At 70.4% G+C, this 44,617-nt stretch carries 36 protein-coding genes and 1 pseudogene; 15 read left to right on the top strand and 22 right to left on the bottom strand.

From position 1 onward, the window contains the following. Positions 1 to 814: 814 nt before the first annotated feature. A complete protein-coding gene (wecB, locus tag ET989_RS11890) occupies positions 815 to 1,972 on the top strand; it encodes a non-hydrolyzing UDP-N-acetylglucosamine 2-epimerase (RefSeq protein WP_241656331.1) in 1,158 nt (385 codons plus the stop codon). 1 nt (position 1,973) lies between these two features. Further along, positions 1,974 to 6,386: a glycosyltransferase gene (locus ET989_RS11885; RefSeq protein WP_206662334.1), complete on the top strand. Its 4,413-nt coding sequence runs from the start codon at positions 1,974 to 1,976 to the stop codon at positions 6,384 to 6,386. 32 nt (positions 6,387 to 6,418) lie between these two features. Here the strand turns inward: ET989_RS11885 and ET989_RS11880 are convergent, their stop codons facing one another. The 3 genes and pseudogenes from ET989_RS11880 to ET989_RS11870 form a co-directional block, all read right to left on the bottom strand. Further along, complete coding sequence (locus tag ET989_RS11880) at positions 6,419 to 6,916, bottom strand: ATP-grasp fold amidoligase family protein (protein ID WP_131169240.1); 498 nt, start codon at positions 6,914 to 6,916, stop codon at positions 6,419 to 6,421. 85 nt (positions 6,917 to 7,001) lie between these two features. Beyond that, positions 7,002 to 7,388: pseudogene (locus tag ET989_RS11875) on the bottom strand (transposase); the annotation flags it as partial. A gap of 142 nt (positions 7,389 to 7,530) precedes the next feature. Beyond that, positions 7,531 to 9,756 (bottom strand): DUF6270 domain-containing protein, encoded by a 2,226-nt coding sequence (locus tag ET989_RS11870; protein WP_131169238.1) that lies wholly within the window; start codon positions 9,754 to 9,756, stop codon positions 7,531 to 7,533. Between the two features lie 146 nt (positions 9,757 to 9,902). Here ET989_RS11870 and ET989_RS11865 point away from each other — a divergent pair, with 146 nt between their 5' ends. Beyond that, positions 9,903 to 12,593: a heparinase II/III domain-containing protein gene (locus tag ET989_RS11865; RefSeq protein WP_165490157.1), complete on the top strand. Its 2,691-nt coding sequence runs from the start codon at positions 9,903 to 9,905 to the stop codon at positions 12,591 to 12,593. On the opposite strand, the gene ET989_RS11860 is transcribed toward ET989_RS11865, so the two are convergent. The 4 genes from ET989_RS11860 to ET989_RS11845 form a co-directional block, all read right to left on the bottom strand. Then, a complete protein-coding gene (locus ET989_RS11860) occupies positions 12,586 to 14,052 on the bottom strand; it encodes a hypothetical protein (protein ID WP_131169233.1) in 1,467 nt (488 codons plus the stop codon). The two genes, ET989_RS11865 and ET989_RS11860, sit on opposite strands and share 8 nt — an antisense overlap. An 89-nt stretch (positions 14,053 to 14,141) precedes the next feature. Continuing rightward, positions 14,142 to 15,020 carry an ABC transporter ATP-binding protein gene (locus ET989_RS11855; RefSeq protein WP_131169231.1) on the bottom strand — a complete coding sequence of 293 codons (879 nt, stop codon included), beginning with the start codon at positions 15,018 to 15,020 and terminating at the stop codon, positions 14,142 to 14,144. Further along, a complete protein-coding gene (locus tag ET989_RS11850) occupies positions 15,004 to 15,819 on the bottom strand; it encodes an ABC transporter permease (RefSeq protein ID WP_131169229.1) in 816 nt (271 codons plus the stop codon). The genes ET989_RS11855 and ET989_RS11850 overlap by 17 nt, the downstream gene beginning before the upstream one ends. Positions 15,820 to 15,881: 62 nt before the next feature. Next, positions 15,882 to 17,618, bottom strand: a complete 1,737-nt coding sequence (locus ET989_RS11845) for a glycosyltransferase family 4 protein (protein WP_131169227.1) — start codon at positions 17,616 to 17,618, stop codon at positions 15,882 to 15,884. A 108-nt stretch (positions 17,619 to 17,726) separates the two neighbouring features. On the opposite strand from ET989_RS11845, the gene wecC reads away from it, so the two are divergent. Beyond that, entirely contained in the window at positions 17,727 to 18,935 is a 1,209-nt protein-coding gene (gene wecC, locus ET989_RS11840; RefSeq protein WP_241656330.1) for a UDP-N-acetyl-D-mannosamine dehydrogenase, read from the top strand. Here the strand turns inward: wecC and ET989_RS11835 are convergent, their stop codons facing one another. Then, entirely contained in the window at positions 18,936 to 20,177 is a 1,242-nt protein-coding gene (locus ET989_RS11835; RefSeq protein WP_131169223.1) for a glycosyltransferase, read from the bottom strand. A gap of 101 nt (positions 20,178 to 20,278) precedes the next feature. Beyond that, a complete protein-coding gene (locus tag ET989_RS11830; RefSeq protein ID WP_131169221.1) occupies positions 20,279 to 21,049 on the bottom strand; it encodes a DUF2157 domain-containing protein in 771 nt (256 codons plus the stop codon). A 148-nt stretch (positions 21,050 to 21,197) separates the two neighbouring features. On the opposite strand from ET989_RS11830, the gene ET989_RS11825 reads away from it, so the two are divergent. The 3 genes from ET989_RS11825 (at position 21,198) to ET989_RS11815 (ending at position 24,506) form a co-directional block, all read left to right on the top strand. After that, positions 21,198 to 22,475 carry a glycine C-acetyltransferase gene (locus tag ET989_RS11825; RefSeq protein ID WP_131169219.1) on the top strand — a complete coding sequence of 426 codons (1,278 nt, stop codon included), beginning with the start codon at positions 21,198 to 21,200 and terminating at the stop codon, positions 22,473 to 22,475. Positions 22,476 to 22,554: 79 nt separating this feature from the next. Then, a complete protein-coding gene (locus tag ET989_RS11820; RefSeq protein WP_131169216.1) occupies positions 22,555 to 23,532 on the top strand; it encodes an ABC transporter ATP-binding protein in 978 nt (325 codons plus the stop codon). After that, a complete protein-coding gene (locus ET989_RS11815) occupies positions 23,529 to 24,506 on the top strand; it encodes an ABC-2 transporter permease (protein WP_131169214.1) in 978 nt (325 codons plus the stop codon). The genes ET989_RS11820 and ET989_RS11815 overlap by 4 nt, the downstream gene beginning before the upstream one ends. Positions 24,507 to 24,509: 3 nt before the next feature. Here the strand turns inward: ET989_RS11815 and ET989_RS11810 are convergent, their stop codons facing one another. From ET989_RS11810 to ET989_RS11800, 3 genes are read right to left on the bottom strand one after another with little or no spacing between them, the layout of a single operon-like run. Further along, positions 24,510 to 24,923, bottom strand: a complete 414-nt coding sequence (locus ET989_RS11810; RefSeq protein ID WP_131169212.1) for an SRPBCC family protein — start codon at positions 24,921 to 24,923, stop codon at positions 24,510 to 24,512. Next, entirely contained in the window at positions 24,920 to 27,427 is a 2,508-nt protein-coding gene (locus ET989_RS11805; protein WP_131169211.1) for an alpha-amylase family glycosyl hydrolase, read from the bottom strand. The genes ET989_RS11810 and ET989_RS11805 overlap by 4 nt, the downstream gene beginning before the upstream one ends. 54 nt (positions 27,428 to 27,481) lie before the next feature. Beyond that, complete coding sequence (locus ET989_RS11800) at positions 27,482 to 28,351, bottom strand: DUF4031 domain-containing protein (RefSeq protein WP_131169209.1); 870 nt, start codon at positions 28,349 to 28,351, stop codon at positions 27,482 to 27,484. A gap of 136 nt (positions 28,352 to 28,487) precedes the next feature. On the opposite strand from ET989_RS11800, the gene ET989_RS11795 reads away from it, so the two are divergent. Beyond that, positions 28,488 to 29,009 (top strand): ArsR/SmtB family transcription factor, encoded by a 522-nt coding sequence (locus tag ET989_RS11795; protein WP_131169207.1) that lies wholly within the window; start codon positions 28,488 to 28,490, stop codon positions 29,007 to 29,009. A gap of 3 nt (positions 29,010 to 29,012) precedes the next feature. Here ET989_RS11795 and ET989_RS11790 read toward each other — a convergent pair whose 3' ends face one another. Next, entirely contained in the window at positions 29,013 to 29,951 is a 939-nt protein-coding gene (locus ET989_RS11790) for a rhomboid family intramembrane serine protease (RefSeq protein WP_241656329.1), read from the bottom strand. 19 nt (positions 29,952 to 29,970) lie between these two features. Beyond that, positions 29,971 to 30,717: an aggregation-promoting factor C-terminal-like domain-containing protein gene (locus ET989_RS11785; RefSeq protein ID WP_131169204.1), complete on the bottom strand. Its 747-nt coding sequence runs from the start codon at positions 30,715 to 30,717 to the stop codon at positions 29,971 to 29,973. Between the two features lie 151 nt (positions 30,718 to 30,868). Between ET989_RS11785 and ET989_RS11780 the strand changes: the two genes are divergently transcribed. Both ET989_RS11780 and ET989_RS11775 read left to right on the top strand, forming a co-directional pair. After that, positions 30,869 to 31,813 (top strand): asparaginase, encoded by a 945-nt coding sequence (locus ET989_RS11780; protein WP_131169202.1) that lies wholly within the window; start codon positions 30,869 to 30,871, stop codon positions 31,811 to 31,813. 56 nt (positions 31,814 to 31,869) lie between these two features. After that, positions 31,870 to 33,069: an LCP family protein gene (locus ET989_RS11775; RefSeq protein ID WP_131169200.1), complete on the top strand. Its 1,200-nt coding sequence runs from the start codon at positions 31,870 to 31,872 to the stop codon at positions 33,067 to 33,069. 4 nt (positions 33,070 to 33,073) lie between these two features. On the opposite strand, the gene ET989_RS11770 is transcribed toward ET989_RS11775, so the two are convergent. Next, complete coding sequence (locus ET989_RS11770) at positions 33,074 to 34,135, bottom strand: ATP-dependent DNA ligase (RefSeq protein WP_206662333.1); 1,062 nt, start codon at positions 34,133 to 34,135, stop codon at positions 33,074 to 33,076. A gap of 84 nt (positions 34,136 to 34,219) precedes the next feature. On the opposite strand from ET989_RS11770, the gene ET989_RS11765 reads away from it, so the two are divergent. Both ET989_RS11765 and ET989_RS11760 read left to right on the top strand, forming a co-directional pair. Then, positions 34,220 to 34,768: a type 1 glutamine amidotransferase domain-containing protein gene (locus ET989_RS11765; protein WP_131169196.1), complete on the top strand. Its 549-nt coding sequence runs from the start codon at positions 34,220 to 34,222 to the stop codon at positions 34,766 to 34,768. Positions 34,769 to 34,797: 29 nt separating this feature from the next. Continuing rightward, on the top strand, positions 34,798 to 35,751 hold the full coding sequence (locus ET989_RS11760) for a phosphotransferase (RefSeq protein WP_131169194.1): 954 nt from the start codon (positions 34,798 to 34,800) through the stop codon (positions 35,749 to 35,751). A 4-nt stretch (positions 35,752 to 35,755) separates the two neighbouring features. On the opposite strand, the gene ET989_RS11755 is transcribed toward ET989_RS11760, so the two are convergent. Both ET989_RS11755 and cysE read right to left on the bottom strand, forming a co-directional pair. Further along, positions 35,756 to 36,313 carry a DinB family protein gene (locus ET989_RS11755; RefSeq protein ID WP_131169191.1) on the bottom strand — a complete coding sequence of 186 codons (558 nt, stop codon included), beginning with the start codon at positions 36,311 to 36,313 and terminating at the stop codon, positions 35,756 to 35,758. Then, positions 36,310 to 37,113, bottom strand: coding sequence for a serine O-acetyltransferase (gene cysE, locus ET989_RS11750; protein ID WP_131169189.1), 804 nt, complete (start codon positions 37,111 to 37,113; stop codon positions 36,310 to 36,312). Before cysE ends, ET989_RS11755 begins: the two co-directional genes overlap by 4 nt. Positions 37,114 to 37,158: 45 nt before the next feature. Between cysE and ET989_RS11745 the strand changes: the two genes are divergently transcribed. Both ET989_RS11745 and ET989_RS11740 read left to right on the top strand, forming a co-directional pair. Further along, complete coding sequence (locus ET989_RS11745; protein ID WP_165490156.1) at positions 37,159 to 38,151, top strand: DUF2332 domain-containing protein; 993 nt, start codon at positions 37,159 to 37,161, stop codon at positions 38,149 to 38,151. Positions 38,152 to 38,175: 24 nt separating this feature from the next. Beyond that, positions 38,176 to 38,820, top strand: coding sequence for an HAD family hydrolase (locus tag ET989_RS11740; RefSeq protein WP_131169185.1), 645 nt, complete (start codon positions 38,176 to 38,178; stop codon positions 38,818 to 38,820). 126 nt (positions 38,821 to 38,946) lie between these two features. Here ET989_RS11740 and ET989_RS11735 read toward each other — a convergent pair whose 3' ends face one another. From ET989_RS11735 to ET989_RS11715, 5 genes are all read right to left on the bottom strand, one after another. Further along, entirely contained in the window at positions 38,947 to 40,545 is a 1,599-nt protein-coding gene (locus tag ET989_RS11735; RefSeq protein WP_131169183.1) for a gamma-glutamyltransferase family protein, read from the bottom strand. A 9-nt stretch (positions 40,546 to 40,554) separates the two neighbouring features. Continuing rightward, complete coding sequence (locus tag ET989_RS11730; protein ID WP_131169181.1) at positions 40,555 to 41,442, bottom strand: hypothetical protein; 888 nt, start codon at positions 41,440 to 41,442, stop codon at positions 40,555 to 40,557. Then, on the bottom strand, positions 41,391 to 42,281 hold the full coding sequence (locus ET989_RS11725; protein ID WP_131169179.1) for a hypothetical protein: 891 nt from the start codon (positions 42,279 to 42,281) through the stop codon (positions 41,391 to 41,393). The genes ET989_RS11730 and ET989_RS11725 overlap by 52 nt, the downstream gene beginning before the upstream one ends. A gap of 72 nt (positions 42,282 to 42,353) precedes the next feature. Further along, positions 42,354 to 43,007 (bottom strand): response regulator, encoded by a 654-nt coding sequence (locus ET989_RS11720; protein WP_206662332.1) that lies wholly within the window; start codon positions 43,005 to 43,007, stop codon positions 42,354 to 42,356. A gap of 8 nt (positions 43,008 to 43,015) precedes the next feature. Further along, the gene (locus tag ET989_RS11715; protein WP_131169175.1) at positions 43,016 to 44,185 is read right to left on the bottom strand and encodes a sensor histidine kinase; all 1,170 of its coding nucleotides are present in this window, start codon (positions 44,183 to 44,185) and stop codon (positions 43,016 to 43,018) included. 155 nt (positions 44,186 to 44,340) lie between these two features. Here ET989_RS11715 and ET989_RS11710 point away from each other — a divergent pair, with 155 nt between their 5' ends. Then, positions 44,341 to 44,547: a hypothetical protein gene (locus ET989_RS11710; RefSeq protein WP_131169173.1), complete on the top strand. Its 207-nt coding sequence runs from the start codon at positions 44,341 to 44,343 to the stop codon at positions 44,545 to 44,547. Positions 44,548 to 44,617 lie beyond the last annotated feature (70 nt).

Below are 44,617 nucleotides of genomic sequence, written 5' to 3'. Positions count from 1 at the left end.
CAGGAACGGGCTCACCCAGCCGATCCTACCCTTTCCTTAGTGCCCCCACCGAGCCAACCAAAACCCGCTGACAAGCACCGATGATCACCGACCCCGTGAATTCAGTCACGAGGTGTGCAAGTCAGGTGGTACAACCAAGGCGCCTGCACGGCGAGAGCGGTTACCTACCCCCGGCCGAATATGAGGCAAGGTTCTACGATCAACCACGAGACAGCTCAACCGAGCTCGTCACAACAACCGGGAGCGTCTAAGAAACACGGGGCGATGCAGGTCGCCGCGTGAGTGTCAACCCCGACGACGTAGCGGTTAGGTGTCGGCCACGGTGGCAGGCAGACTGGACATGCGATGTTCTCCTCCCTGATCGGGCTTGGCGTCGTGGCCGGCGTCAGCCCCGGGGAGAGTCACGACGAGGCAGGCCTGTCATGAGCCACACAGCAGGGACGGCATTCCCATGTGGTGGGCATGCTTCTGATCAACGCCATCGTTGTGGGCCAGGTCGGACGCCGGCACCCCGCACGCGCTGGACAGATCCCGGGCAGGACACTCCGCGAGGGTCAGGCGATTCAAGAGTCACAGCGAGCACCCAGTGACAGCGCCAGCCCTGCCAGCCGGCCCCAGGCCAGCCACAGCGAAGACTTACAGGGGATTCGCAGCGGTCCCCGTGTCGGTCACGACACCCTGCCTTCCTCACCGGGCCTCCCCGGCGTGTCGGGCCAGTCCGCCACCCACCGTTTCCCTGACACTCCCGCGAGCCATCCACCGATACCATCAAGGGGCGTTGTGTATCCCGAACTAGTGCGGCGCAGGGGGAATCGTGAAGAAGCGCGTGATGGTGATCTATGGCACGCGGCCGGAAGCGGTCAAGATGGCACCGCTGATCAAGGCACTCCAGGTGTCGGAGGTGCTGGAGCCCATCGTCGTGTCGACCGGACAACACCGGGAGATGATGGATCAGGTCAATGCTTGGTTCCAGATCCAGCCTGACCTAGACCTCAACGTGTTCAAAGACGGCAGCACGCTCAACGAATTGGCTGCCCGCATCCTGAACCAACTCGACCCGGTGCTCGCGCAGCACAAGCCGGACGCGGTCGTGGTCCAGGGCGATACAACGACGGTGGCGGTCGCCGCGGTTGCCTGCTTCTACCGGCTGATTCCTGTCGTACACCTCGAGGCCGGACTGCGCTCCGGTGACATCCACTCGCCCTTCCCGGAGGAGGCCAACCGCAAGCTGGCTGGCCAAGTCACCGCCCTGCACCTGGCCCCTACCTCGGCCTCCATGGCCAACCTGATCCGCGAGGGCGTGCCGCACACTTCTATCGTGGTCGCGGGTAACACAGTCGTGGACGCCCTCAACTGGACGGTCGCCCAGGACGTGACCTTCGCCGACCAGGTGCTCGCCCGCGAGTACGCGGCCGAGCGACCGATGATTCTCCTGACGACCCACCGACGCGAGAACTGGGGCGAACCCATGCGACGTATCGGTGCAGCCGTCGCCGAGATCGCCCGACGGTACCCGAGCCACCTCGTGGTCTTCCCCATGCACAAGAACCCTCTCGTCCGCGAGCAGGTGCTGCCCTCGATCGAGGGGCTCGAGAACGTCCACGTCACCGAGCCGCTCGACTACCCGGAGTTTGTTCACGCCCAGAAGTGGGCCTGCCTGGTGTTGACTGATTCGGGCGGCGTCCAGGAGGAGGCGCCGAGCTTCGGTAAGCCGGTGCTGGTGCTGCGCGACAACACTGAGCGCCCCGAGGCCGTGAGCGCTGGCACAGTGAAGCTCGTCGGTACGACGGAGGAGCGCATCGTCGCCGAGACCGTCCGCCTGCTCGATGACGAGGGCGCCTACAACAAGATGGCCCAGGCCGTGAACCCCTACGGTGACGGCCGAGCGGCCGAGCGAAGCGTCGCCGCCATCGCCCACCTTCTCGGCGTCGGCCAGCGCATCGCCAATTTCCAGCCCACGGGTGGGTGGTGACGTGCATCCCGAGGAGGTACGGGATGGTGGCGAGCAGTCGCGGCTCAGGGAGGAGTACCTGACCGCGACTCCAGAGCGGTTGCTCGTGCTCTATAGAGGCTTGCAGGCTCGCCACGAGAAGCAGGCGAAAGCAGCTCAGGATGAAGCGGCCCGAGCGGCGGCCACGATCAAGGCACTCAAGGCCGCCGAAGCCGCCCAGAAGCGCACTCTCGGCAGCCGCACGGCCGCACTCGAGGCGTCCCGCGCCGAGATCAAGCGGCTCAAGGACGACCTGAAGCGCGTCCGTGGCTCGCGCACCATGCGCATCGGGCGCGCAGCGCTGGCGCCCCTCCACCTGCTGCAGGGCGCGGCCAAGGGGCGGGACAGGGGGGCGACACCGGCCGCGCCGCTACCCCTTCCTGCCTCGCCCGTCGCCCCAACCCCCGTGGCGAAGCCAGCCAGCGCCATGTCGCTGGCCGAACTCGAGCAGCTCTTCCAGGCCAACCCCACCACGCAGACGCTCACCTGGCTCACTTCCCGCCAGTGGTTCAGCCACGGCCTGGTGCACGAGCCGGCCGGCGTGCTCAGCCAGCACCCCGAGCTCCTCGACGCGCTCGAGTCCCGCGACCGGCGCACCGCCGACCGCATCCTCGGCACGGCACGCCTGCTGGCCAACCTGCCCCAGATCCCTCCCCGCAGCCGCGGCGCGGCCTACCTGCCCGAGCCCGGCCGCGTCCTCTACTGCGTGCACTCGACGCCGGCCTACTCGTCCAACGGCTACTCCACCCGCACCCGCGGGGTCGCGCGCGGCATGGCCGACGCGGGGCAGGACGTCACCGTGGTGGCACGGGTTGGCTACCCGTGGGATTCGTCGGTGGACCGCAAGAAGCCCAAGGCACGCCGCACCACCAAGCAGGTGGATGGCATTACGTACGCGCACATCCCGGGGGCCGACCTCAACGCCACGCCGCTGGATCGCTACCTGCAGGTCGCAGTGGACGCCTTCGTGCGCGAGGCGCGTCTCACGCGTCCGGCCTTCATCCAAGCGGCCTCCAACTACCTGACCGCCCTCCCGGCCCTCATCGCCGCGCGACGCCTCGGCGTCCCGTTCGCCTATGAGGTCCGCGGCCTGTGGGAGGTCACGGAAGCCTCGGCGAAGGATGACTGGGAGCACTCCGAGCGCTTCCGACTCGCCGTGGACCTCGAATCCCTCGTGGCCCGCGAGGCCGACGTCGTCTTCGCGATCACCGAGGAGGTCGCGAACGTCCTGAGAGAGCGCGGCGTCGACGCAGAGCGCATCGTCGTCGCGCCCAACGCCGTCGACCCTGAGGTGTTCCTCCCACTCCCGCTCGACAAGGCCTACGCCGAGCTGCGCCAGATCCGCACCGACGTGCCCGTGGTCGGCTTCGCCGGCAGCATCGTCGACTACGAGGGACTCGACGTGTTGCTGGAGGCGTCGGCGATCCTCACCGGGCGCGGGGTGGAGCACCAAGTGGTGATCGCCGGCTCCGGGCCGGCCGCCGACACGCTCAAGAAGCAACGGGACACCGTGGGCGCCTCCAACGTCCTCTTCTTGGGCCGCCTGCCGATGGACGAGATGCCCCGTCTGATGAGCACCTTCGACATTATGCCGTGCCCCCGTCGGTCCCTCCCCGTCACCGAGCTGGTGTCACCACTCAAGCCGCTGGAGGCGTTCGGGTGCGGCAAGGCCGTTGTCCTGACCGACCTGTCGCCCCACCGCACGCTCGCCGGGGAGGGGGGCGAACGGGCCCTGCTCGCCCCGGAGGGCGATGCCCAAGGGTTGGCCGACGTGCTGGAGCGCCTGCTCACCGAGCGGGACCTGCGCGCCGACCTCGGCCGCGCCGCGCGACTGTGGGTGCTGGAACAGCGGACTTGGTTGAAGGTGGGCCAGAAGATGGCGCACGCCCACGCCGCAGGGGCAGAGGCCCACGCACGGGCCACTCAGGGGCCTGCCCGCGCGCTCGCCGACCTGAGGGTCGGGATCATCGCCGACGAGTTCACCACCTCGACGCTGGCCGCGTCCGTCCAGCTCGTCCCGATCGACCGGACCACCTGGCGGCAACAGGTGGCCACCGAACAGCTCGACCTGCTGTTCGTCGAGTCAGCGTGGAAGGGCAACGACGGCGCTTGGCTTCGTGGGGTCGGGCACTACTCCGACGAGGAGAGCGCCGACATCCGAGGATTGCTGTCCGCGTGCCGCGAGCGGGGCATCCCCAGCGTGTTCTGGAACAAGGAGGACCCGATCCATTTCGCGCGGTTCCGCGCGACCGCGGCCGCCTGCGACCACGTGTTCACCACCGACGCGGACATGATCGAGCCCTATCTGGCGACCGAGGGCGGGATGCTCGCCGCCGCGTCGAGCCTGCCCTTCTACGCCCAGCCGGCGATCCACAACCCGCTGCCGTCCGAGCGTCCGTACGAGGCGACGGTCGCCTACGCCGGCACGTACTACGGCGAGCGGTACGCTGACCGCTCCCGCGAGCTGGACGTGCTGCTGGACGCTGCCCTCGACACCGGCCTGACGATCTACGACCGCCAGCTCGGCGTGCCGAACTCGCCGTACCACTTCCCGGTGCGGTACGCCGCCAACATCCGGGGGGTGCTGCCCTACGACGAGGTGATCCGCTCCTACCGCACCCATCTGGCGCACATCAACGTCAATTCCGTGATGGATTCGCCGACGATGTTCTCCCGCCGTGTCGTCGAGATCGCCGCCTGCGGTGGAGTCGTGCTGTCGGGCTTGGGGCGTGGGGTGGACGAGACGTTCGGCGGCGCCATCCCGACCGTCGCCGACCCGACCGTGGCCCGGGCCTACTTCCACGCCTGGAGCACCGACGCGACCCGTCGCGTCGAGGAGCAGTGGCGCCAGCTCCGCACCGTCCACCGCAGCCATACCATCGACACCGCCCTGGCCCTCGTGGCGCGCACCGCGGGCATCCCGGCCACGGTCGCGCGGGCGCCGCGCTACGCTGCGGTCGTCGCAGCCCGGGACGCCCAAGCACTCGACAGCCTGCTCGCCCAGTCCGTCCGCCCCGCCGCCGTGCTCGTCGAGGGCGAGCTGGACGCCGTCAGCGCCCGGCTCCCCCACGGGGTCGCGGTGCTGCCGGTCGAATCGGCCGTGCCGACCGACGTAGACTGGGTGGCCCAGTGGACGGGCGGATTGCCGCGTACGCACGCGGAAGACCTGCTCATCGCCGCCCAGTTCGGTACGTGGGAGCGCATCACCGCGCGGCCGGCCTCATCGTCCGACGCTGGAGCCCCCCTGCTCACGGTCGGCGACACCCCGCGTCGACAGGGCGACTTCGTGCGCGCCGGCGCGTTGGCCACCGGCGACGATCTGGGCAGGGTCACCGAGGCCGCAGGTCGGGCGGCCGAGTGGCTGGTCGCGCCGCGCCCCGCACAGGGTGAAGATGAGGGCGGGCTGCCCGCCTCGGCGGTCGAGGGGCCCCGCCGCATTCTGGTGGCCGGTCACGACCTAAAGTTTGCCCGTGGGCTGATCGCGGAACTCGAGGCGCAGGGCCACACGGTCCTGATCGACCAGTGGCGCGGCCACAACCAGCACGACGAGGAGGCCTCACACGCGTTGCTCGCCCAAGCGGACGTGGTGTTCTGTGAGTGGGGACTGGGCAACCTGGTCTGGTACTCGCGTCACGTCGCCGACCACCAGCGCCTCGTCGTGCGTGTTCACGCCCAAGAGATCACCCTGCCCTACCTTGCGCTGGCGAACCACCAAGCAGTCGATCAGTACATCTTCGTCGGTGAACTGATGAGGCGGGCGGCGGTCACGAGCCACGGCGTTCCGCAGCACAAGGCGCGCGTCGTACCCAACCCCGTTGATGTGGAGGCACTGACGCGTCCCAAGGAGCCGGGAGCGGAGAGGAACATCGGGTTCGTAGGGATCGTGCCGCGAGCCAAGCGCTTCGATCTTGCGTTGGATGTCTTGGACGGATTGCTCAAGCACGACAAGCGGTACCGGCTGTTCGTCAAGGGCAAGTTGCCCTCGGACTACCCATGGATGAGCGATCGGCCGGATGAGATGGCTTGGTACGACTCGCAGTTCGCCCGCGTGGACCAGATGCTGGCGGCGGAGCCTGGCTGCATCGTCTTCGACGGTTTCGGCGATAACATGGCGGAGTGGTACAGCAAGATCGGCGTGGCGCTCAGCGTGAGTGACCATGAGTCCTTCCACCTGACGCTGGCCGACGGCGCCGTCTCGGGTGCGCTGCCTGCCTCGCTGGCCTGGCCCGGATCCGACCTCGTCTACCCAGCGGAGTGGCTGAGCCCCACCGTCGACTCGATGGTGAGGCGGATCCTGACGACGAGGCGCACGCCGCACGCCTACGCGACAGTTGCGGCGGACCGATTCGCCAGCCCGCTAGTCCTCGACACCCTGAAGGAACTCATAGTGGGCTGACTCGGCCGGGGCACTCTTCGCGATCCCGCGAGCTAAGACGCGTGTCGGAGGAATGCCTCAAACCTGCGTCCCTGCAGGAGGTCTTCGAGGAGTCGACGCTCGGCGGCCAAGAACCTGTTGCCGAGCCGTACGTCCCACCTCCGGTTCAGAAGGTGGGATCCTCCTGGCTTTGGAGTGATCTTATTGAAGACTGGACCATCGGGCGAAGCGAGGAAGTCGACCCGGACGAAGGGGGACGGCACTTCGGTACTGATCCGAAGAGCAGCTTCCACATAGGTTTCCGGAATTCCATGACCGGAGAAAAGTTGGTCGGTGTACTTCCCGGTCTGGACCCTCTCGCCGCCCGCATCGTACCAACACCGTTGAACGATTGGGTGGCGCGTGGTCTCCAACATGAGCGGGATCTGGCCGTAGAAGCAGTAGAACTTGAGGTCACGAGCTGGCTCGTCGGGGGCGTGGTCGCTCATCACCAAGCGTTCGACGATCCACAGATCAGAGGCCACCTGTCCCGAAGCGATGAGCTCCTGCATCCGAAGCCGTGTCTCGGCCGCATCGATGGATTCTCGCGCTGCCAGGTCCGTGACGTGGTCCGCATGAACGAGGAATACCGGCTCTTCACGAAAGAGAGTGGATGAGGGGTCGGAATCCGCCTGCTTCGAGGAGTGATCTGAGCCGGTAGTTGACGAGGTTGCGGAAGCCGAGCGCGATGCCGCGGAGGTGTTCGAGCCGGCCGTTGATGGCTTCGGTGGGTCCGTTGCTGGAGCCGGGGTGGTCGAACCACGCCAGGATGTCGTCGCGTCGCTTTTCGAGTGTCCTGCCGAGTTGGGCGAGCTCTTCCAGCCCGGCCGGGACAGCGGTCTTGATCCGGTCGATGACCGAGGTGAGCAGCTTCTTCCCGACGTCGGCGTCGGGGTGTCGGTAGGCGTCGATGATGTCTTGGTAGGTCAGCCAGGTGACCTCGAGGGGGACTGCTTCATCGATGGCCCACAGTGCTGACAGGCGGGCCCGACCCCAAGAATCTGCGGGTGGACGTGCCGGTCCCGTCGGGGGTGTCCCACCGACACCTCGCAGTGGTGGGGTCGAGCGTGTACTTCCCCTCCGGCGCTGAGTTGAGGCGGATCACGCGCGGGTGACCCGCGGGGCGTCACGGCACGGACACCGCGTTCGTCGAGAGGGTGACCTGCTCACCGTTCCGACGTCGCACATGGACGCGCGCACGGTAGGTGCCGTGAGCGAGGCCGGCGATGGTGTGCGCGTCGTCCTTGATCCACGCCGTCGACGCAACACGTTCCCGGTCGCGGTACAGGTCGATCTTCATGGCGCCATGGGTGACGCCGTGGAGTTCCACCACAATCGTGGATGCGTTCACGCTGGCCGTGGCCACGGCCTCCGGTGATTCGACGGGTCGAGAGATCGACCCGCGCCCAAGTGGGCGCCGCAGCAAGGCCGCACGTTCGAGGCGCGGATCGACAATCGCGTCCATGACGTGGCCAGCGACATTGAACACCTCTCGCGCAAGGCGGATGTACGAGTGCTCGTCGTAGTGGAACGGTGCGGGGCCCCATCGGTGCAGCAACGGTGATGTCACATCCGTGAGCCCACGTCCCACTACGGGGACGCGCACCGTCTCGGACGCCAATCGCACGTACTCGGCCAGTATCCCGTTTCCCGTGGCCGCGTCCACTCCAAAGCTGAGTGGAACGTCGTCCGCTGGCAGCGTCATCCCAGCCCACGGCGGCGCGACCAGCACGGTTCGTTCCAGCAGTCCCAGCCCGTCCAAGAGCTCGCGCCATCGGGAGAGGGCGGCCATGAACAGATCACGATGTTCTCTCGAGCCATAGGGGATGTGCGCCCAGCCCTCTGGGCTCTTGGGCCCGGACACTGCACGGATCTCGACAGAATCAGTGGTCAGGTGGCCTTGTGGATTCTGCAAGAGCCCCAACCGCTCATCGGTCAGGTCCCACAGGAGCAGGTCAGTGTCGTCGCGGCGGTCGCGGAGGACCTGCTCGAGCCCCGAGGCGGCGTCCAGTTCGAGCATGCGGCGCTGGAATCGACTGTGGAGCAGGGCGGGGTCGATGGGCGGGGGTCCACCTGGCGAGAAGGCAGAGACGAGGCTCTGGCGGGCGACGTAATCCACCAAGCGGAACGCACGCGGCTCAAAGAACTCGAACAAGTCACGAGCCACGCAGCTGCCGTAGATGAGGACACCAACGCGGTCGTCGCCACCCGCCACAGGACCGCTCGCCGTCCCCAAGAAGTGACCGAATCCGTCATGGATCCGCATGGTGATGGACGTGTCGTCCGACGTGGCCGGAGTGCCCACCAAGCCTCCAGGGGAGAGGTCATCGGAGAGGGACACGGCCCGGGCGTCCTCCACCCCCTCGATCGTCCTCCAGCCGAACACCCGCACCTGTTCCAAAACTTCGGCCGCCTGCTCCGACAGGTCGCGAGGGAGGTTCCCGAGACCATCCACCGGCGCTAGGCCTGCCTGCTCCATAGCGTCGATGGTGTCTGCCACCGTGACCGTTGTGCGCATCAACGAAGAAAGGGCCGTCACCAAGAAGGGCCGCAGCGGGGAGCCTCGGCCGCCGCGCGCCTCGTTCAGCCACACGATCCTGTCGCCGCTGGCCCACCGGTTCGCACCGGTGGGCTGGAAATCGGAGCCGGCTAGGAAAGGCGCCATATGGGCGGCAACGTGCCAATCGGCGGCGTTCTGCGAATAAAGCATGCGCCGCACCAGCGGGTTGGTGAGAATTTGGCTGCCCGTGACGGCATGCTCGATGCCTCCCGCGCTGAGCACTGCCTCCCACGCGTCCTCGCCGAGACGGGTGAACGTCGACACCGGTTCGCCCAGCGCGACGCTGAGGTACTCCAGCAACGGGCCGCGGGAATAGTTGAGCATGTCGGTCTGGGGGTCCCAGACGAGCAAGGAAACCGGCACAGTGGCGTGCGCAGCGTGGAAGAGGGACGCAAAACCGCCGCCGCCTCCGCCCACGAGCAGGAGTTCGCTGTGGTAGCGCGTCCCGATGGCTTGGATGAGTTCCGAGACCATCCGTTGGACCCCGGAACCGGCTCGGCCCCCATACCACCCCAGTTTCAGGTCGTGATCGTGGTTGAGGGTGGGGTCGCTGATGGAGATGAACGGTGTGCCGACCTCACGCGCGAGATCCCCTCCGGAGAAATAGGGACCCGGGCGGCCCTGGCGCGTCGACACCGCTCCCGCGAAGAAGACCGGCAGCGCCCGGTCGCTCTCAGCGTGCCCGACCGACGCGCCGACCAAGACGTCCACGTGCGTGTCGGTGCCCAGCCACACCACGTGCACGCCAGGGTGCCAGTCGCCTTCGGCGAACGCGTCCAGCGACGACCACACTCGCGGAGGTTGACCGTGACCCGTGTAGTCAGCGTCCGTTGGAATGCCCGCCATGGACCCATCTTGCCGCACGGGAGGTCAGCGCCCGTGGTCGAACGGGCGCCTGTGCAGCGACAATGCGCCCGCGAGCAGGCAGAATGGCATGCATGCAACAATCCGGCTCCGACGACGGCGACCACCATCTGATGACGCGGATCACGGAAGAGCTCCGCCAGGTCGTGACACGCCGCCTTCCCCGAGGAGACTCGGCATCCTCCGCGGCGAAGGTCAAGCGCTTCCTTCAGGAGGGCGTCATCGAGTCGCCGCGCAACGGTGACCTCGACTACAGCGGCGGGGCACTCTGGGAGGCAACTTCAGACCGTTCGCGTGACCGGTTCGTCCACGCGTTCCTGTGGCTGACGGATTGGCCCGCGACCGTCCAGAAGGATGCTCGAGCGGCCAGAGCGGCCTTCGAGCAGACCATGTCGTGGCGACGCATGGCTCGGGAGTGGCGGGACGATGCCGGGAGCCTCGCCTTCCACGATGAGACGACAGCCCAACGGCTCATCATGCATCTTGCCGTCATGGGCGGTCAGCGGGAGTGGCTGGAGCACTCCCAGATCGTTGAACTGCAGGCCTTCCTGGACGAGACGGCCGCATTGTTGCTCGACGACACCTTCCACGCGGGGTTGAACAACCACGGCATGTTCCAGGACATCGCGGTGGTCGACTGGGCGGCCATGGCTTCGTGGGTGGACGAGGACACCCGCGGCCGCGCGCTCGAGGTCGCTGTCGGACGCCTGAACGCGTACTTCCGTCACGCATTCACCGCAGAAGGTGTGCACGTCGAACATGCGCCGAGCTACCACCTGATGGTGGTCAAGCAGTTGTCCGCCCACCTCGAGGTCCTGCGCGCCGTCGATCACCCTTCGCTACCGGAATTCGAGCGGCTCCTGGCAAGCACGGTCGCCTACGCGACGCACGCGGTGACTCCCCAGGGCAGCTACCCGCCGATCAGCGACACCACGGTGATGCCCTTGGCCGGTCAGGCAGGCTCCCTCGGCGACGCGGAATTCGACTTCGCAGCCACGGCGGGTAGGGCCGGCCGCGAGCCATCTGCGCGCACCATGGTGCTGCCGGAATCGGGCTATGCCATCCACAGGAGCGCTTGGGCGGACCCGGATGCCACCTTCGTGTACTTCAGCTGCGCCTACAACGACGCCTATCACAAGCACGCGGATGAGAACGGCCTCTTCCTGCGTCACAAGGGCCTCGACCTCATCAGCGAGGCGGGGCCGTTTGGCTACAACTACGAAGATCCCCTGACCCGCTACGGCTACTCGCAGTACGCGCACAGCACCCTCGTGGTTGATCGGGCCAGCATTCCTCGCCATGGAGGTCCCAAAACGGCGGTGTCGATGCACGCGCACGCTCATTCGGGGCCGGGGTTCCGGGTGACGGGGCGCAACGAGCGCATGGCGGGTGTCGTACACGATCGGACCGTGCAGGTGACCGAAACCGATGGGTTGCCCCGGATCTCCGTGCGGGACGAGATCGCATCGGGCATACGCCACCACTACGAGTTGCTGTGGCACGTGGGGCCTGGTCTCGAAGTGGTGCTGCACGGGCACGGGTACGAGTTGCACAGGGAGGGCGTCAAGGTGATGGACGCCTTCTTCTCAGCCGACGTGGCCCTACGTGTGTCGCGCAGGAAGGGCGTCGGCGGGAGAACCCCCGAGGCATGGCGCTTCCCGTCCATGGGGCAAGCCGAGCCGAGCGACGTGGTGGTGGTCGAGTTCGAGGGCGAGTCGTGCTCGGTGGCCACTGAGATACGCCTCGCCGACTTCACCTATCGCGACCGCAAGGTCGGCGGGAGAGACGGATGGCTGCGCTCAGAGGGCGAGGTGGGCCTCAACTACCTCAGGGTGGCCGGCAGAACCCGGGACAAGCTGGTGGTCGCGTTCACGTCCCTCCACCAGGTGGGCGATTTCACCTACAACTACAAGCCCACCCTCGATGCGGCGCAGGTCGAGGCGCTCTACATCCTGGACGACTTCGGTGACCAAGGGTCCTACTACCTCCAGGACCACGGCGATCGCCGGATCTTCAGGTCCGTCCAGGCACTGATCCGCGCTGTACTCAAGGAGTTGGCTCTCACCCCCGATGACCTCGTCTTCGTCGGTTCATCCAAGGGAGCGACTGCGGCCCTGATCCACGGGATGTCGATCGGAGCAGGCAGCATCTTCGTGGGAGGGCCCCAGACGCGCATCGGCTCCTTCCTCGCCAAACCGCACCCCAACGTGCTCCAGTTCATGACCGGTGGGACGTCGGAGGAGCATGTACGAGCGCTCGACGCCGTCACCTTCGACATCGCGAGAGACACCATCGATCAATGGAGGGACTCAACCATCACGGTCTTAGTCGGGGATCGGGACCACCACTACAAAGGTCATGTGCTGCCCTTCACCGAGCACGTTCGTGGCCTCGGCGCAACGATCGACCTGGTCACGCTTCCGGGGCACACCCATGGGACATTCGGACCCGCCTACCGGGACGCGCTCGCCACCTACCTGTCGTCCACGGTGGCAGGGACAGGCAGCTCGTCTGGCCGGTTGGTCGTGTCGGCGTCGGCCGGCCCGGGCGAAGTGGTCGGCTTGGTGCTGGACGGGGGGTGGCCCCAATACGCCGCGCGCCTCTTCCGGGGGCCCGAACAGGTGGCGGCCCTTTCCTACGGGCCGAGGCGCCCGCTGACATTCACGGGATTACCAGCCGGGCGGTATCGGGTGCGCGTCTTCGCTCGATCCGAAGCAGGCCAGCCGGCCGCCGCGCAAACGACGGGCTGGGTGGAGGTCAGGTGAGCGCCTTTCCTTCGATGCGATTCGGCAGGAAGGACTGCCGTAGCTGGACGCCGGCGCGAGCCATCTCCAGCACCCGCACGCCGGGCACGCGTTCGGCTGCGTAGGTCAGCGCGTTCTGGTCGACCATCCAGCTGTGTGTTTGCTGGAGCCAGTGGTAGAGGTAGTCCTCGACAGCCGCAAGGAACTCGTCCGTCCTGGGCCCGGGTTGCAGCCGGGTATTGCCCGCCAGGTAGCGCTTCCACGGCATCAGTCCACCCAGCGAGCGACTGATCGCCATCGCGATGTCGACCTGACTGAAGGCCGCTTCATGGGCGGTGATGTCCGCCGTCGGGAAGAGGTCAACATCCTGGATCCAGATCGGACCGCCGCACGCGGCTGCCAACTGCCGCGCGATCAGGTACCTCGCGCTGGCGTAGTACGACGTGGGCGTGACGACCCACTCCGGCAGAGAAGCCCACGAGTATCGGAACTGCACGGGTGGGCCACCGCCCCGGACCGTTGCGATGTGCCTAGCCAGACCGTCGAGGTGTTCAGCGGTCTCGGCGCATGCTGCGAGATCACCGACGACGTGCAGGTGGTAGGTCAGCTCGGGGAACAAGCCGGCGTAGAACAGCACGCGGGGGGCGTACTTCCGGATGAACGCGGGATCCGCCGAGTAAAGGACCGTCGCAAGGCCGGACGGAGCCGTTTCGTCGGCGGGGCGCAGCCAGTTCAACGGGGCGCGTGGATGACTCTCGTTGTTCGGGACCACCCCGTACGTGCTGACGCCGAGGTTGGTCGTCATCTCAGCGGCGATCCGCTGAGGGGGCAGCTCGCTGTCGCGCACGATCTCGGCGCCGGCCTCTCGGCCGTCGAGGAGAGCCACCACGCACACGTGCAGGACATGGGCGCCAACGAGCGTGGGGTACTCGGCCCAGCGCTCCGCCAAGACCCTGAGGCGCGCGACGGCTTGCTCGCCGACGCGCGCGGCGCCCGTCTCGGTGAGGGACACGACCGAGTCGTGCCCGAGAACCTCCTTCAACTCGAGCAGGCCCGCAAGGTGCACCAACTGACTCGTGAGCACGGAACCGTCGTCGAGTGACCGTCGGGCTGCCAGCTCTTCGAGGAGGCGATGCAGCACAGTGCTGGTGCCGGGGCGCCCCTTGGCTGCCTCCCCGCCCAGGTCCGTGGACAGGCGGCTGAACCGTCGGTTGCTGTCATCGAGGTCGATCCAGCGAGCTGCGTCGGCACCACCAACCAGGTCGGCGAAGTCGGCCTCGCTCATGTGCGCAGCGGGTTCGAGGAGCCGGGAGAGGTGCCGGTGCGCTCGGCGCGGTGTCTCCGGCCGGAGCCGGGTCAGCAGTTCTCGCTGCCCGTAGTCGTCCTCGTCCCACACCGACACGGTGTTGTGCGGTTGGAGTTCGCCGCCGAGCAACTGGCGAGTCAGGCGCAGGGGCGTCCCCGGTTGCAGGCGCAGCACGCGCCGGGAGATCGAGGTGGTGCCATGGATCTTGAGCGTGTAGCGGTGGCCCGGGCGGGTCCACCGGATCGGGAGTCTCACGCTGACGTTCATGTTTGTGCCCGGAACCTGCCACGCGCCAGAGCCAGCAGTTCATCCGCGAGAGCCGTTTCGTCCTGGGCCATGTTGTGGGCCCACCATCGGTAGGCTCGCGCGACCTCGACGGCTGGGCCGTCGGTGATCAGTTCGCCCTCGTGCAGCCAAATGGCACGCGTGCACATCTTCTCGATCGTCTGTGCTGCGTGCGAGACCAGGAAGATCGTGCCGGCCTTTGCGCGCAGCTCGTCGATGGTCCGCTTGCTCCGGGCTGTGAAGGCGGCATCGCCGGTGCCGAGGGCCTCGTCGATGAGGAGGATGTCGGGGTCGGCCGCCGCGGCGATGGCGAAGCGCAGGCGGGCACCCTGCCCCGAGGAGAGCGTCGACATGGGGCGGTCGATGGCCTCCCCGATCCCTGCCAGGCGGATGACGGCGGGCATCCGAGCGCGCACTTCGTCGGGCTGGAACCCGAGCGCCAACAAGCCCAGGCGGACGTTGCGTCGTCCCGACATGGCGGGCAGCAGGGCGGCGTTGACGCCGAGCAGCATCGGCGTGGCGGTTGCGAGCACGCGCCCGGACGCGGTGGGCTCCACTCCCGCGATCACCCGGAGCAAAGTGCTCTTCCCTGAACCGTTGGCGCCGACGATGCCGACGTGCTCGCCCTCGGGGACGGTGAACGAGACGCCCTTCAAGGCCTCGACCTTCGTGAAGGCGGTGAGCCCCATGCTGAGCTGTGCCTGCCCCACCCACCGGCGCCACCCCTGCAGGTCGTCTGCGTTAGATGTCTCCGAGCGGTAGGTGACGGTGACGTCTTCCACCACGACGGATGGGTCGCCGAGGACGACGGAAGCGGGCGGGGGCAGGGAGTCCAGGATGTCATCGGCGTCGGCCATACTTCACCTCCGCAGCCCAGAAGTAGACCATCCCGACGACTGACAGGACCAACGCCCACGCGGTCAGGGTTGCCCAGTGCATGGTGTCGGGCATCGTCGAGTACAGCAGCGCATCGCGGTACATGGTGAGGATGATGTAGATCGGGTTGGCCTCCAGGATGGGTCTCGACCATGGCAGCGCCTCGGCGAAGCGGTCGATCGGGATCATCACGGCGGAGGTGAACATCAAGAAGCGCACGACGTAGCTCAGCAGTTGGCGGACGTCCGGGATCAGTGCCCCCCATCGGGCCACGATGAGGGAGAGCCCGGTGTTGAGCCAGGTGTGCATGAGGAAGAGCAGCGGCAACATGACCCAGGATCCCGACACGACGCCGGGCCCGGCCGTCACGAGCACCAGGAGCACCACGGCCACGAGGACGGGGATCGTCGAGATCGTCTGACGCAGCGCGTTGGCCAGCGGGAGCGCCGCGCGGGGGAAGGAGAAGGCCTGCACGAGGGCCTTCCCGTCATGGACCGAACTGGCGCCCGCGGTGATGCACCTTGAGGTGAAGCTAAACATCAGCACACCGATGACGAGGTAGCCGGTGTAGTTCTCGATCCCCCTGTTGGCCCGCAGGATCACGCCGAAGATGAGGAGGAAGACCAGCCCGTCGAGGATGGGCTGCAGGATCATCCACAGGTTCCCCAGCAACATCCCCCGGTGCTGGTGGGTGGCCGATGACCACGCCTGCATGGTGATGAAGTGCCTCCGCTCACCCAGTTCCCGCAGGTACTCGCGTAGTGGCGGGCGACCGCCCACCTGATGCAACTCTGTGCGCTGGATGGCCCGTGCAGGTCGGTATGCCGAAGTCGCCGTGACGTTCACCCCCTCAACTGCTCATACGTCCGTAGGAGCGTACCGGCACCGGCCTCCCAAGTCCTCATTCGCACAGCCTCGCGGCCGACTTGTCCCGACTTGCCGCGGCGTACCGGATCCTTGACAAGACCGGCAAGGGAATGGGCGAGGGACGCAGGGTTCTCGGGTTCAGAGAGGGCACCGGCCAAGCGGTCCGCCAAGACTTCTCGGAGCGCGGGTAGGTCTGACGCCACCACGGGGCGAGCAAGCGCCATGGCCTCAACAGGCTTCATGGGTGTGACCACGCGGCACACGGGTGTGTCCTTGCGTGGCACGGCGAAGATGTCCAGCGCTTGGTACCACCGCGCTGCAGCGTCCGTCGTCACGCGTCCAGGGAACACGGCGACATCCGCAAGCTTCAGAGCATCGGCCAATGCGATCAGGCCCGGTCGGGCGACCCCGTCGCCGACGATGAGGGCCCGAACGTCGAGTCCTTCAGCCCGGAGGAGGGCCACGGCCCGCAGCAGGTCGTCGATGCCCTCGTAGGCCACCAGCGACGAGACGGTCCCGACCCACACGCCCTCGGCCGGCAAACCCAAGCCTCGACGTGCATCCGCAGGTGGCAGCTCGTGCCTCAAGAGGTTTGGATCGATCGCGTTGGGAACGATCGCTATCCTTCGCCCTTCCACCCCGCGTGCGGCCAGATCATCCGCCTGGACCTGAGAGAGAGCGACCACGGCGTCCGCCGCGCTTGCGAGTTCAGCCTCCTTGGCCCGCAACCACCGGACACGCTCGCTTATGGTGGCGGCCTCTCGGTACACCTCCGGCCGCGCCGCCACCCACGTCAGCTCGAGTTGGCCGCGCATTTCGTACACCCACGGGATGCCTAGCGCAGCCGCCAGGGCTTGGGTCACCAAGGCGTTGGTGTAGTCGGTGGTGGTGTGCAGGATGCTCGGCCTGAAGTCACGCGCGATCGGGATCAGGGCGTTGACCTGCTGGGTGAGCCGATCGTCCACATCGCGTGCCAGACGGCCGGTCCGGAGACGGCGGTAGGTGACCCCATCAATGACGTCCCGTTCCGCGGCACCAAGCAGCCCGACCGTAGTCGGGTATCCGATGCGGGTGACCCCCTCGACAGTGATCCCTGCGGCTTGTGAGGCCCGGAGGAGGTGGTGTGTGCGGTTCGTGTAGCCCGAACGGGTGTGGGGGAGCGAATTCGTGAGAATGTGGAGAACCCGGATTCCCTCGGCCGGGCCGTCCCAATCCACGGCGGGCACAGGCAGGCGAAACCCAGGCTGGAGCGTGCGGTACTCCGACCGGAGCTTGCGTGACGCAGGGGTGTCCTTGTCCGAGAGCGCTGCGATGGCTCCTTGGAGGTCTCCCTCCTGCTGGGCCACCCATTGCTTCACCGAGGGGGACGCGGCCACCTTCGGCTCGAGGGCGTCCAGTGCCCCGACCTGAACGGCGAGCCGGGTGGCGAGTCCGTCGCCCCACCTGGTGCCAGAGACGCCCCGCTCCCGGAGCAGGGCAGCCGTGCGTTCGGGCTGGTCGGCGATGAAGGCTCCCACCGCGGCGCCGAGGCCGGCATCGCCGGCCAGTGTGGACAGGGCGGCACGCCGAGCCGGTGCGAATCGGCGAGCGGCCTGGACGGTGAGCCACAGGGGGTCCTCGCGGGACATCCGCCAGCCGGTGCTCGCGAGGAGCAGCACGTCCTGCCAGCCCACCACCACTTCCACCTCCCGACGTACCAGCACGGCGTGCACTCGTCGGTGCTGGCAACACCGTGAGTCTGCCACAATCGGGTCACGGAACGCGCCACTCGTTGGCGCCTGTCACAGCATGATGGGAGAAATCCAATGGGACGAGTGTGCGTGGTGGGTCTGGGGTACATCGGCCTGCCGACCGCGGCGATCCTGGCCAAGAACGGCGTCGAGGTTGTGGGCGTTGACGTCAACCCGAAGCACGTCGACGCCGTCAACGCCGGGCAGCTGCCCTTCGTCGAGGAGGGCCTCGGCGAGGTCGTCGCCGACGTCGTCGCCAAGGGGCTCCTGAGCGCGCAAGCGACCACGCCGCCGGCCGAGGTGTACATCGTCTCCGTGCCCACGCCTTTCCGCGAGGAGTACAAGGTCGACACCAAGTACATCGACGCGGCGACCGACGCGATCATCCCGCAACTGCAGGGCGGTGAGCTGCTGGTGCTGGAGTCCACCTCCCCGCCCGGCACCACCGAGCACATGCGTGACCGCGTGCTCGCGGCCCGCCCCGAGCTCGAGGGCAAGGTCGACTTCTCGCACGCGCCTGAGCGCGTCCTCCCCGGCCGCATGATGGAGGAGATCGTCACCAACGACCGGGTCATCGGTGGCATCACCCCGCAGGCCGCCGAGCGGACGCGCGACCTGTACGCCACGTTCTGCACGGGCGAGCTGTTCCTCACCGACGCCCGCACGGCCGAGCTGAGCAAGCTGGCCGAGAACTCGTTCCGCGACGTCAACATCGCCTTCGCCAACGAGTTGTCGCTGATCTGCGACCAGCTCGGCGTCAACGTGTGGGAACTCATCGAGCTCGCCAACAAGCACCCGCGCGTCAACATCCTGCAGCCCGGCCCCGGCGTCGGCGGTCACTGCATCGCGGTCGACCCCTGGTTCATCGTCTCGTCGGCGCCCACGCTGTCGCGCCTGATCCGCACCGCCCGCGAGGTCAACGACGGCAAGCCCACGTGGGTGATCGACCAGGTCCACAAGGCCCTCGCGGAGCAGCCCGGCGCCCGCGTCGCGGCGCTCGGCCTCGCGTTCAAGCCCGACATCGACGACCTCCGCGAGTCGCCTGCGCTGAACATCGCCGACCAACTGGCGACCGAGCTGGGCGAGGACGCCCTGCTGGTCGTGGAGCCCAACGTCCCCGAGCTCCCCGCCCGGCTCGCCGGTCGCAACATCCAGCTCGTGGGTCTCGACGAGGCCCTCGCCCAGGCGGACCTCGTGGTGTTGCTGGTCGACCACAAGGAGTTCAAGGAGCTCCCGGCCGAGCGCCTCACCGGCAAGCGGGTCATCGACACCCGCGGCACCTGGCGCGACCTGGCCTGATCAGGCCTCGCGGCCCTCGACGACCTCGGTGAGCACGTTCTCGAACGTGTGGCTGAGGTCCTCGGGGGTCAGGTGTTTCCGCACCCAGTGCCGACCGCCCAGCGGCACGTGCAGGCAACTGCGGTCGGTGGCCAGGATCGCCCACAGGGCCGCCAAGGCGTCCACGTCCTCGGGCGGCACCACGTCGCCGGCCGAGTAGTGGTTGACCAGATCGGCGGCCTCGCCGGCCACGCTCGCCGTGATGTGTCGCCCGGTGAGCAGGGCCTCGTAGAGCTTTGAGGGCACCGTGTCCTTCATGGACTCCCAGTCCCGCAGCATGACGAGGACGGTGTCGGCCCAGCGGTAGTGGTCGAGCACCTCGTACGTCGGTACGCGGTCGACGAACTCGACGGGGGCGTCCTCGAGGCGGGCGATCTTCTTGGCCGCATCGAGCTGCGGGCCACCGCCCACGATGCGGAAGGTGAGGTTGATCCCGCTCCGCTTCGCGTGCGCGGCGGCTCGAATGGCCGTGGCCAGCAGCTGCGCCCGCCCGACGTTGCCCATGTAGAGCACCCGCAGCTCGTCCTGCTGCAGGGGGACGCGGCGTAGGGCGTAGGGCCATTCCTTCGATGAGGTGTTCCGGACCGTCTCGACCCGCTTGGCCCCCTGGCTGCGCAGCCGCAGCGCCAGCCGCTCCGTAGTGACCACCACGGCGTCCGCCTTCAACCGCAGGGTGTGGATCAGACCCGCCACGACGTACTTGGCGACCGGGAACATCGCCTTCTTGACCGGGTGGAGCGGGCGCGGGCCCTGGCCGTCGTCGTTCCACTCCCGCCAGTCGTCCATCAGCTCCGGCCAGGCGTCGCGCAGGTCGAGCACGAACGGCTTGCCCTGGGCGCGGGCGACCAGCCAGCCCAGGGGCGCCAGGACGAGGCTCGGTGCGGAGGCGACCACGACGTCAACATCCTTGACGGCCATCGCCTGCCGAAACCCCCGCATGGCAGCCAGGACGTCAGCCACCGCACGGGTGGCGAGCCCCTGCCCGCGGAGCACCGGCAGCACGGGGTGGAAGACCACCCCGGGTGGCGGGGGGTCGGACTCGAAGGCGTGCTGCAAGTTGCCCAACTGGCGGGCGGTGGAGAGGAAGGCCACGACCTCTATGGTGTGGCCGCGCTCAGCGAGGAAGGTGGCCAGCCACGCCCAGCGGGAGGAGAACGTCGACCTGCGCGGAGGGAAGTACTGCGCGATGACCAGTACGCGCATGTGACCGAACTCCCCCCGGATTCTCGACCGTGAATCCCCTGCCGGGGAGAGGCTAGCCGACAGATATTGGGTGCTGCCAACCGGCACGCGGGCCGCCTGCGTCAGGCCGCGCCGGTACCCGGAGGCTGGTACGGCGGCGGGACGGTGACCCGCGGGGGCCTCGGCTCCACCGGGTCCTGGGTCGGTGCCGGGCCGGTCGTGGGTTCGGGATCGCTCGGGGGCACCGGGTCGGTGGTGGGGGCTGGGCCGGTGGTGGGTTCGGGTTCGCTCGGGGGCACCGGGTCGGTGGTGGGGGCCGGGTCGGTCGTCGGGGCCGGGTCGGTGGTGGGGGCCGGGTCGGTCGTCGGGCCGGGGTTGCCGGCCGGCGGCTCACTGGTGGGCGCGGGGTCCTGCGGGGCCGGCGAGGTGGGCCGTGACACCGGCGGCGCCACCGGGTTCGGTGCCTGCGCGGGGCGGTTCTCCGTGGTGGGGCGCGTCGCCGCCTGAGCACGCGGGGTGGGCGTCGGGGTCTCTGACGCTGTCGCCTCGGGCCGCGCCTTCGGCACCAGGGGATCCAGTTGCTGGAACACAGGCACGGTGGGCCGCGGCACGATGGGACGGTACGGCAGTTGCTCGTCGGGCAGCACCGTGGGGTTCTGGCCCAGTGCGATGCCGCCACCGGTCATGGCGAGGCCGACGACCAAGGATGTGGTGCCCAGCACCTGCAGCCGCTTGTCACGGCTGATCCACCACACGAAACCCGCCACGAGGGTGACCAGTCCGCTGGTGAAGAGCGCGAACCAAGGGCCGCCCACCCAGGCGGCCACGAGGAAATACGCGACAAGGGCGCCGATGATGAAGCGCTTGTCCTTCAGGAGGCGGGGGACCGCCATGGGGGCATTCCTTCCTCGCCTGTCAACCCGACAGGCCGGGGGTTGGGGCTGGTGGGCCGGGCAATATCGTACCTCAGCGTCCGGAAATACCCTCGTTGAGGGTTGAGGGTTGCACTAGCGTGGGGGAGCCACACGATCGGAGGACCCCATGTACGGCGCATTCGAAGGCCACATGAAGGCCACCCTCGCCGAGATCGAGGAGGCCGGCCTCACCAAGCGCGAGCGGGTGATCACGACGCCGCAGTCAGCCTCCATCGGGGTCACGAGCTCGGACGCCCCGGTGCTCAACTTCTGCGCCAACAACTACCTCGGGCTGGCCGACCACGACGGGATCATCGCCGCCGCCCACGCGGGTCTCGACAACTTCGGCTTCGGGATGGCGTCCGTGCGGTTCATCTGTGGCACCCAGACCCCGCACCGGGAGCTCGAGCAGCGCATCTCAGCCTTCCTGGGCACCGACGACACCATCTTGTTCAGCTCGTGTTTCGACGCCAACGGCGGCGTCTTCGAGGCGCTCTTCGGGCCCGAGGACGCGATCATCTCCGACGAGCTGAACCACGCTTCGATCATCGACGGCGTCCGCCTGTCGAAGGCCGCCCGGTACCGCTACCGCAACGCCGACATGGCCGACCTCGCCGCCCAGCTCGAGGCGGCGTCCGGGGCCCGGTTCAAGGTCATCGTCACCGACGGTGTCTTCTCCATGGACGGCGCCTACGCGCCCCTGCGCGAGATCTGCGACCTGGCTGACGCCCACGGCGCGCTGGTCCTGGTCGACGACTCCCACGCCGTGGGCTTCGTCGGTGAGGGCGGACGCGGCACCCCCGAACTCTTCGGCGTGATGGATCGCGTCGACATCATCACCGGCACCCTCGGCAAGGCTCTGGGTGGGGCGTCCGGCGGCTACGTGAGCGCGCACGCCGACATCGTCGACCTGCTGCGCCAGCGCGCCCGGCCGTACCTGTTCTCCAACTCGGTGGCCCCCACCGTCGTCGCCGGCTCGGCGGCCGCGCTCGAGCTCATCGAGGGCAGCGCCGACGGGCGGGCCCGCCTGATCGAGAACACGCTCCTGTTCCGCGGGCTGATGACCGAGGCCGGCTTCGACCTCGACCCGTCCGCGGGCGTGGAATCCGCGGCCGTGCGCCCCGACGACGTGCCGCCGCACCCGATCACGCCGGTGATGTTTCCCGGCGAGGACGGCCCGCGCCTGGCCGGCACGATCGCCGACCACATGCTGCGCGAGGGCGGGGTGTACGTGATCCCGTTCAGCTTCCCGGTGGTGCCGCGCGGCAAGGCGCGTATCCGGGTGCAGTTGTCGGCGGCGCACAGCACCGACGACGTCCGCGCCTGTGTGGCCGCGTTCGTCGCCGCGCGGGACGCCGCGACGGCACGACCTCATGCCCCCGGTACCCCGGGGCGGCGCAGATAGGCCCACGGGTGGACCCGGCCCCCGACAGACCCGACCCTGGGCTGTTCCGTGGCCAGGGTGTCCGGGCTTGGATGGACCCATGAGCACAACACCCCTGAGCGGCCTGGCCGTCTCCACCCACGACCTGCGCAAGACGTTCCGCCACGGCGCGAACGTCGCCGTCGCGGGCCTCGACCTCGCGGTCCCGCGCGGCGGCGTCCACGCCCTCCTCGGCCCCAACGGTTCGGGCAAGACCACCGCCCTGCGCATGCTGCTGGGGCTGCTGCGCCCCGACTCCGGGACGATGGAGGTGCTCGGCCACACGGTCCCCGACGAGCTGCCGCAGGTCATCGACCGCGTCGGCGCGATCGTCGAGTCGCCCAAGTTCTTCCCCACCATGTCGGGCCACACGAACCTGGCCCTGCTGGCCCGGGCGGTGGGCGTCCCCGCCACGCGCGTCGGCGAGGTGCTCGAGCAGGTCGGCCTGGCGGCCCGGGCCCGCGACGATGTGGGCCGCTACTCCCTCGGCATGAAGCAGCGGCTGGCGATCGCGTCCACCCTGCTCAAGGACCCCGAACTGCTCATCTTCGACGAGCCCACCAACGGCCTCGACCCCGCCGGCCTCCACGAGGTGCGCACCACCATGCGCTCCCTGGCCGACGCGGGGCGCACCGTGGTCGTCAGCTCCCACCTCCTCGCCGAGGTGCAGCAGGTTGCCGACACCGTCAGCATCATCGGCCGCGGGCGCCTGCTGCGCTCGGGCCACGTCAGCGAGCTCCTCGGCGGTGGCGGCCGCGTGCGCGTCGTCGTGAAGCCGACCGACGCCGCGGCCCGCGTCCTCATGGACGCCTCCTACGAGGTCAGCCCCGCCGCCGACGGCGCCCTCGTCGTCGGACGCCCCGGCAGCTCGGTCGACCCGTCCGCCGTCGCCCGCCTCCTCGGCTCGGCCGACCTGTGGCCCTCCGAGCTCACGGTAGCCGTCGACTCCCTGGAGCAGGTGTTCCTGTCGCTCACCGAGCGCGAGCACCTCGCCGCCACCCAGCACAGCAGCCACACCCCCCAGGGGGTGGCGTCGTGATCCGCCTGATCGGTGCCGAGACCCACCGTTGGGTCGCCCGCCGCGGCCTGTGGGTGGCCCTGCTGGGTCTCCTCGCCATCCTCGCCACGATGTGCTGGTCGATCGTCATGGCCACCCGCCCGCCCGAGGCCGCCGTGGTCGCGCAGGGCAAGATCGCCTACGCCGAGCAGCACGCGTACTGGGTCGAGCACCACGCGGAGGAGGAGGCCTTCTGCCGGGCCAGCGACCCGGAAGCGCCCGCCGACGTCTGTGCCCAGCCCGAGCCACAGCCCGAGTGGTTCTACCCCCAGCCGATGACGTGGGATTCCGCGACCAGCACCGCCACGGTCGGCGCCAGCACCACCGCGGGCCTCTTCCTCATCCTGATGGCCGCGTCCTTCTGGGGGGCGGAGTTCCGCAGCGGTTCCCTGGCCACGTGGCTCACCTTCGTCCCGTCACGGCCGCGCGTGTGGGCGTCCAAGATGGTCGTCGTCGCGCTCGCCGGGGCGGTGGTCAGCGCCGCCGCGCTCCTCGTCGCCCTGCTCACCGCGTGGGGCGCCGTGGCTGCCCACCAGGGTCCGGACGCCGTGGGCAGCTGGGTCGGGCCGCTGCAGTCCGCCGGCCGAGGCGTCCTGTTCGGGGGCATGATGGCGCTGGTCGGGGCGGGCCTGGCGGTCGTGTTCCGCAGCACGGTCGCCGCCGTGGCGGTGCCGCTGGCCTACCTCTTCGCCCAAGGGATGCTCGGGGTCCTGATGGCCGTCCCCGGGTTCGACCGGCTGACAGGGCTGCTGCCCGAGAACAACGTGCAGGCCTTCCTGCTGGGCAGCTATGCCTATTCGGTGCCGGTGCAGCGCAGGACACCGCAGGGCTTCGAGATCGAGTACGTCGAGCGGACGATCTCGCTGGGCCAGGGCACGGTCTACCTGCTCGTCGCCGTCGCCCTGGCGTGCGTGGTGTCGCTGGCGGTGTTCCGGCGCCGCGACGTCACCGAGTGAGGATCAGCCCGCCAGCAGCTGGGCCAGCCGGTCGAGGCTGAGCTCCCAGCCCTCGCGGGTGGCCTCGGCGTCCGCGGCGTCGGTGAAGTCGGAGTGGACGAGCACGAGGTCCGTGCCGCCGGAGCCTCTCTGGGCGAACTCCACGCGCAGCAGCGTGGTCAGCGTCTCGTGCTCCCACTGCCATGTGCACTCGAGCACGGCGGGCTCCTCCAGGCGCTGGTAGCTGCCCGAGACGATGTACTCCCCGCCCATGTTCACCCGGTAGGCGCCGCCCTCGCGGGCGTCCGCGTGCGAGGACACGCGGAGGTCTGGGTTGGGGCAGAACCAGCGGTCCAGCAGGTCGGGCTTGGTCCAGGCGTCCCAGACGCGTCCGGGACGGCAGTCGAAGCTTCTCTCGATCCGGATCGTGGTGGTCATCGGACCTCCTTTCGCGTGGTGTCGAGGCTTGTCGACGTGGATTCACGGCGCAGGCGCGGCAGGATGCGGTCGAGGAAGCCGCGCAGGTAGGGGCGCCCTTCCCGGTCCACCTGGACGCCTCCGAGGCGACCCCACAGGCTCTGCGGCTCGGCGTCTGGCTCGGTCGGACGCGCCTGGAGCACGACGATAGACCACGGCTCGACGGTGTACTCGCCCGTCACGTGGAGGGCGTCGTCCATGCCCCAGCAGTTGCCCTCCGACTCGGCCCAGGGCGCGGTGTCGATGATCCGATGCCAGTCGTGCTGGTGGGTCGACTGCTCCTGCCACTCGGCGAGGTCGAAGGTGGCGGGCTCGTCGTACATGTTGAGCAGCACCCAGAAGTCGTCGCCGTCGGTCTGGCCGGAGTCGATGGCCACGGCGATCTGGCGGTCCCCCGGACGCGGTGCGTCGTTCAGGGCCGTCCCGAAGTAGACGTAGCTGACGGCGTCGCCACCGATCTGGGTGTCGCCCCACGTGCGCTGCCGGAACGTCGGCTGGGTCGCGCGGAGGTGCGCGACGTACGCGGCGAAGCGCAGCAGCGGGTTGACGCCCTCGGCGCCGTCGGTAGCCCCGACGACGTCGTGGTAGCCGGGCAAATCGGGCTGGTCCGGGTCCACCGGCACCTGGGTGGGGGCGTTCGACCCCGCCTGGGCCCAGTTGTTCCAGATGCCGACCGTGTTCAGCGACCACGGGTTGTTGTTGCCGTTCTGGGTGCGCCCGTACTCGTCGCCGGAGACGATCATCGGGACGCCCCGGGCCAGGAAGGTGGTGAGCCAGAAGTTGCGCCAGCGCGTCCGGCGCAACGCCTGGTCGCCACCGGAGTCCCAGCTGATGTTGTTGTCCGACCCGCCGTCGGAGGGACCGAACGGGTAGGGCTGGTCGTTGACCTTGTCGTTGTAGGAGACGAGGTCGAACATCGTGAAGCCGTCGTGGGCGGTCACGAAGTTCACCGACTTCTGCGGGCCGCCCGAGTCGTTGAAGTGCAACCAGTCCCCGTTGAAGAACGCCATGAAGTCGTCGGTGTTGCCGTCGCCCTTGAGGTAGGAGCGCATGGCGTCGCGGAACCGCCCGTTCCACTCGCCCCAGCCCGACGGGAAGTTGCCGACCTCATAGCCCCACAGGTCCCACGCCTCGGCGATGACCTCGACCTGGTTCGCGGCGGCCCACGTCCGGACGCTGCGCAGCAGCGGGTGCTCGGGGAAGAAGCGGCGCTGGGCCTCCCAGTCCTCGGCCTCGGCCTCCAGCGGCCGGCGGCCCAGGACGGGGGCGAGGTCGAACCGGAAGCCGTCCACCCCCATCGTGTGGTGCCAGTGCTTCAGGGAGTCGAGCACCAGCATTCCCGTGACGCGCGAGGAGAAGTTCATCTGGTTCGACGTGCCCGTCGCCCCGTCGATGAGGCCACCCTCGCTGGTGAGCGCGTAGTACTCGGTGGTCGCGAAGCCGCCGAGCGTCGTGAAGCCGGCCGAGTCGAGGTCGCCACCCCAGTTGCCGCCCTCGGCGGAGTGGTTGTAGACGACGTCGAGGAACACCTCGATGCCCGCCTCGTGGAACGCCCGGACCATCTCCTTGAACTCCCGGGTGGGGCCGCCGAGCCCCTTGTCGGAGCTGTAGTCACGGTTGGGGGCGAAGAACGCCAGCGTCTGGTAGCCCCAGTGGTTGGTCGTGCCGGCGACGGCCCCGACCTGGTCGGAGTCGGTCTCGTGCACGGGCAGCAGCTCGATCACGGAGACGCCGAGGGCTTTCAGGTAGGGCGCCATGAGGGCCGCCCCGGCGTAGGTGCCGCGCAGGGCGTCCGGGATGTTCGGCAGCCCCTCGAAGCCGGGGACGCCGGCGAGCAGGTCGCCCAGCTTCGCCGCGGACGGGTGCAGCGTGAGGTTCTTCACGTGCGCCTCGTAGATCGCGTTGTCCTCCTCGGGGTGCTTGGGGTGGCTGCCGAAGGAGGTGTCGTCCTCGATCACGACGGCCTTGGGGGCGATGCGCGCGGTGTCGACCGTGCGGCCGGGGCGTCCGTCGACGTCGACCGGGCCGCTGCCGAACCAGGCGCGCTCGGCACCCACGCCCATCGGGTTGTGCGTGACCTCGCGAGCGTACGGGTCGAACAGCACCTTGTTGGGGTTGAAGTGGTTCAGCTCGTCGTCGCGGTCGGCGACGAAGCCGGCCACCGAGCCCGGTTCCCACCCCGCGACGTGCGGCCAGTTGGAGCCCCACACGCGGAAGCCGTACAACGTGCCGTGCCGCGCCCCGTGGACCTTGGCGCGCCAGACCCCGTCCTCGCCGAGCGCCATCGGGACGGACAATTCGGCGTCCGCGCCGCGCGCCGCGGGAAAGAACTCGAGGCTCACGCGGGTGGCGCGGGGGGCGGCCACGGCGAACGTGGTCGCGCCGTCGGCCGGGTCGATGTGTGCCCCGAGCGGCCATGTGGCCCCGCCCCAGGTTTCCTCGCCCAGCGGTTTCAGCAACGTCATGGTCCCCACCGTGCCACGACGACGTGGTGCCGTGCCAACTCGGTCCGTAACCCATCACCCGCTGAGGGAGGCCAGTTCGGCTTCCATGTTGGCCTTGGCCTGCTGCGCCCACAGCTGGTCGCCCGTCGGCGTCCGGTAGAGGGGGTCGAGGGCCAGCAGGCGGCGCAGGACCTGCGCGCGGCCGCCGGCGAAGGTGTCGGCGTCGAGGTGGTCGAACTCGAGCCGGATGTCCCGGGCGTACACGTGGTAGCGGCCCGGCAGCGCACCCAAGGTTGCTAGGTCGGCGTCCACGAGGGCGGCGCCACGGTGGTCGCCCGGTGCCGGGTCGTGGGTGCTGGTGAGGCGGACGAGGCGCGCGACCTCGGCCACCTCGCCGGCCGGCAGGACGCCCGCCAGCCGTTGCTCCGCCAGCACGGCGGACGCCTCCTCGTCCTCGCCGGCGTCGCCGTGCCAGACGGCGTCGTGGAACCAGGCGGCGAGGTGGACGACGCGGTCGGTGCAGCCCAGCGCGCCGAGCGCCAACAGGCAGGACGCCAGGTGGCGGAGGTCGTGGTAGCGGCGGTGCTCCTCGCCCCACCGCCCGATCAGCTCCTCCCGCAGCCAGTCCATCCGCGGCAGGGGCCAGGCCGCCCGGACGTGGTCGCACGCCTGCGCGCGCGAGGGCGTGCGGTGGGCGGGGCGGACGCGCAGGCCGGACGCCACGAGGCGCCTGACCAGTTCGGTGGAGGGCACCTGGGCGGCGCCCTCGACGACGAGGTCGCGCTGTCGGGCCAGGGGGTAGTCGTAGTGGTCGTGGTCGAAGGCGCGCGCGGGCAGGCCGACCCGCCGGGCGAAGGCGTGGAGCTCCTCCAGGGACGCGTCGGACACCACGTGGCCCCACACCGTCCCGTGCGCGGGCCAGACAGGCTCGTCGATGAGGATCATGGCGCCCAGCATGACACGACACCCGCCCCGCTTGGGCGTCCGCCTCGGGGTGCCGCGGCACCGGTCGTGTGCGACGTTTGCCCTTGATATGGCACAGTTGCCGTGGCGTATGACTGATCGGCGGGGGGAGGGGAGCATGCTCAAGGAACCTGGTGAGGGGCCCGAAGGTGCTACGCACCTCGTCGAGGACGAGACGATCGCCACCCGCGCACGTGCCCTGGCCTCGCCCGTCCGCTGGCGCATCCTGCGCGCGTGCATGTCCGAGGCCCTCACCAACAAGGAGCTCGCCGACCTCCTGGGCGTGAACCCGGGCTCGATGCTGCACCACGTGCGCACGCTGGTCGCCGCCGGCTTCCTCGCGCCGGGCGAGGTCCGCCGTGGTTCCCGCAACGCCGTGGAGATCCCCTACCGGACGACGCGCCTGGTCTGGCGTGCCGGGCGCAGCGCGGCCGGCTTCGGCGACTACCTGATGGGCAGCATCAGCGCCGACGAGCCCGAGTTGGGCGACGCCGACGTCTTCTTCACCACCGTGCATGCCGACGGCGAGCGCCGGGACGAGTTGAAGCGCCGCCTGCGCGCGCTGCTGGCCGAGTACGAGGGCGGCGACGAGCGCAGCTGGTCGGTCGTCATCAGCGTCCGGCCGACCTCGGACGACTGAGCCTCAGCCCACCAGCGTCCGGGCCGCCATCGCGACCAGGGCCAGCACGCCGACGCCGGCGACCGCCATCCACTGCCACGGCCTCGCCTTGCGCAGCGCGATGATCACCAGCGTCGTGAGGACGCCGCCCACGAACCCACCCAGGTGGCCCTGCCACGAGATGCCGGCGCTGCCGACCACCGTGATGACCACGTTGATGCCGATCCACATCAGGACCGTGCGTGCGTCGCCGCGGTTGCGGAGGACGAGCACGAGCAGGGCGCCCATGAGGCCCGAGATCGCGCCCGAGGCGCCCAGCGTCGTGGTGGTCGGGGAGGCGAGCCAGAGGATGAACGCCGAAGCCACCAGGGCCGAGACGAAGTAGACCGCCAGGAACCGGGCGCGGCCCAGCACCCGCTCGATCGCTGGCCCGAGGATCCACAGGGCCAGCATGTTCATGCCGATGTGCAGAGGACTGATGTGGGTGAACGCCGAGGTGATGATCTGCCACCAGCCGCCGTCGAGCGGGCCGGGCAGGAACGCGCCGCCCTGCGCGGTGCACACTTCGCCGGAGACGCCCACGTAGGCGTCCGACCCGACCTCGCACACGCCACCCGGGGTGAGGGCGACCAGGTTGCTCAGCCGCCCACCGAAGCCGCCGGTGAGGAAGATGCCGAGCCAGACGGCCACGTTCAGAGCGATGAGCACGATCGAGGTCAGCGCCGGGTTCGTGGAGCGCCGGCCGCCGTAGGGCCCCTCGGCCTGGCGCGTCATCGCCATGCCCTGGGCGAGGCAGCGACGGCACTGGTGGCCGACGGGGGCCTCGACCATGCAGTCGCCGCAGATCGGGTTGCCGCAGCGCTGGCAGCGGACGCCGGCGGGGCGATCCGGGTGGTAGGCGCATGCGGCCGGGTAGCCGGCCGGGGGCTGCTGCTGGGGCGGCCAGGTCGGGTGGTCGGTCACCCGGTCAGCCTAGCTGGGCTCAGTACCAGCCCTTGGCGCGCTTGAACGCCCACGCCTTGCACGGGGTGCCGTAGCGCTCCTTGACGTACTTCAGGCCCCACTTGATCTGGGTCGCCGGGTTGGTCTTCCAGTCGGCGCCCTCGCTGGCCATCCGCTTGCCGGGCAGGGCCTGGGGGATGCCGTAGGCGCTCGAGGTGGGGTTGTCGGCGTACTGGTCCCACAGGGACTCGCCCATGATGATGTTGTCGTAGCAGGTGAACTGCTCGCCGGTCCACCCGTACAGCGTGGCAGCGAGGTGGCGGCCGAGTTCCTTGTTGGCCGAGCGGCTGCCCCCCTGGGGGGCCGCGGCCTTCTTCTCGGCGGCCGTCCTGTCCTCGGCCGCCTTCTTCTCCTCGGCCGCCTTCTTCTCCGCGGCCTTCTTCTCGGCGGCCGCCTTCTCGGCTGCGGCCTGCTCTGCGCGCTGCTGCTGGATGGCGGCCTCGGTGGCGTCGATCGCGCCGGAGGTGGTGGTCAGGGCGGCGTTGCGCTGCTCGACGGCGACCATGAGGGCGGTCTGCAGGGCCTCGCGCTCGGCCGCGCGGCTGGTGATGAGGGCCTGGCGCTCGGCGCGCTGGGCCTCGACCAGAGCCGCGGCGTCCTGCTCGGCGGGGACGGCCAGTCCGACGCCCGGCTCCCGCGCCGACGCGAGGACCAGGCCCGCGGACGCCGTCACGGCCAGCGCGACCGTCGAGGCGGCAATGGCACGAAGGGGGCTCAGGAAAGGCACGGCTCCATGGTGTCACATGAGGATCTCTAAGGAAAATCTCAGGTTGGCAACCGCCGAGAGCCCCGGTCTTGTGCGCCGAGAGCCCCGGGTTCCTCTGCCGAAAGCCCCGGTGTTGTGCGCCGACAGCCCCCTCGACCTAGATTGGCGCACCATGAGCCTGCTGGAGGCGCCCGTCGTGGCGCACGTCGTCCGCGCGTCCTTCGTCGAGTCGGTCCATCGGGGGCTGGCGGTGGTCACCGCTCCCGATGGCACCGTCGAGCGCGCGTGGGGCGACCCCAACACGCCGGTGCTGCCGCGCTCGTCGCTCAAGCCACTGCAGGCCGTCGCCATGTTGCGCGCGGGCGCCGCACTGGCCGGGGAGGCCCTCGCCCTGGCCTGCGCCTCACACTCCGGCGAGGACGCCCACCTGGCGGGCGTCCGGGCCGCGCTCGCGGCGTCCGGCCTCGACGAGGAGGCGCTCCGCAACACCCCCGACCGCCCCGTCGGCGAGGACGCCCTGGCCGCGTGGCTGGCGTCCGGCCGCGGCAAGGAGCGGGTCGCGCAGAACTGCTCCGGCAAACATGCCGGCATGCTCGCCGCGTGCCTGGCCGCCGGCTGGGACACCGCGACCTACCTCGATCCCCAGCACCCCCTCCAGCGGCTCATCACCGACGTGGTCGCAGAACTCACGGGCAGCCCCGTCGTGGCGACCGTCACCGATGGCTGCGGGGCCCCCGTCCACGCCTTCGAGCTAGCCGGGTTGGCCCGCGCGTTGGGGCGCATCGCCTCGGCCCCGTCGGGCCCCGAGGCGCGCGTCGCCGCGGCGATGGTCTCCCACCCCTGGTTCGTTGGCGGCACCAACCGCCCGGACAGCGTGTTGATGGCCGACGTCCCCGGCGTGATCGCGAAGGAGGGCGCCGAGGCCGTGCTGGCCGTCGGCCTCCCGGACGGACGCGGCGTCGCGGTCAAGATCGCCGACGGGGCCCGCGCGGCACGGGTGGTCGGTGCGGCCGTGCTCGGCATGCTCGGCGTCGACCCGGACGCCGTCGCGCGGCTCGGTGACGTGCCCGTGCTCGGCCACGGGGAGCGCGTGGGCTCGGTCGTAGCCGTCCTGTAGCTCATTCGGCCCGGAGTCGGATGTCCGAGCGGGACGGGGCGACTAGCGTGGGTCAGGTGACTCCCACCGACGACGAGGACTGGCTCTACCGGCGCGGCCACTACGCCGACGGACCCGGTCAGCAGCCTGCCCCGCCGCCCCACGAGCCGCCGGCGCAGTACGGTGGCCCGACCCCGGTGGGCCACTACGGGCAGCAGCCCCCCAGCGGGCCGCCCGCGTACGGGCCGCCGCCCACGGCGTCCACCCACCGCACGGTGCCGACGCCGCCCCCGGCCCGCCCAGCCGCCCCACCCCTGCCGCCCGCCCGGGCGTCCGGGCGCCGCGGGCGCGTGCTGCGCTGGGTGGTGGCTCTGCTGCTGGCGTACCTCGTCGTCATCCCGCTCGTGACGTGGCCGTTCATGCCGCGCGTGGACGCAGATCCGGGCGGCGACCGCCCCGCCGACACCCCCGGCCACGTGTTCGTGCTGGCCGGGTCGGACTCGCGCGAAGGCCTGTCCGAGGAGGAGCAGAAGCGCCTCGGCACCGGCAGCGACGCCGGACGCCGCACCGACACGATCATGCTGCTCTACGTCCCCCCGGCCGGTCGGGCGGCGCTCATCTCGATCCCGCGCGACTCGTACGTGCCGATCCCCGGGCACGGCCGGAACAAGATCAACGCCGCCTACGCGATCGGCGGGCCGGCCCTGCTCGTCGACACCGTCGAGGAGAACACCGGCCTGCGCGTGGACGGCTTCGCCGAGATCGGGTTCGGCGGCTTCGCGAACGTCGTGGACGCCGTGGGTGGCATCGAGATGTGCCCCGAGAAGGCGATCAACGACCCACTGTCGAACCTCGACATCCCGGCCGGGTGCCAGCTGATGGACGGTCCGACAGCGCTGGGCTACGTCCGCATGCGCAAGCTCGACCCCGAGGGTGACCTGGGCCGCGCCAAGCGACAGCGCGAGATGATCGGGGCCTTGGCCAAGAAGTCGCTGTCGCCGATGACGATCGTCGTGCCGCCGCGGTGGTTCGGACTGAACTGGTCGCTCTCGCGGGGCATCACGGTCGGCGAGGGCACCGGGCCCGGCGAGTTGCTCGGGCTGGCACAGGGCGGCCTCCGGATCGCGACGGGCCAGGGCGACACGCTGATGGTGCCCATCGGCGACCGTGACGCGCAGACCCAAGCCGGCTCGAGCGTCCTGTGGGACGAGAAGAGGGCGGCGGCGCTGTTCGACGCGATGGCCCGCGGCGAGGGTGACCTGTCCGCCTACGCGTGAGCCCTCAGGGACGCAGCACCTGGTCGAGGTCGTAGGCGGGAGCCCGCTCCACCTGGTCGAGCGTGCACGACTCCGGCTCGCGGTCCGGACGCCAGCGCACGAACTGGGCGGCGTGCCGGAAGCGGCGTCCCTCCAGCTGGTCGAACGCCACCTCGACGACGAGTTCGGGACGCACCGGCACGAACTCCCGCACCCCCGTGCGGGTCATGTCCTTGGGCCGGGGGGCTGCGTCGGCCTCGGCGCCGGTCAGCACGAGGGGCTCCAGCACGGCGGCCAGCTGGCCACGCACGGCGTCCGGCCACGCGCCGATGCCACCCACCGGTAGAAGTTCGCCGTCGTCGTAGAGGCCCAGGTGGATCGACCCCACGCTCGTGCGCGCGCCCGAGCCGGGCGACGCGCCCTTGGACAGCCCGTAGCCGATCACGACGGCCTCGGCCGTCCGCGCGTGCTTGACCTTCATCATCGTCCGCTGCCCGGGCGCGTAGGGGGCGTCGGTGCGCTTGGCGACCACGCCGTCGAGCCCGGCCCCCTCGAAGGAGTCGAACCAGGCCCGGGCCTCGTCCGGGTCGTCGGTCGCGCGCGTGACGTGCACCGGCGCGGCGTCCGGCAGGCCGGAGAGCAACTGCACCAGTGCGGCGCGGCGCTCGCGCTGGGGGAGCGGGGTCAGGTCGAGGTCGGCGATCGCAAGCAGGTCGAAGCACACCACCTCGGCGGGGGTCTGCTCGGCCAGCGCCGCAACCCGCTTCGCGCTCGGGTGGATCCGGACGCTCAGCGCCTCCCAGTCCAGCTTCTGCGCCCCCGGCGGCCCCGTGCGGACGACCAGTTCGGCGTCCAGCACCACCTGCTCCGGCAGGTACCGGCGGCAGGCGGCGACGACCTCGGGGAAGTACCCGTTCAGCTGCTTGCGGCTGCGGCTCCACAGGTCGACGCGGTTGCCGTCACGGGCGACGATGCAGCGGTACCCGTCCCACTTGGGCTCGTAGCTGAGCTCGCCCGGACGCCCCACCGGCACCTCCGGCACGGCGCGCGCCAGCATGGGCTCGAGGGGCAGCGGGAGCGGCAGCATGGGTCCACAGGCTAGACCCGGGGGCGTGCCTTTAGTCGTCATGGGGGAGTGACTAGGGTGGATGGAACCAACGAAGGAGAGAACATGGTTGACCTGACCGGCAAGAAGGTGGCATTTCTGCTGACCGACGGCTACGAGGACTCCGAACTGACCAGCCCCTGGGAGGCGGTCGAGAAGGCCGGCGCCGCCGCCGAGCTCGTCGCCCCGAAGGTCGGCGAGGTCGAGGGCAAGAATGGCCACAAGCAGTCCGTCGACCGCACGTCGGGCGGCGCGGACGCCGGCTCCTACGATGCGCTCGTCCTGCCGGGTGGCGTCGTCAACGCCGACCACCTCCGCATGGACGCCGACTCCGTCGCTTTCACCAAGGCGTTCTTCGACGCCGGCAAGCCCGTGGCGGTGATCTGCCACGGCGGCTGGATCCTGACCGACGCCGACGTGCTCCGGGGCCGGACGCTCACGTCCTACCCGAGCCTCAAGACCGACCTCGCCAACGCCGGCGCCACCTGGGTCGACCAGGAGGTCGTCGTCGACCACGGGCTGGTCTCCAGCAGGACGCCGGACGACCTGCCCGCGTTCAACGCCAAGCTCGTCGAGGAGATCGCCGAGGGCAGGCACGAGGGCCAGAAGGCCTGAACCCCGGGCCCGGTGGTTGACTGGGGCCCATGCCCCGTATCACCTGGCCCGACCTGCCCGTCGCCGTGCGCGCCGAGGTCGAGACGATCCTCGGCGCGCCGGTCGTCGGCCACGCCTCGCACCCCGGCGGCTTCTCGCCGGGCACCGCCGACCGCGTGACCTGTACCGACGGCACGGCCGCGTTCGTCAAGGCCGTCCACCCCGACCTCAACCCCGACAGTCCAGCCATCCACCGCGCGGAGCTGCGCGTGATGCGCGCCCTGCCGCCGGGCCTGCCGGCGCCCGCCCTCCTGGGCGGCTTCGAGCGCGACGGCTGGGTCGTGCTCGTCCTGGAATACCTCGACGCCGACCACCCCGTCCTGCCGTGGACGCTCGGGGCGTTCACCCCGGTCCTGGACGCCGTCCTCGCGCTGTCGGACCGCCTCACGCCCAGCCCGCTGCCGCTCGCGCCCGCCACCGCGCAGTGCGCGGCCATGTGGGACGGCTTCGCTCGCTGCCTCGCCGATCCCCCGGGCGACCTCGACCCGTGGGTGCGCGAACGGCTCCCGGCGCTCGCCGCCCGGGCGGACGCCAGCCTCGCCGTCCTCGACGGCGACAGCCTGTGCCACTTCGACCTGCGGGCCGACAACGTGCTCATGCGACGCGGCGAGGAGCCGGCGGCGGAGCGGGTCGTGGTCATCGACTGGCCTTGGGCGATGGCGGCCGCGCGCTGGCTGGACGCCGCCACACTGGCGTCCGAACTCGCCGCCCAGGGCGACCCGGCCAGCATCGCGGCGACGGACGCCGTGCTCGAGCGCATCGCGTCCCACTGCGGCGTGGGCACCGAACCACTGGTCGACACGATGGTCGGCCTCGCGGCCTACACCACGTGGCGGAGCCGCGAGCCCGCGCCACCGGGGCTGCCGACGCTGCGCGCCTTCCAGAGGCAGCTGGCCGACGGGTTGACGGCCTGGCTGAAGGGGACGCGCCTGGCGACCTGGTAGCGCCTCAGGCGTCCACGTCGTGCAGGTGGTGCAGCAGGTCGTGCACGAGATAGCGGCCCAGCGCCGCGGCCGTGAACGTCACGCCGTCGCCGCGCCGCCCGGACCACTCCCACTGCTCGGCGGTGGGCTCGCCCCACGCCTCGGCGGCCGCGGCCGCCCGCTCCTTGATGAGGATGGCCGTCACGTGCGTGTTGGCCTTCCAGTACTCCTTCTCGACGGCCGCCGCATCCTGGTCCCAGTCGGCGAAGGACGCCCCGGCGCCCTCGGCGTCCAGGATGAGCCCGAGCCGGTCGGTCATCACCTCGAGCACGTCGGCGACGTGCTGGCCGTACTCGACCGTCGACCACACCCCCGGCGTGGTCCGGACGCCGGCGTCCGCCTCCTCCAACGCGAGCCCGAACCGGTCGGACGCCTCGACGATGATGCGCGGGACGGACGTCGGCACCACCGACGCCGGGTCGAACCCGCACTCGGGGCAGGGGCGCTCCAGCACCCACGTCCAGTCCTTCGTGTCGGGCGCGACGGGCTCGGGCGCGGTCTCGTCGGCCTGCTGCTCGGTCATGCTTCGTCCTCGCACGAGAAGTTCTGGTCCATCGACAGGGCCGGGAAGGGTTCCTTCGACCGGCTCATCTGCTTGGCGGGGACGCCGGCCACGGTCGTGTGCGGCGGGACGTCCTCCAGCACCACCGAACCGGCCCCGATCTTCGCCCCCTCGCCCACGCGGATGTTGCCGAGAACCTTCGCGCCGGCGCCGATCATGACGCCGCGGCCGATCTTCGGGTGGCGATCGCCGCCGACCTTGCCGGTGCCGCCGAGGGTCACCTCGTGCAGCATCGAGAAGTCGTCCTCGATCACGGCGGTCTCGCCGATCACCACCGACGTGGCGTGGTCGAACATGACGCCGCGGCCGATGCGCGCGCCGGGGTGGATGTCGACGGCGAACACCTCCGAGATGCGGCTCTGCAGCCACAGCGCCAGCGCGTGGCGCTCGCTCACCCAGAAGTGGTGGGCGATCCGGAAGCTCTGCACGGCGTGGAACCCCTTGAAGTACAACAGGGGCTGGCTGTAGCCGCGCGTGGCCGGGTCGCGGGTGACGACGGCCTGGAGGTCGGCCAGCACCGACTCTTCGATCCACGGGTCGTGGGCGAACGCCTCCTCGACCAGGTCGAGCAGGGTCAACGGCGACATCACCGGGTTGGCCAGCTTGTGCGACAGCATGCTGCCGAGGGCCTCCATCAGGCTGTTGTGCCTCAGGATCGCCTCGTGCAGGTAGCCGCCCAGACAGGGCTCGGCCGCCGCGTCGCGTGCCGCTTCTGCGCGGATGGTGGCCCAGATCTCTTGGTCGGGGACAGGCTGCGTCATGGCGCCACCCTAACCGGCGGCCCGGCGTCGCTCTACGCTGGCCGCGTGAAGGACGCCCACGCGTACGCCCGCAAGCCGATCGAGGAGCTGTACCGCTGGTTCGCCACCGAGGCCGGTCCGACCTCGCCGACCTGGGCCGCGCTGTGCCGCTGGATCGCGGACACCCCCGCCGTCTCCGAGCGCCTGGACGCCCTGCCCGGCGCCAAGCGCCAGCCGAACGTCTTCCTCGGCGCCCTGAAGTACCACGACGGCCCCCTCGTGGGTGGCCCGGAGCTCATCGCCTGGCTGGACGCCCACTGGCCCGAGGTCGAGGCGACCATCCTCTCGCGCGCCACGCAGACCAACGAGCCCGGACGGTGCGCCGTCCTCGCGCCGCTGCTGGCCTCGCTGCCGCAGCCGGTCGCGTTGTTCGAGGTTGGGGCGTCCGCCGGGCTGCTGCTGCTTCCCGACCGGTACCGCTACCGCTACGACGGCGGGCCGATCATCGCCGGGCGGGAAGCCTGGCCGGGCGCCCCCGTCCTCGACTGCGCCGTCACCGGCTCGCCGCCCGCCTCGCCCGCCGACCTCGTCGTCGTGCACCGCGAGGGGCTGGACGCCAGCCCCCTCCCGGCCGACCACCCCGACGAAGCGCGCTGGCTGCGCTCGCTGGTCTGGCCCGGCGAGGACGCCCGGGAGGCGCGCCTGGTCGCGGCGCTGGCGGTCGCGGCGCTCGACCCGCCGCCGGTTCTCACCGGACGCCTGCCCGACGACCTGCCTGCCTTCCTCGACCACGCCGTCGCGACGGCGGACGCCCTGGGCGCCACCCCCGTCCTGATGCACTCGGCCACGCTCGCCTACCTGGAGCGCGCGGGACGCGAGGCCTCCCAGGCGGCGATCGTGGCCAGCGGCGTCCGCTGGGTGTCGTTCGAGGGCGGCAAGGTCGTGCCCGCCCTGTACGGCCGCGTACCGGACGACGGGCGTCCGCACTTCGTGCTCGGGCTCGACTGCGAGCCCGTGGCCCGCTGCAGCCCGCACGGCGGGTGGGTCGACTGGCTCTGAGGGCCACTCGCTACGGTGGGCGCCGTGACTGAACCGCGCTGGGGCACCGTCCTGTTCGACTTCGACGGCACGCTCGCCAACACGATCCCCCTCATCCTGGCGAGCTACCGCTGGACGATCGAGCAGCACGACCTGCCGTCGATGACCGACGAGCAGATCCGGGCCACCATCGGGCGCACGCTGCCGGACATGATGGCCGAGCTGGGCGGGCCAGAACGCGTGACCGAGCTCATGGAGGCCTACTCGGCCTGGCAGCGCGACAACGTGGCCACCTACCTCGAGTCCTACCCGGGGCTTGACGGACTGTTGACCGAGTTGGCCTCGGCGGGCGTGCGGGTCGGGATCGCCACCTCGCGGCGGCGGGAGAGCGCCGAGAACCTCGCCGGCGTGCTCGGCATAAACGTGCCGGTGCTGGCCACGCTGGAGGACACCACCGAGCACAAGCCGCTCCCGGCGCCGCTGCTGCTGGCCGCAGAGCGCCTGGGTTCCGAGGCGTCAGACTGCACCTACGTCGGCGACGCGGTGGTCGACCTCCAGGCCGCCCGGGCCGCAGGCATGGCCGGCATCGGGGTCACCTGGGGCGCGGGCGACCCGGACGCCCTGCGCGCCGAGCCGTCCGTGGCGGTCGTGGACACGGTCGAGGAGCTGCGCGCGGCGCTGTTCGGCTGATCGTCACACCATTCGGACCACACGATTTTCTCACTCGACCGGCCTGCATCGACCTGACAAGGGGTGATGCGTGAGGCGTCGTCGGTCGAGCGTGGCGGGGGTGGTCCAGATGGCGCTACGTCGCCGCTACCAGGCCATCGGGACGCCGTCGGCGCGGGGTTCGCTGCCGGCGACGTAGCCGTCCGGGATGCGCCAGATGGCCTGACCGCGCCCGAAGATGCCGCTGTGCTCCGCGACGACCGCGTCGTGGCCCCGCTCCCGCAGGGCGGCGACGGCGTCGGGCCCGGCGGTGTCCTCGACGAGCACCTGCCCGGTCGCGGCGTCCCAGAACCAGCGCGGTCGCCCGAGCGCCGTCTGCGGGTCCAGGCCGCCGTCGATCGTGTGCAGCGCGACCTGAAGGTGGCCCTGGGCCTGCATGTGGCCACCCATCACGCCGAACGGGCCGACCGCCTCGCCGCCGCGGGTGAGGAAGCCCGGGATGATCGTGTGGAAAGGCCGCTTGCCCGGCGCCAGCTCGTTGGGGTGGCCGGGCTCGAGTGAGAAGCCGGAGCCGCGGTTCTGCAGCGCGACCCCGGTGCCCGGCACCACGACGCCCGACCCGAAGCCGGCGAAGTTCGACTGGATGAAGCTGACCATCATCCCGTCCTCGTCGGTGGCGCAGAGATAGACGGTGTCGGAGGCCCGGGGGTCGACGGCGACGGGGTCGGAGGCGCGCTCGCTGATCGCGGCCCTGCGGCGCGCGGCGTGCTCGGCCGACAGGAGTTCGGAGGTCGGCACCTCGGCGACGTCGGGGTCGGCCACGAGCGCGTGCGTGTCGGCCAGGGCCAGCTTCACGGCTTCGACCTGGGTGTGCCAGTCGGCGGCCTGCTCGGGCGACAGCCCGTCGAGGATGTTCAGGGCGATCAGCGTCGCGATGCCCTGCCCGTTCGGCGGGATCTCCCACACCTCGTGGTCGCGGTAGCGCGCCGAGATCGGCTCCACCCATGCGCTGCGGTGGGCGGCGAGGTCCTCGCGGGTCAGGACGCCCCCGGTCGCGGCCGCGAAGTCGGCGATCCGCGCGGCGACGTCGCCGGAGTAGAAGTCCTCACCGTGTGTCTCCGCGATGGCGCGCAGCGTTTCAGCCAGCTCGGGAAGCGCGCGCACCTCGCCGACCGCCGGGGCCGGGGCGAACAGGGGGAGGAAGTGCTCCTGGGCCGGGTCGGGGGTGGTTGCCTGCCGCTGCTGGACCGCCCGGACGCCGCGGCCCCAGCCCCAGGCGACCACGCCGGGCACGGGCGCGCCCCGCTCGGCGTACTCGATGGCGGGCGCCAGCACGTCGGCGAATGCGAGGCGTCCGAACCGCGCGTGCACGTCGGCCCACGCGCGCACCATGCCGGGCACCGTCACGGCGTCCCACCCGTGCTCGGGCACCGCGGTCAGGCCGCGGGAACGCAAGCCCTCGGCGGAGGCAGCGGCGGGGGCACGCCCCGAGCCGTTGAGGCCGTGCAGGCGTCCTCCGTCCCAGATGAGGGCGAAGGCGTCCGACCCGAGGCCGTTCGAGCAGGGCTCCAGGATGGGGAGGCAGGCAGCCGCGGCGATCGCGGCGTCGACCGCGTTGCCGCCCGCCTGCAGGATGCGCAGCCCGGCCGAGGCCGCCAGGGGGTGCGAGGTGCACACCACGCCGCGGCGGGAGAACACGGGCTGGCGGGCCCCCGGGGAGGCGAGGTGGTCGTACCGGCTCTGCATGGTGCCACCCTACGGGCCCTCCAGCGCCTCCTCGGCCCGCCGAACGGCCTTCTCGGACGCGGTACGCGCCCGCTCCGCCCCGGCCTGTGCTGCGCGCGCCTCGCGCAGCTCGCGCTGGGCGACGGCGAGTGCCGCCTCGGCGCGGGCGGTGGCCTGCTCGGCCGCCTCGGCCTGCTCCGTGTCGCGGTCGAGCCGTGCGCGGGCCTCCTCGAGGGCGGCCACCAGTGCCGGGTCTGGTGGGGGCGGACTTTGAGGTGCGAGCGGCAGAGCGCCACGAGGGCCGCCGTCATCCTCCGCGGAACCCTTCGAGGCTCCTTCGTCGCTCCTCGGGGGCCCCGCGGCGGCCATGGCGGCGAGGGCCTCCGACAGGTCGACTTCGCCGAAACCACCGTACGTCAGTGCCCTGTCCAGCCGACCGGCGGCCACGGCGTCCGCGGCCTGTTGCCCGGCCAGGGCCGCCCGCAACGTTGCGCGGACTTCCTCCAGGGCCGGGGCGCTGACGGTGACGCCGAGTGCCGTCAGGTGGGCCGACAGATCGCGCACGACCCGGTTCTCCAGGGCCGTGCGCCCGGCGGACAGCTCGCGGACGCGCGCGGTGTCCAGCGTGGACTGGGCGGCGCGCAGGTCGGCTCCCAGCGACAGCCACTCCCGCAGCGACACGAGGGACGCGCGGGCGGCGAGGTTCACGTACCAGGCCGCCACGCTCGGACGCCGCAGCGCCTTGATGGACGCCGCCAGCTCCCGGTCGCCGGCCGCGCGGGCCTGCTTCGCCGCCGCGTCGCGCGCGGCCACGAAGGCGGCTGGGTCGCCGGCGTACAGTGCTTCGGCGACGGCGTCCAGGCCGGTCAGTCCCAGTCCCAGTGCAGCGAGTACACGCCGGGCTTGGCATCCGCCCACACGAACTGGGCCTCGTTCCGGGCCAGCGGCACGGGGACGGTCTCGCTCGGCTCCGCGTCCTCCAGGCCGGGCTGGACGCCCGCGCGCACCCGCGTGGGCAGGGCCGACGGGGAGAAGCGGACGGCCAGCGACAGGGCTCTCACGGGGTCGGAGACGGCCCGCAGCATCCGGAATGACGGGATGGAGGTGCGCCCGAACGTCAGGCGGTAGTCGGACGTGAACAGCTCGCCGCGCTGCATGGCGCGTGGGGCGAGCATCTCGGCGACCAGCAACTGCCGCTCGGGCACCTCCACGACCTCGCCGAGCGCGCAGCCGAACAGTGGCTCGATGGACTGCCCCTCCTCGGTCTCCATGTCGGACTCGTTCACGACCGCCCAGCGGTGGAGGCCCTGCCGCTCGGTGCGCCAGACCACTCTCACGGTGAGGGACGTCTCGCTGCGGTCGGCATCCACCTCCAGCAGGTCGTGCATGGTCACGCGCGTCAGCTGGCCCTGCATGTCGATGCCCAGGTCGTCGATGATCTGGGTGGCCAGGTCGCGGGAGGGGACGACGTTCTGCCACTCGAACAGCTCGCGGCGGGTGCGGCCGTCGGCGGTGTGCGTGTGTTGGGTGAGGTGGCCCGGCTCCAGGTTGAGGATCTTCTCTAGCTCGACCAGCGTGTGGTAGCTGCGGGAGCGGGTGGGGAGCGAGCGGCCCGACTGCCAGTAGCTCAGGGTCGCGATGCTGACCGGGACGTCCGCGGCGTCGAGGCGCGCGCGGATGCGCTCCAGGGACAGTCCCCGCGCCTGGATCGCGGCGGTCAGGACATCAGCGAAGGTGTCGGTCTGGTCGGGGTTCACTCGTGCATTGTCGCAGGTTCGGCCGCCCACCCGACCCCGAAGCCGGACCGAGGGCCCCCGATCAGCGGGCAGTCAGGCGTGCTCGACGAGGCCCAGCTCGTAGGCGCGGACGACGGCCTTGAGGCGCGACTGGACGCCCATCTTCGTCATGATCGCGGACACGTGCGTCTTGACGGTCGACTCCGAAACGAAGAGCTCCTCGGCGATTTCGGTGTTGCTGTACGCGGCGCACAGCAACCGGAGGATCTCCAACTCGCGCGGGCTCAGGCCGAGTTCGGGGGCGGGACTGGGGCGGGTCGCCCGCTTGTCGTTGAGCAGCAGGCTCGTGATCGGACCGGGCGAGACGACCGAAGTGCCCTGCATGACCGCCCGGAGCGCCTCGACCAGCCCGGCCGGCGAGGTGTCCTTGAGCAGGAAGCCGTTGGCGCCCGCACGCAGCGCGTCGCGCACGGCGCCGTCCTCGTCGAAAGAGGTGATGACGAGGACCTTCACGTCCGGCAGCGTGCGGCGCAGGGCGGCCGTGGCCTGGATGCCGTCGAGCTTGGGCATCCGGACGTCCATCACGACGATGTCCACCGGGTTGCGCGTGATCGTCGTGACCGCCTCGGCCCCGTTGTTGATCTCGTGCTTCACCTCGAAGTCGTCGGTGGTGGCCAGGTAGGCGACCAGCGCGGCTCGGACGAGGGCGTCGTCGTCGACGATCGCCACAGTCACGGGTCTGGCCATGGTGTCCATTATCCCCCCAGCGGCAGCTGGGCACGCAGGATCCACGTCCCGGATGCCGCTGTGGCCTCCAGCTCCCCCCCGAGCGCCTCGACGCGCTCCAGCGCGCCGATGATGCCGAGGCCATGCCCGGCCTTGCGCTGATCGCGCCCGGGACGCAGGGGGTTGGTGAAGACCGCCTCGAGCATGTCGTCGTGCACCTCGATGATGAGGCGGCACGGGCCGCGCCCGGCGTGCTTGACCATGTTGGAGGTCGCCTCGACGATGAGCTTGGCGAGCGTCTCCCGCACCGAGCTGGGCAGGGAGTCGAGTGCCTCGGCGTCCGCGCTGACGTCGAGGCGGTAGCCGTGGGCGGCCAGCTCGGCCCGCCGGTCAGCGATGACGTCGCCGACGGCGACCAGGCGCCAGGGTGCGTCCTCCTCGAGGTCGAGTTCGGGGTCGTTGCGGCGCAGGGTCTCCATCATGCCGCGCAGGTCGCGGACCGACCGGCGACCGGTGGAGATGATGAAGTCGAGGTCCTGGGTCAGCTCCGGGTCGTCGGTGGTGCGCAGCTTGATCTGCTCGGCGCGCATGATCATCGTCGTCGTCGCGTACGAGACGGTGTCGTGCAGGTCGCGGGCGATGCTGCGCCGCTGGCTGCGCAGGGACGCCGCGCGCAGGTCAGCCTGGCGTTTGCCCTCCTCCCGCAGGCGGCTGACCGTACGTCCGGTGCCCCACGCGAGGCCGACCAGGATGACCCAGATCACCACCGTCTGGGCGACATCGCTGACGCTGGTGTTCAGCGGGACGGTGCGGACCAGGGCGAGGGCGAAGTAGAGCAGCGCCGCCATGTCGCGCAGGATCGTCCGGCCATGGGCGCCGTTGGAGACGATGGGGATGAAGAGCACGAAGAAGGCGGCGCTGATGCCGGCGGGGGTCAGCGCCATCCAGAGCAGGCAGGCGCCGACGCCCAGCGTGCCCACCCGGGGCCATCGGCCCGTCGCGCCGGCGAAGAAGCAGATCGCGATCTCGATGATGACGTCGAGGGTGCTCCGGACGCGTGTCGGGTCGGAGAAGGCCTCGGTGTAGGCGAAGGCGAACAGGCCGCAGGTGGCCTCGGGGACGCCGCTGGCGCCCAACCGCGCGACCCAACGGGGCATCATGCGCGCCTTGGCGCGCACCGCGGGGGCAGGGTCGGTCATGGCCGCCAGTGTGGCACGGTGGGCGCCCCCGCGAGGCTCGTCAGGTTCCTACTTTCGTGGGGGGATGATCTGCACTTTTTCCCGATTCTCCGGGTGGCGGGGGCGGGCTACCTTGGGGACTGCGCCCGTTCCCCCTGTGGCCAGCGAGGAGTGCCGTGACCGTCCGATCCGATGTGTTGGTCGTCGCCTGCGTGGCGATCGGCCTCATCATCGGGGTGGTCAGCGGCTTCCTGGCCGGCGACGCCCGGACCTTCGGGGGAGCGGGAGCGATGATGGGGCTCGTCGTTGGGTGTTTGTTGACCGTCCTCCCCCCGTGGGCGAAGAGAACATCCCAGGGCCCCGGTCGTTGGCGCGAGCGCTGACGACGAAGAGGGCGGGGCGCCTCGTGCGAGTCGTGGTGGCCCCGCCCTCCCCTTTCCCCCAAGGTTTCCC

Origin of the sequence: Propioniciclava sinopodophylli (assembly GCF_004324755.1) — a bacterium.
GTDB lineage: Bacteria > Actinomycetota > Actinomycetes > Propionibacteriales > Propionibacteriaceae > Propioniciclava > Propioniciclava sinopodophylli.
This window is presented reverse-complemented; position numbering and strand designations above follow the sequence as displayed.

Bases quoted from the DNA above. Each gene is read 5' to 3' on its own strand.
- ET989_RS11800 (WP_131169209.1), bottom strand. From the start codon at position 28,351: ATGATCCTCATCGACGAGCCTGTCTGGCCCGCGCACGGGACGGTGTGG.
- ET989_RS11765 (WP_131169196.1), top strand. From the start codon at position 34,220: ATGGTTGACCTGACCGGCAAGAAGGTGGCATTTCTGCTGACCGACGGC.
- ET989_RS11810 (WP_131169212.1), bottom strand. From the start codon at position 24,923: ATGACCACCACGATCCGGATCGAGAGAAGCTTCGACTGCCGTCCCGGA.
- ET989_RS11835 (WP_131169223.1), bottom strand. From the start codon at position 20,177: ATGCGCGTACTGGTCATCGCGCAGTACTTCCCTCCGCGCAGGTCGACG.
- ET989_RS11770 (WP_206662333.1), bottom strand. From the start codon at position 34,135: ATGCTGCCGCTCCCGCTGCCCCTCGAGCCCATGCTGGCGCGCGCCGTG.
- ET989_RS11780 (WP_131169202.1), top strand. From the start codon at position 30,869: ATGAGCCTGCTGGAGGCGCCCGTCGTGGCGCACGTCGTCCGCGCGTCC.
- ET989_RS11880 (WP_131169240.1), bottom strand. From the start codon at position 6,916: ATGCAGGAGCTCATCGCTTCGGGACAGGTGGCCTCTGATCTGTGGATC.
- ET989_RS11825 (WP_131169219.1), top strand. From the start codon at position 21,198: ATGTACGGCGCATTCGAAGGCCACATGAAGGCCACCCTCGCCGAGATC.
- ET989_RS11715 (WP_131169175.1), bottom strand. From the start codon at position 44,185: ATGACCGACCCTGCCCCCGCGGTGCGCGCCAAGGCGCGCATGATGCCC.
- ET989_RS11805 (WP_131169211.1), bottom strand. From the start codon at position 27,427: ATGACGTTGCTGAAACCGCTGGGCGAGGAAACCTGGGGCGGGGCCACA.
- cysE (WP_131169189.1), bottom strand. From the start codon at position 37,113: ATGACGCAGCCTGTCCCCGACCAAGAGATCTGGGCCACCATCCGCGCA.
- ET989_RS11830 (WP_131169221.1), bottom strand. From the start codon at position 21,049: ATGGCGGTCCCCCGCCTCCTGAAGGACAAGCGCTTCATCATCGGCGCC.
- ET989_RS11760 (WP_131169194.1), top strand. From the start codon at position 34,798: ATGCCCCGTATCACCTGGCCCGACCTGCCCGTCGCCGTGCGCGCCGAG.
- ET989_RS11795 (WP_131169207.1), top strand. From the start codon at position 28,488: ATGCTCAAGGAACCTGGTGAGGGGCCCGAAGGTGCTACGCACCTCGTC.
- ET989_RS11755 (WP_131169191.1), bottom strand. From the start codon at position 36,313: ATGACCGAGCAGCAGGCCGACGAGACCGCGCCCGAGCCCGTCGCGCCC.
- ET989_RS11855 (WP_131169231.1), bottom strand. From the start codon at position 15,020: ATGGCCGACGCCGATGACATCCTGGACTCCCTGCCCCCGCCCGCTTCC.
- ET989_RS11735 (WP_131169183.1), bottom strand. From the start codon at position 40,545: ATGCAGAGCCGGTACGACCACCTCGCCTCCCCGGGGGCCCGCCAGCCC.
- ET989_RS11865 (WP_165490157.1), top strand. From the start codon at position 9,903: ATGCAACAATCCGGCTCCGACGACGGCGACCACCATCTGATGACGCGG.
- ET989_RS11720 (WP_206662332.1), bottom strand. From the start codon at position 43,007: ATGGCCAGACCCGTGACTGTGGCGATCGTCGACGACGACGCCCTCGTC.
- ET989_RS11820 (WP_131169216.1), top strand. From the start codon at position 22,555: ATGAGCACAACACCCCTGAGCGGCCTGGCCGTCTCCACCCACGACCTG.